This window comes from Lentzea waywayandensis (genome assembly GCF_900115955.1).
Lineage (GTDB): Bacteria > Actinomycetota > Actinomycetes > Mycobacteriales > Pseudonocardiaceae > Lentzea > Lentzea waywayandensis.
In genome coordinates, this window is record NZ_FOYL01000018.1 from 57,509 (window position 1) to 115,179 (window position 57,671).

The 57,671-nt window shown below is 68.0% G+C and carries 54 protein-coding genes and 2 tRNA genes (1 of these 56 cut by a window edge); 26 read left to right on the plus strand and 30 right to left on the minus strand.

Annotation, left to right across the window (positions count from 1 at the left end; all coding sequences use genetic code 11):
- Positions 1-55: 55 nt before the first annotated feature.
- From BM417_RS48275 to BM417_RS41925, 8 genes are read right to left on the minus strand one after another with little or no spacing between them, the layout of a single operon-like run.
- On the minus strand, positions 56-1,297 hold the full coding sequence (locus BM417_RS48275) for a hypothetical protein (protein ID WP_177320914.1): 1,242 nt from the start codon (positions 1,295-1,297) through the stop codon (positions 56-58).
- A gap of 21 nt (positions 1,298-1,318) precedes the next feature.
- Entirely contained in the window at positions 1,319-2,827 is a 1,509-nt protein-coding gene (locus BM417_RS41900) for an alkaline phosphatase D family protein (RefSeq protein ID WP_093605683.1), read from the minus strand.
- A 51-nt stretch (positions 2,828-2,878) separates the two neighbouring features.
- Positions 2,879-3,175 (minus strand): hypothetical protein, encoded by a 297-nt coding sequence (locus tag BM417_RS41905; RefSeq protein ID WP_093605684.1) that lies wholly within the window; start codon positions 3,173-3,175, stop codon positions 2,879-2,881.
- A complete protein-coding gene (locus BM417_RS50015) occupies positions 3,172-3,306 on the minus strand; it encodes a hypothetical protein (RefSeq protein ID WP_281251407.1) in 135 nt (44 codons plus the stop codon). Before BM417_RS50015 ends, BM417_RS41905 begins: the two co-directional genes overlap by 4 nt.
- A gap of 44 nt (positions 3,307-3,350) precedes the next feature.
- Positions 3,351-4,049 (minus strand): ESX secretion-associated protein EspG, encoded by a 699-nt coding sequence (locus BM417_RS41910; protein ID WP_177320915.1) that lies wholly within the window; start codon positions 4,047-4,049, stop codon positions 3,351-3,353.
- Position 4,050: 1 nt separating this feature from the next.
- Positions 4,051-5,358, minus strand: a complete 1,308-nt coding sequence (locus BM417_RS41915) for a PPE domain-containing protein (RefSeq protein ID WP_093605686.1) — start codon at positions 5,356-5,358, stop codon at positions 4,051-4,053.
- Positions 5,355-5,960 (minus strand): DUF3558 domain-containing protein, encoded by a 606-nt coding sequence (locus BM417_RS41920; RefSeq protein ID WP_177320916.1) that lies wholly within the window; start codon positions 5,958-5,960, stop codon positions 5,355-5,357. The genes BM417_RS41915 and BM417_RS41920 overlap by 4 nt, the downstream gene beginning before the upstream one ends.
- 13 nt (positions 5,961-5,973) lie before the next feature.
- Positions 5,974-6,270, minus strand: coding sequence for a PE domain-containing protein (locus BM417_RS41925; protein WP_093605688.1), 297 nt, complete (start codon positions 6,268-6,270; stop codon positions 5,974-5,976).
- Positions 6,271-6,446: 176 nt separating this feature from the next.
- Here BM417_RS41925 and BM417_RS41930 point away from each other — a divergent pair, with 176 nt between their 5' ends.
- From BM417_RS41930 to BM417_RS41945, 4 genes are read left to right on the plus strand one after another with little or no spacing between them, the layout of a single operon-like run.
- A complete protein-coding gene (locus tag BM417_RS41930; RefSeq protein ID WP_143139051.1) occupies positions 6,447-7,427 on the plus strand; it encodes a DUF6346 domain-containing protein in 981 nt (326 codons plus the stop codon).
- 36 nt (positions 7,428-7,463) lie between these two features.
- Positions 7,464-7,922 (plus strand): YbaB/EbfC family nucleoid-associated protein, encoded by a 459-nt coding sequence (locus BM417_RS41935; RefSeq protein WP_245822714.1) that lies wholly within the window; start codon positions 7,464-7,466, stop codon positions 7,920-7,922.
- 24 nt (positions 7,923-7,946) lie between these two features.
- Positions 7,947-8,240 carry a type VII secretion target gene (locus BM417_RS41940; RefSeq protein ID WP_093605691.1) on the plus strand — a complete coding sequence of 98 codons (294 nt, stop codon included), beginning with the start codon at positions 7,947-7,949 and terminating at the stop codon, positions 8,238-8,240.
- Positions 8,240-9,283, plus strand: coding sequence for a WXG100-like domain-containing protein (locus BM417_RS41945; protein ID WP_093605692.1), 1,044 nt, complete (start codon positions 8,240-8,242; stop codon positions 9,281-9,283). Before BM417_RS41940 ends, BM417_RS41945 begins: the two co-directional genes overlap by 1 nt.
- Here BM417_RS41945 and BM417_RS41950 read toward each other — a convergent pair.
- Genes BM417_RS41950 through BM417_RS41960 form a run of 3 tightly spaced genes read right to left on the minus strand, consistent with a single transcriptional unit; the run spans position 9,267 to position 13,644 of the window.
- On the minus strand, positions 9,267-9,677 hold the full coding sequence (locus BM417_RS41950) for a DUF4233 domain-containing protein (RefSeq protein ID WP_093605693.1): 411 nt from the start codon (positions 9,675-9,677) through the stop codon (positions 9,267-9,269). The genes BM417_RS41945 and BM417_RS41950 overlap by 17 nt on opposite strands.
- Positions 9,674-11,011 carry a bifunctional tetrahydrofolate synthase/dihydrofolate synthase gene (folC, locus tag BM417_RS41955; protein WP_093605694.1) on the minus strand — a complete coding sequence of 446 codons (1,338 nt, stop codon included), beginning with the start codon at positions 11,009-11,011 and terminating at the stop codon, positions 9,674-9,676. Before folC ends, BM417_RS41950 begins: the two co-directional genes overlap by 4 nt.
- A gap of 5 nt (positions 11,012-11,016) precedes the next feature.
- Positions 11,017-13,644, minus strand: coding sequence for a valine--tRNA ligase (locus BM417_RS41960; protein ID WP_093605695.1), 2,628 nt, complete (start codon positions 13,642-13,644; stop codon positions 11,017-11,019).
- A gap of 133 nt (positions 13,645-13,777) precedes the next feature.
- Here BM417_RS41960 and BM417_RS41965 point away from each other — a divergent pair, with 133 nt between their 5' ends.
- Positions 13,778-14,635: a hypothetical protein gene (locus BM417_RS41965; RefSeq protein ID WP_093605696.1), complete on the plus strand. Its 858-nt coding sequence runs from the start codon at positions 13,778-13,780 to the stop codon at positions 14,633-14,635.
- 148 nt (positions 14,636-14,783) lie between these two features.
- The gene (locus BM417_RS41970) at positions 14,784-17,069 is read left to right on the plus strand and encodes an FdhF/YdeP family oxidoreductase (RefSeq protein WP_093605697.1); all 2,286 of its coding nucleotides are present in this window, start codon (positions 14,784-14,786) and stop codon (positions 17,067-17,069) included.
- Between the two features lie 65 nt (positions 17,070-17,134).
- Here BM417_RS41970 and BM417_RS41975 read toward each other — a convergent pair whose 3' ends face one another.
- Both BM417_RS41975 and BM417_RS41985 read right to left on the minus strand, forming a co-directional pair.
- Positions 17,135-19,324 carry a glycosyl hydrolase family 28 protein gene (locus BM417_RS41975; protein WP_245822716.1) on the minus strand — a complete coding sequence of 730 codons (2,190 nt, stop codon included), beginning with the start codon at positions 19,322-19,324 and terminating at the stop codon, positions 17,135-17,137.
- Between the two features lie 272 nt (positions 19,325-19,596).
- Positions 19,597-20,154 (minus strand): winged helix-turn-helix domain-containing protein, encoded by a 558-nt coding sequence (locus BM417_RS41985; RefSeq protein WP_093605699.1) that lies wholly within the window; start codon positions 20,152-20,154, stop codon positions 19,597-19,599.
- 94 nt (positions 20,155-20,248) lie between these two features.
- On the opposite strand from BM417_RS41985, the gene BM417_RS41990 reads away from it, so the two are divergent.
- Positions 20,249-20,887, plus strand: coding sequence for a DUF2238 domain-containing protein (locus tag BM417_RS41990; protein ID WP_093605700.1), 639 nt, complete (start codon positions 20,249-20,251; stop codon positions 20,885-20,887).
- Here the strand turns inward: BM417_RS41990 and BM417_RS47315 are convergent.
- Positions 20,778-21,269 (minus strand): hypothetical protein, encoded by a 492-nt coding sequence (locus BM417_RS47315; RefSeq protein WP_143139052.1) that lies wholly within the window; start codon positions 21,267-21,269, stop codon positions 20,778-20,780. The two genes, BM417_RS41990 and BM417_RS47315, sit on opposite strands and share 110 nt — an antisense overlap.
- Before the next feature lie 47 nt (positions 21,270-21,316).
- Positions 21,317-22,831, minus strand: a complete 1,515-nt coding sequence (locus BM417_RS42000) for a phytoene desaturase family protein (RefSeq protein WP_093605702.1) — start codon at positions 22,829-22,831, stop codon at positions 21,317-21,319.
- Between the two features lie 65 nt (positions 22,832-22,896).
- Here BM417_RS42000 and fdhD point away from each other — a divergent pair, with 65 nt between their 5' ends.
- Genes fdhD through BM417_RS42015 form a run of 3 tightly spaced genes read left to right on the plus strand, consistent with a single transcriptional unit; the run spans position 22,897 to position 25,759 of the window.
- Positions 22,897-23,724: a formate dehydrogenase accessory sulfurtransferase FdhD gene (gene fdhD, locus BM417_RS42005; RefSeq protein WP_093605703.1), complete on the plus strand. Its 828-nt coding sequence runs from the start codon at positions 22,897-22,899 to the stop codon at positions 23,722-23,724.
- Entirely contained in the window at positions 23,711-24,841 is a 1,131-nt protein-coding gene (locus BM417_RS42010; protein WP_093605784.1) for a CaiB/BaiF CoA transferase family protein, read from the plus strand. Before fdhD ends, BM417_RS42010 begins: the two co-directional genes overlap by 14 nt.
- A 39-nt stretch (positions 24,842-24,880) precedes the next feature.
- Positions 24,881-25,759 (plus strand): alpha/beta hydrolase, encoded by an 879-nt coding sequence (locus BM417_RS42015; protein WP_093605704.1) that lies wholly within the window; start codon positions 24,881-24,883, stop codon positions 25,757-25,759.
- Here BM417_RS42015 and BM417_RS42020 read toward each other — a convergent pair.
- The 7 genes from BM417_RS42020 to tig all read right to left on the minus strand — a co-directional run bounded on the left by BM417_RS42020 (position 25,756) and on the right by tig (position 33,537).
- Positions 25,756-27,054: a serine hydrolase domain-containing protein gene (locus BM417_RS42020; RefSeq protein ID WP_093605705.1), complete on the minus strand. Its 1,299-nt coding sequence runs from the start codon at positions 27,052-27,054 to the stop codon at positions 25,756-25,758. The genes BM417_RS42015 and BM417_RS42020 overlap by 4 nt on opposite strands.
- A gap of 21 nt (positions 27,055-27,075) precedes the next feature.
- Positions 27,076-28,278: a serine hydrolase domain-containing protein gene (locus BM417_RS42025; protein ID WP_177320917.1), complete on the minus strand. Its 1,203-nt coding sequence runs from the start codon at positions 28,276-28,278 to the stop codon at positions 27,076-27,078.
- 22 nt (positions 28,279-28,300) lie between these two features.
- The gene (locus tag BM417_RS42030) at positions 28,301-28,879 is read right to left on the minus strand and encodes an RBBP9/YdeN family alpha/beta hydrolase (protein WP_093605707.1); all 579 of its coding nucleotides are present in this window, start codon (positions 28,877-28,879) and stop codon (positions 28,301-28,303) included.
- Positions 28,880-29,038: 159 nt separating this feature from the next.
- On the minus strand, positions 29,039-30,319 hold the full coding sequence (clpX, locus tag BM417_RS42035) for an ATP-dependent Clp protease ATP-binding subunit ClpX (RefSeq protein ID WP_093605708.1): 1,281 nt from the start codon (positions 30,317-30,319) through the stop codon (positions 29,039-29,041).
- Between the two features lie 412 nt (positions 30,320-30,731).
- Positions 30,732-31,361 (minus strand): ATP-dependent Clp protease proteolytic subunit, encoded by a 630-nt coding sequence (locus BM417_RS42040; protein ID WP_177320918.1) that lies wholly within the window; start codon positions 31,359-31,361, stop codon positions 30,732-30,734.
- Positions 31,362-31,381: 20 nt separating this feature from the next.
- Entirely contained in the window at positions 31,382-31,969 is a 588-nt protein-coding gene (locus BM417_RS42045; RefSeq protein WP_093605710.1) for an ATP-dependent Clp protease proteolytic subunit, read from the minus strand.
- A 224-nt stretch (positions 31,970-32,193) separates the two neighbouring features.
- Positions 32,194-33,537: a trigger factor gene (gene tig / locus BM417_RS42050; RefSeq protein ID WP_093605711.1), complete on the minus strand. Its 1,344-nt coding sequence runs from the start codon at positions 33,535-33,537 to the stop codon at positions 32,194-32,196.
- 451 nt (positions 33,538-33,988) lie between these two features.
- Between tig and BM417_RS42055 the strand changes: the two genes are divergently transcribed.
- On the plus strand, positions 33,989-34,888 hold the full coding sequence (locus BM417_RS42055; RefSeq protein ID WP_093605712.1) for a LysR family transcriptional regulator: 900 nt from the start codon (positions 33,989-33,991) through the stop codon (positions 34,886-34,888).
- 32 nt (positions 34,889-34,920) lie between these two features.
- Here the strand turns inward: BM417_RS42055 and BM417_RS42060 are convergent, their stop codons facing one another.
- Positions 34,921-35,910, minus strand: a complete 990-nt coding sequence (locus BM417_RS42060) for a LacI family DNA-binding transcriptional regulator (RefSeq protein ID WP_093605713.1) — start codon at positions 35,908-35,910, stop codon at positions 34,921-34,923.
- Positions 35,911-36,012: 102 nt separating this feature from the next.
- On the opposite strand from BM417_RS42060, the gene BM417_RS42065 reads away from it, so the two are divergent.
- From BM417_RS42065 to BM417_RS48280, 9 genes are all read left to right on the plus strand, one after another.
- Positions 36,013-37,266 carry an ABC transporter substrate-binding protein gene (locus tag BM417_RS42065; protein ID WP_093605714.1) on the plus strand — a complete coding sequence of 418 codons (1,254 nt, stop codon included), beginning with the start codon at positions 36,013-36,015 and terminating at the stop codon, positions 37,264-37,266.
- Positions 37,267-37,276: 10 nt separating this feature from the next.
- Positions 37,277-38,146, plus strand: coding sequence for a carbohydrate ABC transporter permease (locus BM417_RS42070; RefSeq protein ID WP_093605715.1), 870 nt, complete (start codon positions 37,277-37,279; stop codon positions 38,144-38,146).
- A complete protein-coding gene (locus BM417_RS42075) occupies positions 38,143-38,964 on the plus strand; it encodes a carbohydrate ABC transporter permease (protein WP_093605716.1) in 822 nt (273 codons plus the stop codon). The genes BM417_RS42070 and BM417_RS42075 overlap by 4 nt, the downstream gene beginning before the upstream one ends.
- 19 nt (positions 38,965-38,983) lie before the next feature.
- Entirely contained in the window at positions 38,984-40,102 is a 1,119-nt protein-coding gene (locus tag BM417_RS42080) for a glycoside hydrolase 5 family protein (protein ID WP_143139053.1), read from the plus strand.
- A gap of 4 nt (positions 40,103-40,106) precedes the next feature.
- Positions 40,107-43,016: an alpha-mannosidase gene (locus BM417_RS42085; RefSeq protein WP_093605718.1), complete on the plus strand. Its 2,910-nt coding sequence runs from the start codon at positions 40,107-40,109 to the stop codon at positions 43,014-43,016.
- A gap of 3 nt (positions 43,017-43,019) precedes the next feature.
- Positions 43,020-43,919: a glycoside hydrolase family 18 protein gene (locus tag BM417_RS42090; RefSeq protein WP_093605719.1), complete on the plus strand. Its 900-nt coding sequence runs from the start codon at positions 43,020-43,022 to the stop codon at positions 43,917-43,919.
- A 109-nt stretch (positions 43,920-44,028) separates the two neighbouring features.
- Positions 44,029-45,510, plus strand: coding sequence for a PKD domain-containing protein (locus BM417_RS42095; protein WP_177320919.1), 1,482 nt, complete (start codon positions 44,029-44,031; stop codon positions 45,508-45,510).
- Between the two features lie 14 nt (positions 45,511-45,524).
- Entirely contained in the window at positions 45,525-46,961 is a 1,437-nt protein-coding gene (locus tag BM417_RS42100; RefSeq protein WP_093605721.1) for a PKD domain-containing protein, read from the plus strand.
- 171 nt (positions 46,962-47,132) lie between these two features.
- Complete coding sequence (locus tag BM417_RS48280) at positions 47,133-47,309, plus strand: hypothetical protein (RefSeq protein ID WP_177320920.1); 177 nt, start codon at positions 47,133-47,135, stop codon at positions 47,307-47,309.
- 73 nt (positions 47,310-47,382) lie between these two features.
- Here the strand turns inward: BM417_RS48280 and BM417_RS42105 are convergent, their stop codons facing one another.
- Genes BM417_RS42105 through BM417_RS42115 form a run of 3 tightly spaced genes read right to left on the minus strand, consistent with a single transcriptional unit; the run spans position 47,383 to position 51,290 of the window.
- Complete coding sequence (locus BM417_RS42105; RefSeq protein ID WP_093605722.1) at positions 47,383-48,336, minus strand: ABC transporter substrate-binding protein; 954 nt, start codon at positions 48,334-48,336, stop codon at positions 47,383-47,385.
- A 12-nt stretch (positions 48,337-48,348) separates the two neighbouring features.
- Positions 48,349-50,274, minus strand: coding sequence for an ABC transporter permease (locus BM417_RS42110; protein WP_093605723.1), 1,926 nt, complete (start codon positions 50,272-50,274; stop codon positions 48,349-48,351).
- 2 nt (positions 50,275-50,276) lie between these two features.
- A complete protein-coding gene (locus BM417_RS42115; RefSeq protein ID WP_218164737.1) occupies positions 50,277-51,290 on the minus strand; it encodes a quaternary amine ABC transporter ATP-binding protein in 1,014 nt (337 codons plus the stop codon).
- 246 nt (positions 51,291-51,536) lie between these two features.
- On the opposite strand from BM417_RS42115, the gene BM417_RS42120 reads away from it, so the two are divergent.
- Positions 51,537-52,475 (plus strand): ABC transporter substrate-binding protein, encoded by a 939-nt coding sequence (locus BM417_RS42120; RefSeq protein WP_093605725.1) that lies wholly within the window; start codon positions 51,537-51,539, stop codon positions 52,473-52,475.
- Positions 52,476-52,484: 9 nt separating this feature from the next.
- Here the strand turns inward: BM417_RS42120 and BM417_RS42125 are convergent, their stop codons facing one another.
- Positions 52,485-54,239: a hypothetical protein gene (locus BM417_RS42125; RefSeq protein ID WP_143139054.1), complete on the minus strand. Its 1,755-nt coding sequence runs from the start codon at positions 54,237-54,239 to the stop codon at positions 52,485-52,487.
- 19 nt (positions 54,240-54,258) lie between these two features.
- Between BM417_RS42125 and BM417_RS42130 the strand changes: the two genes are divergently transcribed.
- Positions 54,259-55,020, plus strand: a complete 762-nt coding sequence (locus BM417_RS42130; RefSeq protein ID WP_093605727.1) for an alpha/beta hydrolase family protein — start codon at positions 54,259-54,261, stop codon at positions 55,018-55,020.
- A 49-nt stretch (positions 55,021-55,069) separates the two neighbouring features.
- On the opposite strand, the gene BM417_RS42135 is transcribed toward BM417_RS42130, so the two are convergent.
- Positions 55,070-55,143: transfer RNA gene (locus BM417_RS42135), tRNA-Pro, on the minus strand.
- 63 nt (positions 55,144-55,206) lie between these two features.
- On the opposite strand from BM417_RS42135, the gene BM417_RS42140 reads away from it, so the two are divergent.
- Positions 55,207-55,277 (plus strand) — tRNA-Gly (locus BM417_RS42140).
- A 166-nt stretch (positions 55,278-55,443) separates the two neighbouring features.
- Here BM417_RS42140 and BM417_RS42145 read toward each other — a convergent pair.
- Positions 55,444-55,998, minus strand: coding sequence for an NAD(P)-dependent oxidoreductase (locus tag BM417_RS42145; RefSeq protein ID WP_093605728.1), 555 nt, complete (start codon positions 55,996-55,998; stop codon positions 55,444-55,446).
- 57 nt (positions 55,999-56,055) lie between these two features.
- Here BM417_RS42145 and BM417_RS42150 point away from each other — a divergent pair, with 57 nt between their 5' ends.
- From BM417_RS42150 to BM417_RS42160, 3 genes are all read left to right on the plus strand, one after another.
- A complete protein-coding gene (locus BM417_RS42150; RefSeq protein ID WP_218164738.1) occupies positions 56,056-56,358 on the plus strand; it encodes a winged helix-turn-helix transcriptional regulator in 303 nt (100 codons plus the stop codon).
- Positions 56,355-56,690, plus strand: coding sequence for a VOC family protein (locus BM417_RS42155; RefSeq protein WP_093605729.1), 336 nt, complete (start codon positions 56,355-56,357; stop codon positions 56,688-56,690). Before BM417_RS42150 ends, BM417_RS42155 begins: the two co-directional genes overlap by 4 nt.
- A 147-nt stretch (positions 56,691-56,837) precedes the next feature.
- A complete protein-coding gene (locus BM417_RS42160; protein ID WP_093605730.1) occupies positions 56,838-57,212 on the plus strand; it encodes a histidine triad nucleotide-binding protein in 375 nt (124 codons plus the stop codon).
- On the opposite strand, the gene BM417_RS42165 is transcribed toward BM417_RS42160, so the two are convergent.
- Positions 57,193-57,671, minus strand: the 3' portion of a protein-coding gene (locus BM417_RS42165; protein ID WP_093605731.1) for an MBL fold metallo-hydrolase. 130 nt of this gene lie beyond the right edge of the window; 479 of the gene's 609 nt are visible here — the last part of the coding sequence; its start codon lies off the right edge, out of view; its stop codon occupies positions 57,193-57,195. The two genes, BM417_RS42160 and BM417_RS42165, sit on opposite strands and share 20 nt — an antisense overlap.

Genomic DNA, 57,671 nt, shown 5'->3' on the forward strand with positions numbered 1-57,671 from the left:
CGAAACCACGACAAACAGCGGGAAACAATACGTCGAGCACTGCAAATGTTTGCGATCAGCCTGCCGGACGCTTGTAGGTGATCGCCATCCGCAGCGGATGTGAGCGCCACTCGTTGACCGCCATGCCGGCGATCAGGCCGATGCCCACGACGGACTCCCGGGTCGCGGGCGCGCTGCGGCTCGGCGAGCCGGCGAGCGGCCCTTCGGTGGGCGTCGGCGAGAACTGGGCGATGGCCATCGGCTGGCCCTCGTGCGGCTGCACGGCCAGCAGGACGTGCGGATCCGCCTGCTCGCCTTGGTTCTCGATCGGTTCGAGGGAGAGGTACTCGCCGCGTTCCGCCGCCTCACCGCACATCTGACCGGCCCACCGGAAGGCGTCCAGGACGTCCTCGTCCGAGAGTTCGGCGTCCGCCTCGTGCAACGTGACCTGGGTCAGGCGCGTGCCGTGCGCGGTCATCTCGCCGTTGGTGGTGAAGCGGTCGGGGATCATCACCTCGCCCGTCTCGGGGTCGATCATGAGCATGTCGCGGAACCTGGTCTCGGCGAGCGGCGACCGGCCCATCAGGCCACGGCCGAGCATCTCCCGCAGCTTCGGGTCGCTCATCCGCCAGAACGTGGTCTGCTCGCCGATCTGCAGGCCGACGAAGTCCTTCACCGGCAGGCTCGGCAGCGCGGTGACCAGCGTCTGGCCGGCCGCGACCGGTGGCGGCGGCTGGACCTGGTACGGCGGCAGCGAGGCGAACTGCGGATCCACCTGGGCCGTGCGGACCACGTGATGCGCCCACGCCCGCGCACGCGCCAACGGGTGGTCAGGGAACCGTGCGTCGTGGCGCGGATCGTCGCCCGCGTGGAACGGCAGCACGCCCTGCAGTTCAGGCGCGTACGGGTGCGACTTGGTCCAGTTCTGGAACCCGATCTCTGCGGCCAGGATGGCCTCGCGGGTGCCCGTCATGCCGCGTTCCATCGCCCCGAGCTGGAGCACGGCACTGCAGTTCGACTTGGGGATGGTGAAGGAGCAGACGAAGCCCTGCCCGTTCGGCTGGTCCGGCAGCGGCATCTTGACGATCCGCAGCAGCGCGGCCACCCCGGCGAGCTGGACGACGTGCGCCTCGATCAGGCAACCGGTCTCGCCGTGGATCAGGGCGAGGTGGTGCCTGAGCCTCGGCAGGTCGTCCAGCCCGGCGGGTAGATCCGGGACCACGCCGTAGTAGGTCAGTTCGGCCTGGTCACCGCTCGGGTGCTGCCAGGTGTTCTGGTCGAGCTGACGGAAGCCGGAGGTGTCGAACGAGATGGGCACCCACCGACACTACGTCTCGTGTCAGGCGGCCCTGAGCGTTTTGGACCAGAGCGAAGCGCCTGTCGCGTCGCGCAGCCACACGGTGAGCTCGTGCTGCGACGCCTTGACCTCGCCGAAGTGCTGGAACCCGTCCAGCGGCGTGGTGTTGGCGGCGGGCGGGGCGTGCACGAAAACGGCCTGCGGGCCGAACGTCGGGTCGAGCGTGTTGGGGCCGAACGCGCCGGCGTGCAGCGGGCCGGACACGAACTCCCAGAACGGGTCGAAGTCGCCCACGGCCGCGCGGTCGGGCGAGTAGTGGTGCGCGGCGGTGTAGTGGACGTCGGCGGTCAGCCAGACGGTGTTGCGGACGCGGCGGCGCTTGAGTTCCCTGAGCACCCACGCGATCTCGTGCTCACGGCCGTTGGGCGTGCCCGGCAGGCCGTTCGCGACGCCCTCGATGTCGGTGCCGTCCGGGACGGTCAGGCCGATCGGCAGGTCCGCCGCGATGATCTTCCACGTGGCGGTGCTGCGGCTGAGCCCGTCGACGAGCCACTTCGCCTGCTGGGCGCCGAGGATCACGCCCGGCTGGTCCTTGGGTGAGGTGTTGCGGTCCTTGTAGGTGCGCATGTCCAGCACGAAGATCTCGACGTTGCGGCCGTAGGAAAACTTCCGGTAGACGCGGCCGTCCACCGCGCGCTTCCGGTCGATCGGCATCCACTCGTGGAACGCCTGGAAAGCGCGCTGTGCCAACACGTCCACGCGCTTCTCGGTGTACTGCGGGAGTTGCAGGATCTCGCCGGGGTACCAGTTGTTGGTAACTTCATGATCATCCCATTGCGCGAAGACCGGCACCTGGGAGGCGAAGCGCTTCACGTTGTCGTCGAGGAAGTTGTAGGCGAACTGGCCGCGGTACTCGTCGAGCGTCTCGGCCACCTTGGACTTCTCCGGCGTGACGACGTTGCGCCAGATCCGGCCGTCCGGGAGCGTCACGCTCGCCTGCATCGGGCCGTCGGAGTAGACGCTGTCGCCGCTGTGGATGAAGAAGTCGGGCCTGCGGTCGGCCATGGCTTTGAAGATCGGCATGCCGCCGATGTCGGGGTTGATGCCCCAGCCCTGGCCCGCGACGTCACCGGACCACACGAACCGCACGTCGTCGCGGCCGAGCGGGGCGGTGGTGAAGCTGCCCGTGACGGCCTCGCTGCAGGTGCGGCCGTGCAGGTCCTCGGCCGTGACGCGGTAGTAGGCGGGGCGGCCGGGCAGCAGGCTGGTCACCCTGACCTGCCCGGTTCCGCCGGTCTCCGGGGTGAGCAACGGGCCGCGGACGCGGCGGGACAAGCGGAACCCCGGGTCGTTGGACACCTCGACGAGCATCCGCGAGGGACGGTCGGCGCGCGTCCACACGATGCCGCCGTCCCAGGTGACGTCGCCGGACTGCACGCCGTGCGTGAGGATCGGGCGGTCGGTCTTCGCGAGGCTGATGCCCGAGGGCACCAGCGCCGCGGCCGTGCCGAATGCGCCTGCCTTGAACAACGTGCGACGGTCGAAGGTCATGCGCGGTTTCTAGTCGCCGGTTCTGGCCAGTTCTGAAACCCGAGGTGAACTTCAGCAGCGCAGGTCGGTCCAGCCGCTGACGTAGCCGCCGCCTGGCACGGTCACGCTGGAGACCGCGCGGGTGCACTTGTTCAACGTGGCCGCTCCGGCGCCCCACAGCTCCTGCTTGTTCCCGCTGCGGAGGTCGCCGCCGGGGTACTCCTCGTCGCCGTCGATCACCGCGATCCAGTTCGAGACGCGGTAGGTGTGGCTCCTGGCGTAGGAGTCCCAGACCCAGGTGTAGGCGAAGTTCTTGCCGCACCCGGCGAACTGCTTGACCGACGCGATGGTCGCGCCCTGGTGCTTCACGTAGCCGGTGGTGCCGATCTGCTTGGCAGAGGCACAGCCGGGACGGTCTCGGCGTGGGCGGTGCCCGAGCTCAGCCCGACGGTCAGCAGCGTCGCGGCCAGTGCGGCGGCGATGGCGAATGGCTTTCTCACAGCCGCGACGCTGCGGCAGTCCGGTTATGCAGTGGTAAATCCCTTTACGTGAGGCGCTTGAGCCAGTCCGTGATGATCTGGCGCGACGCCGGCGTGGCGTGCACCCACGTCTGATGGTTCTGGTCGGTGTACTTGACCACGAGCCAGCGGCCGTCCTCGAAGTCGATCGTGGTGAGGAAGGTCTTGGCGCGCTGTCTGCCCTCGCCGTCGCGCTTCGCCGCGTACAGCTTCGCCGTGCCCTGGCGGGGCTGGGCGAGCAGCTGGCGCAACGAGATCGACGGCGACGCCTTGCCGGGTTGGTGCACGTTGATCTCGGTCGCGCGCACGTTGATCGACGCGCCACGACCGGCCGGCACGTCCGGCAGCTGCATCGCGAGGACCTCCGGCGCGTTGTCCGGCCGGATCGGGTGCAGCTGCACGAACCCGTTGTCGTGCAGCGCAAGGACACCGTGCTGCGAGTTCGCCGCCACGACCACGGGCCTGGTCTCGTTCGGCGTGACCGCGATCCAGGCCGAGTAGTCGTGCTCCGCCTTGGCGATCAGGTGCAGCGTCCCACGGACGTCCGGGTGGTCGAGACCGACCCTGCGCAGCTCACCGATGACGTCGCGCTCGATGAGCACGCGTTCGTCCTCGGTCTCACCGGGCGAGTCGACGGACAGCGCCGGGTGGTACTCCCCCAGCTTCTCCTGCTTCCACAACACGTCGAAGGCGAGGTCGGACAGTTGGATGGACGACCGAAGCACGTCACCCCCCGATCGTCGGCGGTGCGACCATCGGCATGTCACCGATGATCTCGTTCGTGTTCTCCTCGGTGATGAGGTAGTCGGCGGACTTGTGCTCCAAGTCGTCCTCGCCCTGGCCCTTCTGGCCGTGACCGCCCATCCCGCCCATGCCGGCCGCGCCACCCCGTCCGGCAGCGCCCGCCGCACCACGTCCGGCAGCGTTCGCGCCGGTCTCGCCCATGCCGCCGAACACACCGGCCTTGCCGCCGGGCTGCTGGGCGGACGTGCCGCCGGCCGTTCCGCTGCCGACGCCACCGAGGCCGCCGCTGCCGAACTTGCCCGCGCCGCCGGCTCCACCACCACCGAGCTTGCCTGCTCCGCCGGGGCCGCCGGCGCCTCCTGGCCCGCGACCGGTGCCGGTGCCACCAGGTCCGCCGGGGCCACCCGTGGTGGGGCGGACGGGCACGCCGATGGGCGGGAGGCCCGTGTTGTTCGGCCGGTCGATCACGCTGCCGACCGGGGGCTTGCCGGTGAGGTTGTCGCCGACGACCGGGCGGCCGGTGTTGTTGGTGTTGCTGGTGTTCGTCGTGTCGGACGAACTGGTGCTGGTGGTGGTCTGGTCGCCGTTGGTGGTGGGCACGGTCCAGCCGGTGCCGGTCGTGCTCTGCGGCGTGCTCGTGGAGTTCGGAAGGCCCGACGTGGACGAGCGCGAGGTCGTGCTGCTGCTCGTCGTGGTCTTCTCCTCACCGTTGTTGCCACCGGTGTTGGCGATCTCGACCTGCAGCGTGTCGACCGTGACGCCGGGGAACTCCTTCGGCAGCTCACCCCGGTTGGTGTTGCTGGCGCTCTGGAACTCCGCGTAGACCTCGCGGTTGTGCTTCTCTTCAGCGTTGTAGCTGTTGACCTTGTCCTCGGTGTCGGTGTCCCAAGGGGTCGCGTCGTCCCACAGGTTCGTGTCCGGCTTGGCCGCCGGCATGTCCTTGAGCTGGTTCTTGTTCAGGTTGAACTGGTAGACCTGGTTGGAGATCGAGTGATCCGCCTGCCGCAACGCGTCCTGCATCTGGACCATGGCCTGGTGGATGGGGTTGGCGGCGGCCTGGGCGGCGTCCGCACTCGCCCCGGTCCACGACTCGCCGAGCGTCTCGCCGACCCGCTTGAGCCTGGCCTCGATGCCGGCGTAGCCGCGCTCCAGCGCCTGGGCGGTGGTCGCCGCGGCCTGCGCCGAGCCGGTGCCGGGACCGCTGGTCATCTGGGCGTAGATCTGCGCTCCCGAGAACCCCTCGGCTCTGGTGTTGTCCTCGGTGAAGCAACTGGGCGCGGGCCGTGTCATTTCGCACCTGCCTTGATCGTGGTGATGACGAGATTCGCGAACTCGGTCACTGCGGCACACGGGTCGGCGTACTTCGGACTGCCTTGGTCGCTCTGGAACGAGATGTTCAACGCCTTCTCGCTGGAGACCCCCACGAGCAGAGTGCAGAAGCCGTCCTTGCGACTGTCCGCGACGAGGGCGAGGTAGGCCGGGTAGCCCTGGACCGCCGGCTGAGTCTCGAACGTCTCGTACGTCGTGGTCGCGTTCGGGAGGATGGTGGAGAGGTTCGTGCCCTCCGGCAGGATCGTCACGCCGGGAGCCATCTTCGCCGGAGTGCTCGACCCCAGCCAGACGCAGGAAGCGCCAGGTGAGGTCGTGTTCACCCGTCCGTTCACCCCGGGCAGCCCGAACGCCTGCGCCTGAGCAGGTGTGACCATGCTGCACGGGGCCGCTTCGAAGGCCTTGACGTCGAGAGGATTCTCGATCTTGGGAGCTCCGCCGCTGTCGCCGGTGCTGCTCGACTGCGTGGCGGTCGTCGGCGTACCGGTCGTGCCACCGCTCTCGCCGCAGCCGGCCAGCAATGCGAGTGCGGCAGTACCGACGACGATGCTTCGGATGCGCAACAGCTCAGTCCTTCTACTTGAGGTTGTCCCGATTGCCCTGCTCGGTCTGCTCGTACTGGCGCAGCGTGGCTTTCAGGTTCTCGATCCTGGTGTCCAGCGTTCGCTGCAACCGCAGGTTGGACTCCTGGTGGCCCTTGCCCGCCGCGCTCGCCCAGTTCGCGTAGACCTGGCTCGGCATGTCCTTGCCCGCGCCTTTGACAGCGGTCAGGTCTTCACCGGACTGGTGAGCAAGGACGAGCTCGTCCTTGATGGACTCGTACTCCTTGATGGCAGCGCGCAGCGTCTCGAGATCGACCTTGGTCCCGCTCATCCCCAGTACCCTCCCCGCAGATTCGTGCGTCAAACAGCATAGCGCCAGGTCGCGGGACCCGTCCCGGTTTCAAAGCACGATCGGGTGAACGACGAAGTCTTTTCGTCAGCCCTGACTTGTGAATGTTCATTGCCGAATTGCGCACTGCTTGCTCGTCGGCTTATTAGGGTGTGCGCGTGCGCGCTCTCGCCTTCGGACTCGCCGCTGTTCTCGCCTTCCTCGCACTGGCCACGACGATCCGGACCACCGACGTCCTGGTCGGCACCGTGGACGCCAGAGAGATCGGCACCGCCACCGTGTCGTCGTGCACCGAGCACGGGCCGGTCGGAAGATGGGGCGTCAGCACGAGCTACGGGTGCGATGCCGAGGTGCGGTGGGAGGACGGACGTACCGAGCGGGTCGCGTTCGCACCAGGCCAGCTGAAGCCTGGCGAGCAGGACGTCGCCGTCTTCCGGTCCAACCGGGAAGCCGGGCGCAACGACAGCGGGCAGTGGTTTCTCGCCGGGCCGCTCGCCTCGGTGGCGCTCGGGTTGCTGACCCTGTGGTTCCTGGGTGCCGCGGTGCTGTCGCTCGTTCCCTCGCGGAAGACACGGCAGCAGAAGCCGGACGAGAAGTGGCCGGTCAGCAAGGAGGACGTCAAAACCACTCCGGTCACTCGGCGGGTGCGGCGGTTGCGGTTGTACGCGTGGCTCGGGCTTGCCGCGGCGGCCGCGGAAGGGCTCGCTTCGATGCCGTTCTTCGACGCGCCTCGGCGGGTCGGTGCGTTCGTGTCGCCGTGGCCCGCGTTGGAGGACGCGTGGCTGCTGGATCTGCCGTCCGGGGTGCTGGCCGGGTTCGCGGTGCTGGTGGCCGCGGTGATCGGGCTGATCGCGGAGAGCGTGCACAAGGACGCGGCGCGGATCGTCCGATATGGACAGTCTTATCTCGACTCGAGGAAGCAGGTTCCCGGCGGCGGGAACAGCTGGGTGCCGACCGCGTTGATCGCGGCGCTCGCGGTGGGGGCGATCGTGAAGGTGGTGCTCGCACTGGGGAACGCGCCGGTGGTGGTGTGGCTGGCCGGTGGCAGGGATGTGCTGGTCCTGCTGGCGTTGCTGGCCGTCACGGTCTGCACTCGACAGTCCGCAAAGGACATGGTCGCGCAACTGGGCCGGAAGTAGGGGAACCGGACGACGGTTTCCGCAGTCTCACGGGGCATGAGTTCTGCAGAACTGGGCGCTGGGCAGCAGCGACTTGACGACTACATGCGCCGTGTCAACGACATCCAGCGCAGAGCCGAGGAGACGCAGGCCCAGCTCAAGGCGTTGCGCGCGGACGTGAGCAGTCCCGATCGTTCGGTCACGGTGACGATGGCACCGGGCGGGCGGCTGGAGAAGCTGAGCCTGACGCCGTCGGCGATGAGGATGTCGCACGACCAGCTCGCCGCCATGATCACCGAGACCGTGAGCAAAGCACACGCGGCCGTCGCCGGGCAGATGGAGGCGACGATGCAGCCGTTGATCGGCGGCACCTCGGCCATGGACTTCCTGCGCGACCAGGTCACCGCGGCACAGCAGCCGGAGGAGACCGAGGAGCAGCCGCAGCAACGTCCGCAGCGCCCAAAGGGCACGCAGGGCCGAGACGACGACGAGCCGTTCGGCACCATCTACCGGTAAGGGGTCCCGGTGACAGGATTTTCCATGGAGCCCGCTGACGTGATCAGTCACGCGGGCAACGTGCAGTCGTTCGGCATGGAGCTCACCCGAGCCGCCGGACGGGGCGAGAGCGTCGATCTCGGCGTCGAGACGTACGGGCTCATCGGCCAGGTCTTCAGCTTGCCGGTCCGCGTCCACATCGCGGCGATCGCGAGCTCGATCAACGAGCTGGCGAACGCGCTGCCGGACGTGGCGGACGCGTTGCGCGACAGCGCGGACGCGACGCGGCAGACCGACGAAGACCACGCCAAGCTGTTCAACAAGTACAAGGGGTCCTGATGGTTCTCGACGTCAGCGCGGACAACGCCACCGACGGTGCGCGGATCATCGACACCGTCTGGAAGTGCGCGGAGGACTTCAACAACCCGAGCGACTGGGCGTTCGACGGCGTCGCGCTCGGACTCGACGTGCTCGGCTTCGTCGCGAACCCGCTCGGCACGCTCGTCGGCGCGGGCATCGGCTGGCTGATCGAGCACGTGTCGTTCCTCAAGGAGCCGCTCGACGACCTGGCCGGCGACCCTGGTGCGATCAACGTCGTCGCGGCCGCCTGGGGTGAGGTCGCCAAGGCGTGCGCGAAGGTCGGCAACGACTACGCGCAGGCGGCGACCAGCCAGACCGGCACGTGGACCGGCCAGTCCGGCGACAGCTACCGCACGGCCGCCTCGACCCTCGCCGAGCAGATCAAGGCACTCGAAGGCGCGGCGAACGCCGTGGCCACCGGCATCCGCGGCACCGGCATCCTGGTCGCGGCGGTGCGCGGCATCATCCGCGACATCGTGGCGGACGTGGTGGCGGAGTTCATCATCGCCGCGGTGACCGCGCTCGCGACGAGCTGGTGCAGCTTCGGCGCCTCGATCGCCGCGTTCACCGGCTGGGCCGTGGCACGGGCGGCGGCGACCGCGGGCAAGATCGCGGGCAAGGTCAGCAAGCTGCTGATGAAGCTCGCGCAGGCCGTCCGCAAGTTCGACAACCTCAAGGGCGTGTCCGACGCGCTCGCGAAGGCCGCCGTCAACATCGGCCGCAAGGCCAAGGGCGTCGGCCGGGCGATCGGCAAGAACCACGCCTCGGTCAAGCAGATCGAGGACGGGTTCGCCAGCGCCAACAACGCGATCCGCGACAAGCTGACGTTCGGCAACGACGCGGCGAAGAACGCGGCGAACCGGGTCGACGACATCATGGCGCCGCGTGGCCGCGACGGGTTCGCGGACACGGTCAAGCCCATCGCACTCGGCCGGACCGGCGCTTCCGAGGCCTTCAAGGAAGGCGCCAACTGGGACGAGAGCTACGAGAAGGGCCAGGAAGAGCTCAGCCAGAAGAAGTAGCGGTCCCGCCCTGCTGTTGCTGCGCGGGCAACCTGCCCTCGGCCATGCGCTTGAGCAGGTCCTTGCGCAGCCACAGCAGGTACGCCCAGACCAGCCCGAAGATCACGCCGATCACGCCCATCGCCGGCAGCAGCAGCCAGGTGGCGATCAGCAGGACGTGCAGGCCGACGACGGCGCCGATCGCCCACGGCTTGCGGACGAACGCGCACATCGCGATGAACACCGCGATGAAGCCGAACGCGACCCAGCCGACCAGGGACGTGACGCCGCCGTGCAGTTTGGCGATCACCGGCAGGGCCAGGGCGACGACGATGACCTCGAGGATCAGCGTTCCGGCCATGATGCCCCGGAACGCCTTCATCGGGTCCTTCTTCAGAGGGGCCGGGGCGGTCATGCCGGCTCCTTTCCGAACAGCGCACGGGCCTCGCCCGCGGTGACGACGGAGCCGGTGACGATGATGCCGCCGCCGGACTGTTCGTCGTCGACGAGGTGGATGGCTTCCTCGATGGCGTCGACCAGCCTGGGGCGCACCTCGAAGCGGTCCTCGCCGAAGATCGGGACGGCGAGACCGGCCAGGACGTCCGGGTCCATGGCGCGCGGGGAGGAGTTGGTGGTGATCACCAGTTCCTGCACGACCGGCTCCAGCGCGGCGAGGATGCCCTCGGCGTCCTTGTCGGACATGACCGCGACGACGGCCACGAGCTTGCGGAAGCCGAACTCCGACTCCAACGCGCGAGCCAAAGCCGCGGCGCCGTGCGGGTTGTGCGCGGCGTCGACGAAGACGTTGGGCGCGGAACGGACTCGCTCCAGGCGGCCCGGCGTCACGACCGAGGCGAAGCCCTCGCGGACCATCTCGATGTCGATCTTGCGCTCGGGGCCCGCGCCGAAGAACGCCTCCACGGCGGCGAGTGCCAGGGCGGCGTTCTTCGCCTGATGCTCGCCGTGCAGTGGAAGGAAGATGTCCTCGTAGACACCGCCGAGGCCCTGCAGCGTGATCATCTGGCCGCCGACGGCCACCGACCTCGACAGGACGCCGAACTCGCTGCCGAACCGGGCCACCATCGCGTCCACCTCGGCGACGCGTTCCAGGATCACCCTCATGACCTCGGGCGTCTGCTCGGCGACGATCGCGACGGCGCCCGGCTTGATGATGCCGGACTTCTCCACCGCGATGTCCTCGGGACGGTTGCCCAGGTACTCGGTGTGGTCGACGCCGATCGGGGTCAGCACGGCGACGCGGGTGTCCACGATGGACGTCGCGTCCCACGTGCCGCCCATGCCGACCTCGACGACGGCCACGTCGGCCGGTGCTTCCGCGAAGGCCGCGTACGCCATGCCGGTGAGCACCTCGAACTTGCTCATCCGGATCTCGGACTGGCTGTCCACCATCGCGACGTACGGCTCGATGTCGCGGTAGACCTCGACGTAGCGCTCAGGGCTGATCGGCTGGTTGTCCAGGCTGATCCGCTCGGTCGCGAGCTGGAGGTGCGGGCTCGTGAACCGGCCGGTGCGCAGGCCGATGCGCGTGAAGAGCGCGTCGACCATGCGCGACGTCGACGTCTTGCCGTTCGTGCCCGTCAGCTGCACGACCGGGTACGACGTCTGCGGGTCGCCCAGCACGTGGGCGAGCGCCTTGATCCGGTCCAGCGACGGCTCGAGCTTGGTCTCGGGCCACCGCTGGTTGAGCTCGTTCTCGACGTCGAGGAACTCGTCGAGGTTGGTTTCCACGGTTCTTACGCCTCCGGCAGCGCGGCCAGGCGCTCGTTGATGCGGGCGATCTCGGACTCGGCGACGGCCTTGCGGTCCTCGATCTTGGCCTTGACGTCGGCGGGCGCCTTGGCGAGGAACGCCTCGTTGCCCAGCTTCTTCGTCGTGGTCTCGAGATCCTTCTGCGCCACGGCCAGGTCCTTGGCGAGACGCTTGCGCTCGGCCGCGACGTCGATCGTGCCGGACAGGTCCAGTTCGACCTTCACCGCGCCCTTGGGCAGGCCGACCTCGAGCGTCGCGGAGACGGTGAACTCGTCGCCGGGCTCGGTCAGCCGCGTCATCGCGCGGACCGACGGGACCTGGTCGATCAGGCCGACGCAGCACGCGCCGCGGACCTTGCCCGCGACCTTCTGGACCGGCTTGAGGCCCTGCTCGGAACGGAACCGGCGGATCTCGGTCGCGAGCTTCTTCAGGCCCTCGATCTCCGCCGCGGCCTCACCATCCCGCTCGGCTCCGGAGACCTTCGGCCACTCGGCGACGACGAGCGACTCGCCGCCGGTCAGCGACGTCCACAGCGTCTCGGTGATGAACGGGATCGACGGGTGCAGCAGGCGCAGCAGGACGTCGAGGACGTGGCCCAGGACGGACTGCGTGGCCTCGGCGCGACCGTCCGCGATCTGGACCTTCGCGATCTCCAGGTACCAGTCGCAGAACTCGTCCCACGTGAAGCTGTACAGCGCCTCGCAGGCACGCGAGAACTGGAACGCCTCGAAGTTCGTGTCCACAGTGGACACCAGGGCGTCGAGCTCGTCGAGGATCCAGCGGTCGGCGGCCGTCAGCTCGGAACGCTCCGGCAGCGGACGGGAGACCGTCGCACCGTTGGCCAGCGCGAACCTGGTGGCGTTCCACAGCTTCGTGGTGAAGTTGCGGGAACCGGCCGCCCACTCCTCGGCGACGGCCATGTCCGAACCGGGGTTCGTGCCGCGCAGCAACGTGAACCGGGTGGCGTCCGCGCCGTAGCGCTCCATCCAGTCCAGCGGGTCGATGCCGTTGCCCTTGGACTTCGACATCTTCTTGCCGTACTGGTCCCGGATCAGACCGTGCAGGAAGACGTGGTCGAACGGCTGGACCTCGTCCATCGCGTACAGGCCGAACATCATCATCCGGACGACCCAGAAGAACAGGATGTCGTAGCCGGTCGAGAGAACCGAGGTCGGGTAGAACTTCTTCAGGTCCTCGGTGGACTCCGGCCAGCCCAGGGTCGAGAACGGCCACAGGCCGGAGGAGAACCACGTGTCGAGGACGTCCTCGTCCTGACGCCAGCCCTCACCGGTGGGCACCTCGTCGTCCGGTCCGACGCAGACGACCTCGCCGTTCGGGCCGTAGAAGACCGGGATCCGGTGGCCCCACCACAGCTGACGCGAGATGCACCAGTCGTGCAGGTTGTCGGTCCAGTCGAAGTACCGCTTGTTCAGCTCCGCCGGGTGGATCTTGGTGCGACCGTCGCGGACGGCGGCGGACGCGGCCTCGGCGATGGTCTCGACCTTGACCCACCACTGCAGCGACAGGCGCGGCTCGACGACCGTGTTGCACCGCGAGCAGTGCCCGACGGAGTGGACGTACGGCCGCTTCTCCGCGACGATCCGGCCGTCGGCGCGCAGTGCCGCGACGATCGCGGGACGGGCCTCGAACCTGTCCATTCCCTCGAACGGGCCGTGCGCGGTGATGGTCGCGCGGCCGTCCATGATCGTGAGGTTCGGCAGGCCGTGGCGCTGGCCGATCTCGAAGTCGTTCGGGTCGTGGGCGGGCGTGACCTTGACCGCGCCCGTGCCGAACTTCGGGTCGACGTGCGCGTCGGCGACGATCGGGATGCGCCGGCCGGTCAGCGGGAGTTCGACCTCGGTGCCGATGAGGTGCCGGTAGCGCTCGTCGTCCGGGTGGACGGCGACCGCGGTGTCACCGAGCATCGTCTCGGCGCGCGTGGTCGCGACGACGATGGACGCGTCCCCGTCGCCGTAGCGGATCGAGACGAGCTCGCCGTCGTCCTCGCTGTGGTCGACCTCGATGTCCGAGAGCGCCGTCTGACAGCGCGGGCACCAGTTGATGATCCGCTCGGCCTGGTAGATCAGGCCGTCGTCGTACATCTTCTTGAAGATCGTCTGGACGGCGCGCGACAGCCCCTCGTCCATGGTGAAGCGCTCGCGCGACCAGTCGATGCCGTCGCCGAGGCGCTTCATCTGGTCGAGGATCTTGCCGCCGTACTCCTCTTTCCACTCCCAGACCCGCTCGACGAACTTCTCGCGCCCGAGGTCCTGCCGGGACATGCCCTGCTTGGCCAGGTCGCGCTCGACGGCGTTCTGGGTCGCGATGCCCGCGTGGTCCATGCCGGGCAGCCACAGGACCTCGTAGCCCTGCATGCGGCGGCGCCTCGACAGCGCGTCCATCACGCTGTGGTTCATCGCGTGGCCCATGTGGAGGCTGCCGGTGACGTTGGGCGGGGGCAGCACGATCGTGAACGGCGGCTTGTCGCTCTTGACGTCGGCCTCGAAGTAACGCCGGTCGACCCACCGCTGGTACAGCTCCGCCTCTACCTCCGCCGGAGTCCACGCGGCGGGGAGGTCAGGACGCTGGGTTGCGGTGTCGAGTTCAGTCACAGCCGTGAAGTCTACGGAGGCCAGGGTCTCGACTTGAAACGAGATACCTGATAACGCCCCCGCGGCAACCGCAAGCCGGTCGACAGCGTGGTTCCGGGTGACCGAAGATGTGCCCCGAACATCTGGGGGAACCATGCAGTACGACATTGATGATCATCCTGATCTGAAGGACGCGGCCTGGATCCGCGCCGCGAACAAACGCGCCAAGCGGGACATCCGCAGGCAACGCCGGAAGGCCCGGCGCCGCAGACACAGCGGCAAGGTCGTGTCCGCCATCGCCCTGGTCGTCATCGGCGCGGTGCTGTTCGGGCTCTACAAGGCGGGCAAGTTCGGCGAGGTCTCGATGCCGGATGTGAAGCTGCCGTACTCGGGGGCGAACGTCGAGGTCCCGTTCGCCGGCACGCCAGCGGAGCAGTGGCCCGACGGCGACAAGGGAATCGTCGTGCCGGACGCCAACCCGGCGTTCGAGCAGGTCCGGCAGGCGCTAATCGCCTCGCGCCTCGACCCGGTCATGCTCGGCGAGCACAAGCCGGACCGGTTCGTCGCGATGCTGGCGCCGGAGGTGCGCGAGCACGTCCTGAAGGAGATCGCGGGCTGGACGACCCGGCTCAAGCAGGGCACGAAGCTGCTCCCGAACGGCATCAAGGTGTCCGGGAAGATGACCCTCGGGGAGAAGGACGGCTACCCGGCGGTGACGGCGGACTACGTGTTCGCGTACGCGTTCGAGCCGCCGGAGCCGAGGAAGCTCCTCAGTCAGATGGAGATGGTCGCGGCGGTCCGCGAGAAGGTCACCTACTCGATCACTCCCGAGGGTCTGTGGCCGTCGGACTCCACGGGCTTCCAGTACTCGATCGCGTGCCAGGCGGCGAGGGACGGTTTCCTCGCGCCGCAGTTCACCGAGCCGCCCAAGCACGGCGAGGGCGTCCCCGGCGACGACAAGAAGTACTTCTCCGTGGACGGGCAGATCCCGACCGAGAACAGCTGCGATTGATCACTCTTTCAGAGGTGCCGGACGAGAGTGACGGCGATCACAATTGACCGCACGGACCGTTCAAACCCCTTGGGGCCCGTGACGACGGCGCCGCCGCGTTCTTCGGGGGCGCTGGCGGCGCCGACGTCTATCAGCGAAGAATGCAGCTATGAGCAGCAAGCCCCCGCAGAACGACGTCGACGAGTCCGCGCTCGAAGTCAGCACCCCCAAGACCTGGGCAGCGGGTATTCCCGGTGTGCTCGTGTCGCTCGACCGCGCGGTCGAGCAGATGGGTGTCGGGCGCACGGTCAAGACGTTGCGACTGCTCAACCAGCGTGAAGGTTTCGACTGTCCTGGCTGCGCGTGGCCCGAGCCACAGGGTCACCGCAAGATGGCGGAGTTCTGCGAGAACGGCGCGAAGGCCGTCGCGGAGGAAGCCACCAAACGACGAATCGGGCCCGAGTTCTTCACCGAGCACTCCGTCGAGAGCATGCGGACGAAGACCGACTACTGGCTCGGCCAGCAGGGCCGGCTCACCGAACCGATGGTGCTCAAGCCGGGTGCGACGCATTACACACCGATCAGCTGGGACTCGGCGTTCACTCTCATCGCCGAAGAGCTGACATCGCTGTCATCGCCGGACGAGGCGATCTTCTACACCTCCGGCCGCACCAGCAACGAGGCCGCGTTCCTCTACCAGCTGCTGGTCCGCTCGTTCGGCACCAACAACCTGCCGGACTGCTCGAACATGTGCCACGAGTCGTCCGGCTCGGCGCTGAACGAGACGATCGGCATCGGCAAGGGCTCGGTGTCGATCAAGGACTTCGACCTCGCCGACCTCATCGTCGTCATCGGCCAGAACCCCGGCACGAACCACCCGCGCATGCTCAGCGCGCTGGAGGACGCGAAGAAGAACGGCGCGAAGATCATCGCCGTGAACCCGCTGCCGGAAGCGGGCCTGATGCGGTTCAAGAACCCGCAGAACGTCGCGGGCGTCGTCGGCCGCGGCACCGCGCTGTGCGACGAGTTCGTGCAGATCAGGGTCGGCGGTGACCAGGCGCTGTTCCAGGCGATCGGTCACCTGCTGCTGCAGTGGGACAAGCTCGACAAGACGTTCATCGAGACGAAGACGCACGGCTTCGAGGCGTACGCGGAGAGCCTGCGCGAGCTCGACTGGGACGGCGTGCTGGCCGCGACCGGCCTGACCCGCGAGCAGATCACGCGCGTGGCCGGGATGTTCGTCGACTCGAAGCGCACGATCGCCTGCTGGGCAATGGGTCTGACGCAGCACAAGCACAGCGTGCCGACGATCCGCGAGGTCACGAACGTCATGTTCCTGCGCGGCATGATCGGCAAGCCGGGCGCGGGCCTGTGCCCGGTGCGCGGTCACTCGAACGTGCAGGGCGACCGCACGATGGGCATCTACGAGAAGATGCCGGAGAAGTTCCTGCTGGCGCTGGAGAACGAGTTCAGCATCTCCGTGCCGCGCAAGCACGGTTTCGACACCGTCGACGCCATCAACGCGATGCGCCACGGCCGCGGCAAGGTGTTCATCGCGATGGGCGGCAACTTCGTCAGTGCCACCCCGGACACCCCGGTGACCGAGAAGGCGCTGGAGCAGTGCTCTCTGACGGTGCACGTCTCCACGAAGCTCAACCGCTCGCACGTGATCCACGGCCGCACCGCGCTGATCCTGCCCGCACTGGGCCGCACCGAGAGCGACGTCCAGCACTCGGGCGAGCAGTTCGTGACGGTCGAGGACTCGATGTCGGTCGTGCACCGCTCGCGGGGGCGTTTGAAGCCCGCGTCGGACCAGCTGCTGTCCGAGATCTCGATCGTCTGCCGGCTCGCGCGCAAGACGCTCGGCGCCTCGCACCCCGTGGCGTGGGAGGAGTTCGAGAAGGACTACGACGTCGTTCGCGAGCACATCTCCCGTGTGGTGCCGGGCTGCACCGACTACAACACGCGCGTGCGTCAGCCCGACGGTTTCGTGCTGCCGCACCCGCCGCGCGACTCGCAGGAGTTCGCGACGGCGACCGGCAAGGCGAACTTCACGGCGAACGAGATGACGGTCATCGAGGTGCCGGAGGGCAGGCTGCTGATGCAGACCCTGCGCAGCCACGACCAGTACAACACCACGATCTACGGCCTGGACGACCGCTATCGCGGCGTGAAGGACGGCCGTCGCGTGGTGTTCGTGAACCCCGACGACGTCAAGGCGCTGGGGTTCTCCGACGGGCAGATGGTGAACATCATCTCGGAGTGGAAGGACGACCCGACGGGCGTCGTCGAACGCCGCGCCGAGTCGTTCCGGATCGTCTCCTACTCGACCGCGCGTGGGTGCGTGGCCACGTACTTCCCTGAGGCGAACCCGTTGGTGCCGCTGGACTCCAAGGCGGACATCTCGGGAACGCCGACCTCCAAGTCGGTGATCGTGCGACTGGAGGCTATTTAGCGATCACCATGAGTGGTTTTGGTCCCCCGAAGGGCGACCGAAACCACTCACGGTGGCACTTTCCTCTACTCGACAAGCACCGTGTAGTTGCTGGCACCGCCGTTGGGTCCCAGTTGGACCTCCCCCGCCCGGAAGCCCTTGGCGTACAGGCGGAAGGTCTTCGGGGACCCTTCGGTGTTGACCAGCTGCAGGCCGCTGTCGAGCCACAGCGCGTCCATCCACGGACGTTTGCCGAGCCGCGTGTCGACCGCGACGTAGACCAGCGCGTCGCGGTTGATCGTGAAGCGCGCCAACGGGTTCTGCGTCGCCGACTTCGAGTCGTTGGCCGTGCGGATCCACTTCGCTCCCGCCACCTCCTCCGGCACCGCGCTGAACGTGAAGTCGCGGTCGCCGTACTGCGCGACACCTGTGCGCAGGCCGGTCTGCAGCGACCAGTCGCCGGCGTTCCCGGTGTCCGCCACGGTCAGCCCGCTCAGTTCCAGTTCCGCGGGCTGGTCGCCGACGGTCAGGATCGCGACGGCCGACCGCGTGATCTGCCCGGCCGTGCCGATCACGTTGATGTTCGTCGAGCCGTGCGGCGTGTCCGGCAGCGTCGCCACGGTCATCGTGGACGTCTGGCCAGGGACGATCGTGGCCGGGTTGAACTGCACCACGGTCCCGGCGGGCACGTTGTCGGCGTCGAGGCTGATCGGGCCCGGCGAACCGGTCGAGGCCGCGCTGACGGTGAACGACGCCGTCTCCCCCGGCTTGACCACGCGTGACGCGGGGTCGACCGCGAGGCTGAAGTCGTTGCTCACCCCGCACTTCTCGGTCGAGCCGGTGTTCTGCACGCGTGGCGAACCCGAGTTGCGGACGCAGAAACCGTTGGTGTTGCGGAAGAGGAAGTCCGTCGGGCTGCTGGTGCCGCGTTCCCAGCCGAAGGTGTCGAACGTGAGATCGGTGGAGTTGTCGGCGATCACCGCGGGCCGGCCGTCGTTGTTCGTGAACGACACCGCGCTGTTGAGGAACTTGATGCGGTCGGCGTAACGGATGTACCAACCGTACGCGGGCCGGGTGCCGATGCTGTTCGGGTTGTAGTTGGTGCGGTCGTTGCTCGGCGGGTTCGTCGACATGGGGCCGTTGCCGCCCGGCACGTTGATCTTCACGTTGTTGAACGTCACGTCGGTGACGTGGCCGTCGACGTCACCCATGATCGTGGGGCTGAACGACGGCGAGGCGCCGTTGATCGTGATGTTGTCGTAGGTGATGTTCTTGATGGTGCCGACGCCCGGACTGTTGCCGCAGCGTTTGCGGGCGCCGACCTTGAGCATGATCGGCGACCGCACGCCGCTGACGGTGATGTCCTTGTAGTGCACGTCGGAGATGACCGAGCCGTCCATCGAGACGAGCCCGAGCCCTGACTTGTTGGAGCCCTGGATCTGGATGCGCTGGAAGTCGTAGCCGGTGAAGTCACCGCACGTCTCCGAGCCGAACATCAACGCGTTGCAGCACCCCGCGCTGAGCTTGGTGTCGTAGACCTTCACGTTGCCGTTGCTCAGCTTCTGGCCGAGCGCGTAGTCGCTCTTGAACGCCAGCGCGTCGTCGTTGCCCGCGAAGTTGCCGTTGGTGATCGTCACGTTGGTGGTGCTGATGACGTTCCAGCCGTCGCGGTCGCTCGCGGTGTCGATCGTGAGCCGGTCGGACACCACGTTCCTGCACCCGTTGATCAGCATCGCGAAGTGCCCGCCGCGGCGGAGCTTGATGCCGCTGACCGTGAGGTTCTCGCAGCGCGTCAACGAGATGATCTTGTCGGCCTGCCCGCTGTCCGGGTTGCCGGTGATCAGCGCGCCACCGCCGTCGATCGTCCCGGAGCCGACGAAGCCGATGTTGGTCAGCCGGTCGCCCCAGATCATGGCGTTGTGGAAGTGGCTGTGCCCGTAGTCCTGGTACTTGTCGTTGGGGTTGGGCTCGGGCTTGTCGTACCCGCTGCCGCTCGCGCCCATGATCGTGGCGCCGGAGTCGAGCTGGAGCGTCACGTTGCTCTTCATGTGGATCGAGTTGGGCGAGCGGTACGTGCCGGACGGGAACCGCACGGTCCCGCCACCCGCCGCGTTCGCCGCGGTGATCGCCCTGTCGATGGCCGCCGTGTCGTTCGCGCTGCCGTTGCCGGCGGCCCCGTAGTCCTTGACGTTGAAGTCCGCCGCCTGAGCGGGTTCCGCCAGCATCGTGATGCCGAGCAGTGCCGCGGTCACCGCCACGCCGAGTCTGCGTAACACGGATGTCCTCCCCGTTGTAACGTCGTGAAAACGTTTACGGCGGCGGGGAGCTCACACGCTACGCCGGTCGAACGCGGCCGAACAGCCTCCAGCGGCGACGACCCGTCGCGAGTAAGCCTCCGCCGACCCGTTTCTCGGGCTGCGCGGCCTCCTCAGGTGCGCGAACGAGCCTGCGCGCGGCCGCGTCGGCCTCGAAGTCGGCCTGGCGCTGCTTCGCAATAGCAAACGCATCGTGGTGCGAGAACATGACGATTCCCCTCAGTTCGTTGGTATTACTCGGGTGCGACCGTGGAGCTCAGGAAGAACCTGACCGCCCTGGACCCGTCCGGCCGCAACGTGGCGTCCAGCCGGCGCTCGTCGTACTTGTCCAGAAGCGCCTGCAACTCCGCCAGATACTCGACCGCTTCCTCGGCGGTGAGGAACTTGACGGTGCCCTCGGTGCCGACAGCCGGGCGCCACTCCTCCGGCAGGTGCTCACGCAGCCGCAGACGGTCCCGGATGCGCTCGAACTCCTGGTCCAGGTAGGCCATCGCGGCCGCCTCCGCCGCCATCGCCGCCTCACCTTCGAGGCCGTCCGACGAGATCGACTGACGCTTCGGAACGATCTTCCAGGGCTTCTGCCGGCCCGGTCCTTCCACCTCTTCGACGAAGCCGTACTTGGCCAGCATGTTCAGGTGATACGAGCAGCTCGCGACGCTTTCACCGAGCGTCTCCGAGCACTGGGTGGCGGTGCGCGGCCCCTCTTCGATGAGCAACTGAAGCAGCTTCCACCGGAACGGGTGCGAGAGCGCCCGCAGCGCCTTGGGGTCAGTGATCGGACTGCTCGTCATGACACCACGGTACCCACATCAATAAACCTTTAGCAAGGTTCCTTGATATATAAATCCTGATATAAAACCGGCCAAGATCCGCCAGGCTGTGCGCATGACACGGGGGAAGTGGTGGCTGCTGGGCGCGTTCGGTGCGTTGGTGGCGGTGACGTGGATCAACCCGCCGTGGCCCGCCGAGCAGGCGTTGCACAGCTCGTTGACGGCGGTGGCGATCGTGGCGCTGTGGCTGCTGAGACGCAGGCTGGACACCGCACAGTGGGCGTGGGCGCTGGTGTTCCTGGCGCTGCACACGATCGCGGCGCGGTGGATCTACTCGTTCGTCCCGTACGACGACTGGACGAACGCGCTGTTCGGCGTGCGGCTGTCGGAGGCGTTCTCCTCGGACCGCAACCACTTCGACCGGCTCGTGCACTTCGCGTACGGCGTGTGCCTGACCGCGATCCTGCGACAGAAGTGGGTGCGGTCGCTGGAGATCGTGCTCGCGACGAGCGCACTCTACGAACTGCTGGAGTGGGCGATCGCGATGACGCTCGCGCCCGACGTCGCCGAGGCCTACAACGGCCAGCAGGGCGACATGTGGGACGCCCACGCCGACATGGCACTGGCCGCGCTGGGCGCGCTCGTCACCAGTCTGGCGAGTTGCGCGCTACGGCGGTCACGAGCGGCAGCGACTCGATCACCGGCACCCGCAACAACTCCGCCGGAACGTCCGGGTCGCGCACCGGCTCGATGAGCTCGCGCAGCAGCGCGCCGACGACGTCGTCCGCGGCCTGGTCGACCTCGTGGATGAGGTCGCGCAACTGGTCCGCGGCCTCGTTGAGCACCCGCGGCCGTTGCGGTTCCTCCAGCATCAACGCCGCGAGCCGCAACACTCGGCGGCAGGTGCGCAGACGAAGGCTCCTGCTCGCGGACTCCCGCGTGCCCGCGAGGCCCAGCCGGCCACGGGTGCGTTCGATCCACGGCTCGACCGTCTCGCGCCGCCAGATCGGGCCGGACGCGAGTTCCGCGTCCGGCTCAGGAATGCCGTGCGAGCGTCTCTTGCGCCAGACAGCGACCAGCTGCCGACTGAGCCCCATGGCGTCGGCGATCTCCGCGATCCCGTAGAAGTCCCCCACGCCGCCAACTGTAACCAGAGATGACGCGGAGTGTCATCAAAAATGTCTCAAATGCGTTCGAGAACCGCTCTCGCCGCGTTGTGGCCGCCGATGCCGCTCACGCCGCCGCCGCGCCGGGAGCCCGCACCGCAGACGAAGACGTTGTCCACGTCGGTCTCCACGCCCCACTTGCCGACCTGCTCGTCGCTCTCGGCGAACGGCCAGTCGAGCTCCCCGTGGAAGATGTTGCCACCCGGCAGTCCGAGCTCCTCCTCCAGGTCCAGCGGAGTGCGGGCCTCGATGCACGGGTTGCCCTGGGCGTCGAGCGCCAGGCAGTCCTGGATCGGCTCCACGAGGTGCGCGTTGAGCTGGTCGAGGTAGCGCTTCACCAGCTCGTCGCGCAGTTCGGCGTTGCGGCCCTCGAACAGCGACGCCGGCAGGTGCAGGCCGAACAACGTCAACGTCTCGTGGCCCTGCAACGACGGCCCGAGGATCGACGGATCGGTCAGCGAGTGGCAGTACATCTCGCCCGGCAGCACCGACGGCACCTGACCGGCGATGCTCTCCAGGTAGGCGGTCTCCAGCTGGTCGTAGGACTCGTCGAGGTGGAACGTGCCCGCGAACGCCAGCCGCGCGTCGACGCCGGACTTCAGCTCGGGCAGCCTGCGCAGCAACATGTTGATCTTCAACTGACAGCCCGGCGCGTCGTGGACTTCGAGACCCCGCAACCGTCCCAGCACCGAAGGCGCCACGTTGGACAGCACGAACCGGGCTTCGACCGTCGTGTCGCCGTACGTCACCGAGGCTGTCCTGCCGTCCGACTCGACTGAGGTGACCTCGGCGCCGGTGATGATCTGTGCGCCGGCTTCGCGCGCGACCCGTTCCAGCTCGGCGGTGACCCCGCCCATGCCGCCGACCGGGACCTTCCACTCACCGGTGCCGTTGCCGATCACGTGGTAGAGGAAGCACTTGTTGGCGCGCAACGAATGCAGCGACGAGTGCGTGCCGATCAACGCGTCCGTGGCGACGACCCCGCGCACCAGGTTGTTGTCGAACAGCTCCTGCAGCGTCGCACCGATCGGCCGTTCGAAGACCTGCTCCCACAACCGGCCGCGCACCACCTTGTCGACGTGCACGCGCAGATGTTCCCGTGACACCAACGGTTCCAAAAGAGTCGGCGCCAACGCCTCCGCCATCAGCTCCAGGTCGGCGTACCAGCGCTGCCACCGCTCCCAGTCCTCCAGCGACCCGCAGACGGCCTCGAACGACGCCACCGTCGCCGCGCCGGGCGAGCGTTCGACCAGCAGCCCCGACTTGCCGTTGGGCGTGTACGAGGAGGCCGAACGAGACTTCAAAGCCAGCTTCAGCCCCAGATCCGACACGATCCGATCGGGCAGCAGCGACACGAGGTACGAGAAGCGCGAGAGCCGGGCGTCGACGCCCTCCCACGGTGAGGCGCTCACCGCCGCCCCGCCGACGTGCGGCAGCTTCTCCAGCACCCTGACCGACTTCCCCGCCCGTGCGAGGTACGCGGCAGCCACCAGCCCGTTGTGGCCGCCCCCCACGATCACGACGTCGTCCATGCCCCGGAATCCCTCCCACGTAGCCTGGTCGGTGGGGAACATAGCGGTCCGAAGGAGATGTGCACATGGGCCGAGTGACGGTGCGCCGAGCGGTCGAACGCGTGTCGCCGAGCGGTCGGCGCCGCAGAGTCGACTCGCTCGCCGCCGAGGAGCCCTTGGAGCTGCGCGTCAACGGGAAGGCGTTGGCGGTCACGATGCGCACTCCCGGCCACGACGTCGAGCTGGCGCACGGCTTCCTGCTCAGCGAGGGTGTCATCGGGGCGTCGGAGGACATCTCGATCGCGCGGTTCTGCGAGGGCACCGGGCCGGACGGGATGAACACCTACAACGTGCTGGACATCGCGCTGGCCGAGGGCGTGCCGCCGCCGGACACCGGGGTGGAGCGGAACTTCTACACCACGTCGTCGTGCGGGGTGTGCGGCAAGGGCGCGCTGGACGCGGTGAAGCTCAAGACCCGCTACTCCCCCGCCCTGGACGAGGTGAAGGTCACGCCCGAGGCGCTGACGGGCTTCCCGGACGCGTTGCGGGAACGGCAGAAGGTCTTCGAGAGCACCGGCGGGCTGCACGCGGCCGGGCTGTTCGTCGACGGTGAGCTGCTGGTGGTCCGCGAGGACGTGGGCCGGCACAACGCCGTCGACAAGGTGCTGGGCTGGGCGGTGCTGCAGAACCTCGTGCCGTTGCGCGGCGCGGTGCTGATGGTGTCCGGGCGGGCGTCGTTCGAGCTGGTGCAGAAGGCCGCGATGTCCGGGATTCCGGTGCTCGCGGCGGTGTCGGCGCCGTCGTCGCTGGCGGTCGAACTGGCCGAGGAGCAGGGCATGACGCTCGTCGGCTTCCTGCGCGGCGACTCGATGAACATCTACACCGGTGGGGAGCGCGTGGTTGAGACCGCTTGACGGCGTCGTGGTGGTGAGCCTGGAGCAGGCCGTCGCGGTGCCGTACGCGACCCGGCTGCTGGCCGATCTCGGCGCGCGGGTCATCAAGATCGAACGGCCTGGGGTGGGCGACTTCGCGCGCCACTACGACTCGTCGTGCGGCGAAGTGTCGTCGTACTTCGCGTGGACGAACGCCGGCAAGGAGTCGGTGTCCCTGGACATCAACCACCCGGACGGCCGTGAGGTGCTGGAACGGCTGGTCGCGCGCGCTGACGTGCTGCTGTGCAACCTGTCGCCGCGCGTGTGGGAGCGGCTGGCGCTGGAGCTGCCTTCGACGTTGATCGTCGGCGAGCTGTCCGGCTACGGCTGGGACGGCCCGTACGCGGACCGCAAGGCGTTCGACGCGCTGGTGCAGTCCGAGGCCGGGCTGGTGTCGCTGACCGGGGAGGGCGACGTGATGGCCCGCGCCGGGATCTCGGTCGCGGACATCGCGGCGGGCGTCCAGCTGCAGGCGGCCGTGCTGGCGGCGTTGCTGCGACGCGGCCGGACGGGGGAAGGTGCCCGGCTGCGGCTGTCACTCTTCGCGGCGATGGCCGAGTGGATGCACCAGCCGATGCTCTACGCCGCCGGAACGGGTGCCGCGGCCCCTCGGTCGGGCGCGCACCACCCGAGCATCGCGCCGTACGGCCCGGTGGCCTGCGCGGACGGCGCCGTGCACCTCGCCGTGCAGAACGACGGGCAGTGGCAACGCCTGTGCGACCTGATCGGGCTCGCGCCAGAGGAGAGGTTCGCCACAGTGACGTCCCGCGTGGAGCACCGCGCGGAGCTGCAGAAACTGCTGGAAAAGGCGTTTTCGGACCTCACCGCGGCCGAGTTGCTGACCACTCTGGACGCCGCCGACGTGCCGGCCGCACTCACCCGCCCGATCACCGACCTGGCCTCCCACCCGCAGCTCGACACGTGGGTTGACGTGCGCGTTCCCGGCGGGACGGCACGGATGCTGCCGCCGCCGGTGGCCGGTTTCGAGTGGTCACCGGGTGCGGTTCCGGCACTCGGCGAGCACAATCAGGACGTGCTGACGTGGCTGGGCTATTCGAGTGAGGAACTGTCTTCCTTACGCGTGCGTTCCGTCCTCTGAGCAGGAAACGAGGAACGGTGCCCACGCGATGAGGTGAGCATGGGGGAACCGAGGTACAGCCGCCGCACCCTCTTCGCGGCGATCGGCGTGGTCATCGCGACAGCCACCGGCGTCGCGACGTACGTGTCGTCCTCCAGCGCCGTCGAGCAGCAGATCGCGACGGCGGACCGGGTGAGGGCCACCTCCGCGGCGAAACCCGTGATCCGCTTCGAGCGCGTGTACTCGGCCGCCCGCCACCGCGACGTCACCCTCGCCTTCTACCTCCCGGCCGGCGCGAACCCCCGCGGCCTGCCGATGTCGATCCTGCTGCACGGCCTGAACGGCGACGCCAGGCACGCCGCCGTGGGCAACCTGCCCGACGTCCTGGCCGCCGCCGTCGCCAAGGGCTCGGTGCCCGCGTTCGGCTTCGTCGCGGTCGACGGCGGCAACAACTACTGGCACGAGAACATCCCCGGCGACGACCCGATGGCCATGCTGCTCGACGAGGTCCCGCGCTGGCTCAAGGAACGCGGCTACGGCGAGCCGTTCGCGGTGACGGGGGTGTCGATGGGCGGCTTCGGTTCGCTGCTCTACGCCCGTCGCAGGGCCGAACGCGGCGACCCGGTCGCGGCCGCCGCGGTCATCTCCCCCGGCCTGATCACGACGTGGCCGGAGATGGCCAAGCGGCGGGCGTTCAAGAACGAGGGCGAGTGGGCGTCGCTCGACCCGTTGCGCCACCTCAAGTCGACCGGCCCGACCGCGTTGGGCGTGTGGATCGGCGACCGCGACAGGTTCATCGAGGGCACCCGCCGGTTCATCCGCGAGGTGCGGCCCGAGGTGAGCGCGGTGAAGGACGGAGGCCACGACGACGGGCTGTACCGGAAGGTGACGCCCGACGTCGTGCAGTTCCTCGCCAAGTACGCGAAGCGCGCGGTCTAGACCCTGCGGGCCGCCCTGCCCCAGTGCAGGTACTTCACCCGGTTCTGCTCGTCGCGTCCGTGCAGGACGACCACCGAGTGGTACCCGTCCTCCTTCTCCACGGCGATCAGCGCGTCGTCGCGCAACCCCGTGAACTCGTACTCGTCGTTCTCGATGAGAGCAGCCGAGATGTCGTTGCGGGGCACGAACCGCAGCATCAGCCTGCCCCCGGCGCCCTCGGTGACGTGCGCCTCCAGGCCGGCTGAGCGGTAGACGCCGACGACCTTCTCGACGTCGATCGGCATCGGCACGACAGGCGGTGTGGGCAGTTCGGACTGGGTGATGTCCGCCAGATCACCGAGCACCTGCCGGAAGACCGCGCGCACCAACGGCACGACCTGCCCGCCGTTGGTGAGAATCACGACCGCGAGTCCCGCTTCCGGGATCACCCGCAGGAACGACAGGAAGCCCAGCGTGCCTCCGGTGTGGCTCACCCCGGTGAGGCCGTTGGCGTGGCGCTGCACCATCCAGCCGAGGCCCTGCTGGGCGGCGGTCCCGAAGTTCGGCAGGTCGACCTGGGGCTCGCGCATCGTGTCGAACTCGCTGCTGATGAGGTGCATCCGCGCGAACTCCGCCAGGTCGCGTGCGCTCATCGCGAGCGCCGAGCCCGCCGGGGCGTCCGCCTCGGTCATCAGCTTCTCGGCAGGCTTGAGCCCCTTGCCCAGGTGCCCGGTCGCACACGTCTGCGTGGCGTACTCGGCGTGGCTGGTGGCTGCGGTGCGCAGGCCGAGCGGCTCGATCAGGCGTTCCCGCAGCACGACGTTGAAAGGCTTGTCCCGCAACACTTCCACGATCCGCCCGAGCACCACGTACCCGCTGTTGCAGTACGTGTAGAACTCGCCCGGCGGGACCTCCTGCGCCGCGGTGACCATGAGTTCGACGTACTTCTTGATCCTGTCGTCGCCGCTGCCGGTGTCGTGCCAGAGATCGCCCTCGAAGCCGCCGGTGTGGGTGAGGAGATGGCGCGGCGTGATGATCCGCGCGGCCTGCTCGTCGGCGAGCTTGAACTCAGGCAGCACGTCGCGCACCGGGCGGTCGAGGTCGAGCAGGCCCTCGTTCACCAGCTCCTGCACGAGCGTCGCCGTCCAGACCTTGGTGATCGACCCGATCTGGAAGATGGAGTCCGTCGTCACCTTCTCGCCGGTGACGTTGTTCAGCACACCTGCTGCCATGTCGACGATTTCGCCGTTGTGCAGCACCGCGACCTGGGCACCTACGACGCCGTGTTCCGCGATCAGCTCGTCCAGATTGATCATGATTCTCTCCCCCAGGAGTTCTCAGATTCGGACGGCCGCCCGTCCGAAGTGCAGCAAGCCGTTCATGAGCACCAGCACGGTGTGTGGTTTCTCCACGGCGATCAACGCATCGTCGCGGAGCCGTACGAACTCGCGTTCGTCACCGTCGAGCCGGACCAGTACGCGCCCGTGACCTGCTTGCGTGACAACCACTTCGTGGCCCGCACAGCGGTAGGTGCCCGTCACGCGCTCCACGTCGACCGGTTCCGGGTCGGCGGGCGGGACCGGCAACGCGGCCCTGCGCACACCCGCGAGTTCGCTGAAGAGGTTCGCGACGACGTCGTCGAACACCGCCTGCGCCCGGCCACCGCTGGCGACCAGGGCGATCGCGACCCCGCGTTCCGGCGCGACCCGCAGGTACGCGCTCAGTCCCTTGTTGCCTCCGTTGTGGCCCACCACCAGGCCGCCGGAGTAGTCGTGCAGCTCCCAGCCGAGGCCCCATCGGGAGCGATAACCGAAGTCCGGCAACGACACCTGCGGCTCGCGCATGATCGCGAACGCCGGTGTCGCCAGGTGCATGCGCGCGAACGCGAGCAGGTCGCGGGCGCTCATCGCCAGCGCCGACCCGGCGGGCCAGTCGGACTCCGGCCCAGGATCGGTCACCGGCTGTCCGTCCACATGCCCCACGGCGGCGTGCACCGCAGCGCCCTCCGCGTACGTCGTCGCGACGGTGAGGCCGAGCGGCACGGCCAGCCGTTCCTTGAGGACGGTGTTGAAAGGCTTGCCGCGCAACACTTCCACGATCCGGCCGAGCACCGTGAACCCGCTGTTGCAGTAGGACCACAGCTCGCCCGGCGGACTGATCTGCGGGGCGTCGGCCAGCCGCGCCACGAACCTCTCGACGGCGTCGTCGCCTGAGCCGGTGTCGTGGAACAGATCGCCGTCGATGCCCGACGTGTGGGTCAGCAGCTGCCGCGGCGTGATGACCGGCCGGAAGTCCGGCAGGATGTCGCGCGCCGGCCGGTCGAGATCGAGCCGGCCCTCGTTCGCGAGCTCCTGGACGAGCGTCGCCGTCCAGACCTTGGTGATCGACGCGATCTGGAAGAGCGAGTCCGTCGTCACCGGTGCGCGCGTGCCGGCGTTCAGCTCGCCCGCGGCAACGTCGGCGATCTCGCCGTCGGTCAGGACGGCGAGCTGGGCGCCGACGACACCGTGTTCCTCGATCAGTTCGGCAAGGTCGATCACGTTCCCCCCAAGGAAGTGACGTCTAGCGCGGCGAGAGCGGCACCGTCTTCGACCGCACCCACTTGAGCACCGCGGGCCACTCCCCGTAGCCCGCGTCGATGTTGATGTGCCCGGCACCCGGCAGCACGTCGATCTCGATCCGCAACGCCTCGGCGAGCTGCTTGGCGGCCTGCATCGAACAGTGCGGGTCGCCCTCGCCCGCGACCAGGCGGGTCTCGGTGGCGGCACGGCGCAGGCCGGCCGGGTCGAGCGGGGCGGGGAAGAACGACTTGATGGCCGGTTCCGGGTGGTCCAGCTCGGGCGGGGCGACCAGCAGCACGCGGTCGACGTGGGCGATGTTCTCGCGGGCCGCGTGGTGCAGCCAGAGGTAGCAGCCGAGCGAGTGCGCGACGACGACCCGTTCGCGGTCGGCCGGCAGTGCTTCGAGGTGGGTGTCGAGCTCACTGAGCCAGGTGTCGCGGTCGGGCGCGTCGGGGCTGCTGAAGTGCGGCAGGTCGGCGAGGCCGCCGTGCTCGGACACCGTCTGGGCCAGCCAGCGCTGCCAGTGTCCGGGGCCGGAACCGGTGTAGCCGTGGAGCAGGAGCACGTGAGGCAACGACATGCCTCCACCTTAGGACTTGCGGAACGACGAAGGGCGCCCGGCCGGAGACCAGGCGCCCTTTCGACTGTGCCCGGGGTCTGGGGTGTCCCCGGAGAACACGACGACGGTCTTTCAGGCGAGCGCTCTGCGCGAGCAGAACTCCCCCCAGACCGTCGCCGTCTAAGCGGACTTCTCCCGACGCTCCCGGCGCGAGGGCTGCCGGGCCACGATGGTCGGGTTCACGTTCTCCTTCACCGTCTGCTCGGTGATGACGACCTTGGCGACGTCCGTGCGGCTCGGGATGTCGTACATCACGGGCAGCAGGACCTCTTCCATGATCGCCCGGAGGCCACGAGCACCGGTCCCGCGCAGGATCGCCTGATCAGCGATCGCTTCGAGCGCGGTCTTGGTGAACTCGAGCTCGACGCCGTCCATCTCGAAGAGCTTCTGGTACTGCTTCACCAGAGCGTTCTTCGGCTCGGTGAGGATCATCACCAGCGACGGCTTGTCGAGGTTCGTGACGGAGGCGACCATCGGCAGACGCCCGATGAACTCGGGGATCAGACCGAACTTGATCAGGTCCTCCGGCATGGAGTCGGCGAAGAAGTCCGACGCCTCCACCTCGGCCTTGGAGCGGACCTCGGCACCGAAGCCCAGGCCTCGCTTGCCGACGCGGTCCTGGATGATCTTCTCCAGGCCTGCGAACGCACCCGCCACGATGAACAGCACGTTCGTCGTGTCGATCTGGATGAACTCCTGGTGCGGGTGCTTGCGGCCGCCCTGCGGTGGCACCGACGCCGTGGTGCCTTCCAGGATCTTGAGCAACGCCTGCTGGACGCCCTCACCGGAGACATCGCGCGTGATCGACGGGTTTTCACTCTTCCGAGCGATCTTGTCGACCTCGTCGATGTAGATGATGCCCGTCTCGGCGCGCTTCACGTCGTAGTCGGCGGCCTGGATGAGCTTCAGGAGGATGTTCTCGACGTCCTCACCGACGTACCCGGCCTCCGTCAGCGCCGTCGCGTCGGCGATGGCGAACGGCACGTTGAGCATCTTCGCGAGCGTCTGCGCGAGGTAGGTCTTGCCGCACCCCGTCGGGCCGAGCATCAGGATGTTCGACTTCGCCAGCTCGACGCCGTCGTCACGACCCTCGCGCCCGCGGTCGCCCGCCTGGATGCGCTTGTAGTGGTTGTAGACGGCGACGGACAGGGTGCGCTTGGCGTCACTCTGGCCGATGACGTACTGGTCGAGGAACTCGTGGATCTCGGCGGGCTTCGGCAGCTCGTCGAGCTTCACGTCACCGGCTTCGGCCAGCTCCTCCTCGATGATCTCGTTGCAGAGATCGATGCACTCATCGCAGATGTAAACGCCGGGGCCGGCGATGAGCTTCTTCACCTGCTTTTGGCTCTTTCCGCAGAAAGAGCACTTCAGCAAGTCGCCGCCGTCACCGATACGCGCCATGACCGCTGACCTATGTCCCCTCCGGCGCACACCTGCTGTAGTGCGCCTGCTGACTTGCTGTGGCAGTCCCACTGGCTGTGGGTGCTGAGCCCGTTCTCCTGACGGTACCTGGCCGACCCCGTTTCAGGGGAGGACCAGCGTCCCCCCGACGCGCCGATCAGGCCAGATAACCGGTCACGTCGGCGTGTCGGGTGGGCGCGAAGTGCCCGGGGTGTGGGGTGTCCCCACAGGTAACACCGGGCGGAGGACGAGGCGAGCGCTCTTGGCGAGCACTCGTTCGCCCTCCGGTCGCCCGGGCTCTGGGGTTTCCCAGAGCATGGGCACCGACCCGGGGTCTGGGGTGTCCCCAGCATCACCGGGAGGCGGATGGGCGAGCGCTCTTCGCGAGCACACCTCGCCTGTCCGCCGTCGCTCAGGACTTGGCGGAAAGCTTGCGGTAGGGCAGCACCGTGTCGACGATGCCGTACTCCCTGGCCTCCTCGGCCGTCAGGATCCGGTCGCGCTCGATGCTCTCGCGGACCTCCTCTGCCGTCCGGTTCGTGTGCCGCGCGAGGGTGGACTCCATCAGGCGGCGCACGCGCTGGATCTCGTTCGACTGGATCTCCAGGTCGGACACCTGACCGTACGCGCCCTCCATCGAAGGCTGGTGGATCAGGATTCGCGCGTTGGGCAGTGCGTGGCGCTTACCAGGCGTTCCAGCGGCCAGCAGCACGGCCGCGGCGGAGGCCGCCTGGCCGAGGCAGTACGTCTGGATGTCGGGGCGGACGAACTGCATCGTGTCGTAGATGGCCATCAGCGAGGTGAACGAGCCACCCGGCGAGTTGATGTACATCAGGATGTCGCGGTCGGGGTCCTCGGACTCGAGCACCAGCAGCTGCGCCATGACGTCGTTCGCCGAAGCGTCGTCAACCTGCACGCCGAGGAAGATGATGCGCTCCTCGAAGAGCTTGTTGTACGGATTCGACTCCTTCATGCCATAGCTGGTGCGCTCGACGAACGACGGCAGCACGTACCGCGACTGCGGCAGGTGGAACTGGCTCACTTGAGGTCTCCTAGCTGACGTCAGTTGTTCGAGTCGCCGACGGGCTGGGCCCGGGTGACGACCTTGTCGACGAAGCCGTACTCGAGCGCTTCCTGCGCCGTGAACCAGCGGTCGCGGTCGGAGTCGCGGGTGATGGTCTCGAGCGTCTGGCCGGTGTGCTCGGCGATGAGCTCCGCCATCTCGCGCTTGGTGCGCGTCAGCATGTCCGCCTGGATCGCGATGTCCGCGGCCGTACCGCCGACACCGGCCGAGGGCTGGTGCATGAGGATCCGCGCGTGCGGAAGCGCGTGGCGCTTGCCCGGTGTACCGGCGGAGAGAAGGAACTGCCCCATCGACGCCGCGAGGCCCATCGCGTACGTGGCGACATCCGGCTGGATGAGCTGCATCGTGTCGAAGATGGCCATGCCCGCCGTGACGGAACCACCCGGCGAGTTGATGTAGAGCGTGATGTCCTTGTCGGGGTCTTCAGCGGCCAGCAGCAGCAGCTGAGCGGTGATCTGGTTGGCGATGCCCTCTTCGACCTGTGATCCCAGGACGATGATCCGCTCGCGGAGCAGCCGCTCGTACACCGAGTCGTTGAGGTTCATCCCGGCGGTGGCCGACCGCATCTCGGGGGTCGGGAAGGAGTGCTGCGTCACGTCTGCCTGCCTAACTCCAGGTGGAACGAATCTGGATGTCAAAACTCTCTGCGATCGACCTTAACGAAGACGGGCGGCGTCAGATGCCCGACACCGCCCGCGTTCGCTGTGGGCAGTATTTTCTGGCGCTCGCCCGCTCGCGCGTCAGGGACTTGGTCGTCCGAAATGGGCTATGCCGATTTCGGACGACCGAGTCACTCCGAGTCCTCTTCGGACTTGGTCTCGCCGAAGAGCTCGTCGAGGTCGAGCTTGTTGCCGGCCTCGTCGCTGACCGAAGCCTGGCGCACGACGCTCGCGAGCGCCTTGCCCCGGCGGACGTCGGCGAAGATCGCGCCGAGCTGACCGGACTGCTGCGCGCGCTTGACGTACTCGTCCGGCGAGATGCCGAAGCGCTGCGCCTGGTAGATGATCCGCTCGGTCAGCTCGCCGTCGGACACCGTGACCTGCTCGGCGTCGGCGATCGAGTCGAGCACGAGCTGCGTCTTGACGGCCTGCTCGGCGGCGGTGCGCAGCTCGGCGTCGAACTCCTCCTCCGACTGACCCTGCTCGGTCAGCCAGGCGGCGAACTTCGCGTCGTCGTGGTCGAAGGCGTGCACGGCGTCGTGCTTGCGAGCGTCGATCTCGCCCTGGACGATGCCCTCGGGCAGCGGGACCTCGGTGGTCTCCAGCAGCGCCTCGAGGACCTTGTCGCGGGCCTGCACGCCCTGCTGCATCTTCTTGACGCGGCCCAGGCGGGTCTGCAGGTCGCCCTTGAGCTCCTCGAGCGTGTCGAACTCGCTGGCGAGCTGCGCGAACTCGTCGTCGAGCTCAGGGAGCTGACGCTCCTTCACGCTGCTCAGCACCACGGTGACCTCGGCCTCGCGGCCCTCGTGCTCACCGGCGACGAGCGTCGTGGCGAAGGTCTTGGTCTCACCCTCGGACGCGCCGACGAGCGCGTCGTCGATGCCCTCGACGAGCTGGCCGGAGCCGACCTCGTAGGACAGGCCGCTGGTGCGCGCCTCCTCGACCTCTTCGCCGTCGACGGTGGCGGACAGGTCGACGATGACGAAGTCACCGGTCTCGACCGGGCGGGTGACGCCGGTCAGCGTGCCGAAGCGAGCGCGGAGCTCGTCGAGCTGGGTGGTCACGTCCTCGTCGGTGACCTCCTGCTCGTCGACCGTCACGGCGAGCTCGCCGAACGCGGGCACGGTGATCTCGGGACGGACGTCGACCTCGGCGGTGAACTCGAGCGTCTGACCGTCCTCGATCTTGGTGACCTCGAAGTCGGGACGGCCGAGCGTGCGCACCTCACCGGCGTTGACGGCTTCCAGGTACTTGGCCGGGATGGCCTCCTGGATGACCTCGTCCAGGACCGGGGCGCGGCCGATGCGGTTCTCCAGAACCTTCGCGGGGGCCTTGCCCGGGCGGAAGCCGGGGATGCGGACCTGCTTCGCGAGCTTCCGGTACGCCTGGTCGAAGTTCGACTTGAGCTCGTCGAACGGCACCTCGACGTTGATCCGGACCCTCGTCGGGCTCAGGTGCTCGACGGTGCTCTTCAACGTGGACTCCTCGTAACGAACAAAGAACGTGCAAGACAGCCGGTACCACCACCTGGGCGCCCGGATTTCCAGCGAGTCTAGGCGAGACCCGCACTGTGACCGCCGCCACCCCGGTCCGCGCGGAACCGCGGGGCCTCCGGAGCCCTCTCATCCCGGCACCACGAGATCGCCGGCCGCACCCTCGACCGTTCGTCTCCGGCGACATTTTTTGTTCGCCGAGCGAAACACTTAACGCAAGAGAGTCACCCAGCTACGGCCCGTCAAAGCGTCCGTCTCAATTTCACTCTTTCGGCCGCAACCCTCTTTCCCGACCGATCAAGATGACTCCATAAGCACCAATCGCCCCGGCGCGGCTGACAGGTAGCGTTACTGCTCCCGCACCATCCGTAACAGGACCACGGGAACGAACGAGAAAAAGTCGTCGCACCGTTTTACCCCGAGGATCCGCCTGATGGAGACACGCCAGCTTCTCGCGTTCACGACCGTGGTTCAGACAGGGAGCTTCACCAAGGCCGCTGCCACGCTCAACTGCTCGCAGCCGACCATCACCACCCGCATCAAGGCGCTGGAGGAGGGCCTCGGGGTCGTCCTTTTCCGACGCCTTCCCAGAGGTATCCAGATGACGTCCGCGGGCGTGGAACTACTGCCGTTCGCGCGAAACATCATCAACCTCACCGAAAAGGCCCGAAAAGCCATCACGATGAACGGTGAGCCGCACGGCAAACTCGTCATCGGTTCCGCACAGAGTTTGACCGACTACCGTCTGCTACCGCTCATCGAATACATGTGCTGGCGCTACCCGTCGGTCCAACTCTCGTTGCACTCCCGCAACGCGCTGAACAACCTGAACTCGGTGCGCGACGGCCAACTGGACTGCGCGTTCTTCATCGGCGCGATCGAACCCCGCGAGGGTCTCGAGACCACGGTCCTGTGCCCCGAGCCCCTCGTGATGATCGCGGGCCCGAACCACATGCTCACCCAGCGCCAGTCGTTGTCCGAGGACGACATCACGAGCAGCACGCTGATCCGTGCCGAGAACGGCGCCTCGTACCACGAGCTCTTCGAACAGTCCCTCGGCTACGACGACACCCGTGCCCCCGTACTGGAGCTGGACTCGGTGGACGCCGCCAAACGCGCGGTGGCGTCCGGCCTGGGCATCGCCCTCATGCCGGAGGTCACCGTGTCCGCCGAGCTCGCCGACGGCAGGTTGGTCCGCTTGCCCTGGTCCTCGACGTTCCGCGTCTACACGCAGTTCGGCTGGCGCCAGGACAACTCGACGAACCCGGCGGTGACGGCCCTGGTGTCCGCCGCGGCCCAAGTGGTGAGCGACCAGGTCGCCTCTCTCACCTGACGACGCGTGGGGGTGGGGTGATCGCACCCCACCTACACCGCGGGTGCCGCCCCGGTGCTCCCCCGGACCACCAGTTCGGGCAGCACGTCCTCGACGTCGGTCGGCGAGGCTCCGTCGATCACGGCCACGAGCGCCCGAGCCGCCCGAGCGCCGAACGCGAACGTGTCCCGCGCCAACGCGGTCAGCCGACCGTGCTGGCACAGCACCGAGTCGTCCCAGGCCACGATCGACAACTCCGACGGCACGGCGACCCCGAGCGACGCGGCCACCTCGGCACCGGCCACCGCCATCACGTCGTTGTCGTAGACGATCGCCGTAGGCGGAGCGGCCCTCCCCAGAAGCTCCCGCGTGGCCCGTGCTCCGGACTCGGCCGTGTAGTCCCCGGCCACGACCACACCGTCCACAACGGACGAAGCGAACGCCGCGTCACGCCGGACGGTGTGCAGCAACGAGGCCAACCCGGCGACCCGGGCGATCCGCTGATGCCCCAACGACTTCAGATACTCGACGACAGAGGTCATGGCCGCGTAGTCGTCCGCCCACACCGAGGCCAGCTCCCCGTGGTGTCCGGCGCCGCCCACCACCACGGCCGGCAGCCCGAGAGCGGACATCAACTCGACGCGAGGATCCGAGACCAGCAGATCGACCAGGAACACCCCGTCGACCCGGTGCTCGGCCCACCACCGCTGGTACAGCGCGATCTCGGCCTCGCGGGAGTCCACCACCTGCAACAGCAGCGCGCAGGACATCTCGGACTGCATCCCGGCGATCAGCTGGAAGAAGAACGCCTCGTCCCCCAGCGCGCGGGGTGGCCGCACCAGCACCAGCCCCACGGCGTCGGCGGACGCGGAGGACAGCGCCCGAGCGGTGACCGAGGGCCGGTATCCCAAAGTCGACGCGACCTCGAGCACCCGCGACCGCGTCAGCTCGGACACCCCGGACCGGCCGTTCAACGCCAACGACACAGCGCCTTTGGACACCCCTGCCGCCGCCGCGATGTCCTTGATCGTTGGCCTCTTCACCGCACCCGCACCCTGTCCAGAACGAGACAACAAGACGTTCGGAGGCTAGCCGGAGATAAACCGGTTTAGCTAGGGTCCGCGACCAAGGAGGTGGCTGTCACAATGAAGAGGCGCACGTTCCTCGCGGGCCTGGCGGCGGTGCCCGTGGCGGGATGCGGACTGTCCGGCACGTCCAGCACGTCCACGGGCACAACCGGCCAGGTCACGGGCGAGATCACGTTCCAGACCTGGTCCCTCAAGCCCAAGTACACCGACTACGTCAACGGTGTCATCGACGCTTTCCAGAAGCAGCACCAGGGCACCTCGGTGAAGTGGGTCGACCAGCCCGCGGACGGGTACCTGGCGAAGGTCATGGCGGACGCGAGCGCGGGGAGTCTCCCCGACGTGATCAACGTACCGCCGGACCTGAGCTTCCCGCTCGCCAAGGCAGGCCAGCTGGTCGACCTCGACGAGTCGCTCAAGGAGGCCAAGCCCGAGTACCTCGGCAACGCCTGGCAGGCGTTCGAGATCCCCGGCAAGGGCGGCTGCTACGGCTTCCCCTGGTACCTCAACACCGGCCCGATCTTCTACAACAAGGCCCTGTTCAGCCAGGCGGGCCTGGACCCGAACAAGCCACCCACGAACTTCAGGGAACTCGAAGAGCAGGCGTTGAAGCTCGCCGAGAAGAAGATCGCGATCCTCGGCCAGACCCCGAGCATCGCCGACTTCGGGCTCTACGGCGTGAAGCTGTTCGAGAACGACAAGTTCACCTTCAACGAGCCCAAGGGCGTCGAGTTCGCCGAGAGCTACAAGCGGATGTACGACGCGGGCGCGCTAATTCCCGAGGCGCTCACGCAGAACTACACCGGTGCCGGCGCGAAGTTCATGGCGCAGCAGACGGCGCTCAACCCCGGCAGCGCGTACGACCTCGGCAAGTTCAAGACCGACGCGCCGAGCCTCTACGCGAACATCGGCATCACCACGCCCATCACGAACACGGGCAGCGCCAACATGTTCCTGCACGGCGTGAGCGTGCCGAAGAGCAGCAAGAACCAGGCGACGGCGCTGGCGTTCGGCAGGTTCGTCACCAACGCCGAGAACCAGGTGAAGTTCGCCAAGCTCGCGTCGATCTTCCCGAGCACCTCGAAGGGCGGGGACGACCCGTACTTCACCACGGAGGACGGCACCGACGAGGCGCGCGTGCGGGTGGCCGCGGCCAAGCAGCTCAAGACCGCGGTGAACTACACGCCCGTGCAGTTCAGCGACCAGATGCGCGAGGCACTTCTCCAGCAGCTGGCCGACGCCATGCTCGGCAAGAAGTCGCCGAAGCAGGCACTGGACGACGCCGTTACCGAGTGCAACCGGCTTCTGAAGTAGGCAGCCGGAAATGACTCATCGCCCGTACACGCCGTGGCTGTTCCTGGCCCCAGGACTGGCCGTCTGCCTGCTGTTCGTCCTCTTCCCGTTCCTGAACATGATCGTGCTCGCGTTCACGGACGCGAGCGCGCTGGGCGGCGGCCAGTTCACCGGTGTGGACAACTTCGTGCGGATGGTCCAGGACCCGAAGTTCTGGGTGGCGGCGCGCAACAGCGGTCTCTACATGGTGGGCGTCGTCCCGCCGTTGGTGCTGTTGCCGCTGCTGATCGCGATGCTCGCGCAGAAGATCGTGCCGGGCATCGGAATCTTCCGCACGGCGTTCTTCACGCCGGTGATCGCGTCCACGGTCGTGGTCGGGCTCATCTGGACGTGGCTGCTCGACAGCCGCGGCCTGGTGAACAGCATGGTGGAGGCGTTGGGCGGCAGCAGGATTCCGTTCCTGACCGACTCGACGCTGCTGCTGATCAGCTCGATGGTGGTGACGATCTGGCGCGGCCTGGGCTACTACATGGTGATCTACCTGGCCGCGCTCGCGAACGTGCCGAAGGACCTGCACGAGGCCGCGATGGTCGACGGCGCGGGACCGGTCAGGAGGTTCTGGTCGGTCACCGTACCGAGTCTGCGCCCGACGATGGTGCTCGTCGCGGCGCTGAGCGCGGTCAACGGGTTCCGCGTGTTCTCCGAGATCTACCTGCTGTCGGGCGGGTCCGGCGGTCCGGGCGGGGCGAGCACCACGCTGGTGATGCTCATCCAGTCCGTCGGCCGCGGTCTCACCGGTGAGGTCGGGTACGCGTCGGCGCTGAGCGTGGTGCTGTTCGTGATCCTGCTGGGCCTGCTGCTGGTCACTCTGAAGCTCAACCGCAGGGAGGATCAGCTGTGAAGCGCGCCCATCTCTTCCTGGCACTGCGCTACCTCGGGCTGCTGAGCATCCTCGCGATCAGCATCGGGCCGTTCCTGTGGCAGTTCGCCACGAGCATCAAGGGCCCCGGCGAGGACGTGTTCGTCCCCGACTTCATCCCGGACGACCCGACGTTCGGCAACTACGCGGCCGTGGCCGACGTGGTGCCGGTCTGGACGTTCGCGCTCAACTCGCTCGGGGTCGCGAGCGTCAACGTGATCACGAACTGCCTCGGCGCGGCGATGGCCGGCTACGCGTTGGCACGGCTGAAGTTCCGGGGCCGCAGGTTCGCCGCGGTGATCTTCGCCAGCAGCATCCTGGTGCCGTTCGAGGCCATCATGATCTCGCTGTTCCTGGTGATGCGGGGGTTCGGGCTCACCAACACCCTCACCGCGGTCGTGCTGCCCGGCGCGATCGCCGCCCTCAACGTCCTGTTGCTGCGCAACGCGTTCCTCGCACTCCCCGCCGAAGTCGAGGAGGCCGCGGTCATCGACGGCGCCAACGCCTGGCAGCGCTTCATCCGGCTCGGGTTGCCGTCGGTGAAGGGCACGCTGGTCGTGGTGGCGCTGTTCTCGTTCATGTTCAGCTGGGACGACTTCCTCTGGCCGCTCATCGTGCTGAGCGACCAGGAGAAGTACACGCTCACCATCGGCCTGGCGTACCTCCAGGGCACGTTCGTGCAGAACCAGCGGCTGGTGGCGGCGGGCACGATCATCGCCGTCGTGCCGCTGATCCTGTTGTTCCTGTTGCTGCAAAAGCACTTCTTCCGCGGAGTGGGAGAAGGCGCGATCAAGGGATGAACCCCAAAGGAGTTCGGCGTTGCGTTTCGGCGTGAACTACACCCCTTCCCAAGGCTGGTTTCACCACTGGCTCGACTTCTCCCTCGACGACGTCAAAGCCGACTTCGAGTCCATCGCGGCTCTCGGCCTCGACCACGTGCGGGTCTTCCCGCTGTGGCCGGTGTTCCAGCCCAACCGCGGACTGGTCCGTCCCCAGGCCGTCGAGCAGCTCTCCCAAATGCTCGACGCCGCCCGCGAGACCGGTCTCGACGTCCAGGTCGACGTCCTGCAAGGACATCTGTCGAGCTTCGACTTCTACCCGTCGTGGGTGCAGACCTGGCACCGCCGCAACATCTTCACCGACCCGGACGTCATCAGCGGGCAGAAGTTCTACGTCCGCACACTCGCCGAGGCGTTGCGGGACAAGCCGAACTTCCTCGGCTTCACCCTGGGCAACGAGGTCAACCTGCTCACCGAGTCGAACCCGTGCGCGCCCGAGCAGGCCGGCGAATGGATCGACGCGCTGCTCGACGAGTGCGAGAAGGCCGCACCGGGCCGTCCGCACGTCCACTCCGAGTACGACGCCGTCTGGTACGAGAGCGAGCACGCGTTCCTGCCGGAGCACGCGGCCAACAAAGGCGCGATGACGACCGTGCACTCGTGGGTCTTCAACGGCACAGCGCAGCGCTACGGATCCCTCAGTCCGGAGAGCGTCCACCACGCCGAGTACCTGATCGAGCTGTCGAAGGCGCACGCCCAGGATCCGCAACGGCCCGTGTGGCTGCAGGAGGTCGGCGCCGCCCAGCCCGAGATCACCGCCGAGCAGGCGCCGCAGTTCGCCGAGCAAACGCTTGCGAACGCGTTGACCTGCTCGAACCTGTGGGGCGTCACGTGGTGGTGCTCGCACGACGTCGACCGTGCGTTGGTGGACTTCCCCGAACGCGAGTACGAGTTGGGGTTGTTGACGACGGAACGCAAGGTCAAGCCGCTCGGCGAGGCGATCGCCCGGATCGTGCGCGAGGCAGCGCACGTGCCGGCCGAGCGCACGCCGATCAAGCTGCACGGCGACCGGCCCTCGTGGGGTCCGGGCGGTGCTTTCTTCGACGAGTGGATGGGCCTCGCGCGCGATGGCGTGCGGGCCTCGATCGAGCTGGGGTGAACACGTGCACGACGAACGCGCGCTGCTGGAAGAACGACTCAACCGCACGCTGAAGGAACGCATCCGCCCTGCCGTCTACGGCGAGACCGCACCGCTGGAACTGGCCGTCTGGACCGTGCCGGACGAACCCGTCCCGGTCGCGGAGGCCCTGGAAGCGACCTACGCGCCGGCGAGCGTCGGCGACGCCTGGGGCGCGCCGTGGAGCACGAGCTGGTTCCGGCTCACCGGAAGCGTCCCGGAGTCGTGGCGGGGCAGGCAGGTCGAGGTCGTGCTGGACCTCGGCTTCACCCACCCCGGCCCCGGTTTCCAGTCCGAGGGCCTCGCGTACACCGCCGATGGCCTGCCCATCAAGGGCATCGAGCCGCGCAACACGTACCTGCCCGTCGACGGTCGCGAGGTCCTCTTCTACCTGGAGGCGGCGGGCAACCCGACGATCCTCGACTTCCACCCGTTCCTGCCGACCCAGCTGGGCGACAAGACCACGGCGGGCACCGAGCCGTTGTACAAGATCCTCAAGGCCGAGCTCGCGGTGTTCCAGCCACAGGTGTGGCACCTGATGCTCGACATCGAAGTGCTCCAAGGTCTGATGAGGGAACTCCCGGACCACGACCCGCGCCGGCACAAGATCCTGCACGCGCTGGACCGGGCGATGGACGCGCTGGACCTCAACGAGGTGGCCGCCACCGCCGACCTCGCGCGGGCGGAGCTGGCCGGCGTGCTGGCGTTGCCCGCCAACGCCTCCGCGCACAAGGTCTCCGCGATCGGCCACGCGCACATCGACTCCGCCTGGCTGTGGCCGTTGCGCGAGACGGTCCGCAAGTGCGCGCGCACGTTCTCGAACGTCACCAAGCTGATGGACGAGTACCCGGACTTCTACTTCGCGTGCTCGCAGGCCCAGCAGTACGAGTGGATGAAGGACCACCACCCGCACGTGTGGGACCGCGTCCGCGAGAAGGTCCGCAGTGGACAGTTCGTGCCGGTCGGCGGCATGTGGGTCGAGTCGGACACGAACATGCCCGGCGGCGAGGCGATGGCCCGCCAGCTCGTGCACGGCAAGCGCTTCTTCCTCGACAACTTCGGCGTCGAGACCGAGGAGGTCTGGCTGCCGGACTCGTTCGGCTACAGCGCCGCGCTCCCCCAGCTGATCAAGCTGTCGGGCTCGCGCTGGTTCCTCACCCAGAAGCTGTCGTGGAACCAGATCAACAAGTTCCCGCACCACACGTTCTGGTGGGAGGGCATCGACGGCACGCGGATCTTCACGCACTTCCCGCCCGTCGACACCTACAACTCCTCTTTGAGCGGCGAGGAACTGGCGCGGGCGTCACGTCAGTTCGCCGAGCACGCCAAGGCATCGCGGTCCCTGGTCCCGTTCGGCTACGGCGACGGCGGCGGTGGCCCCACCCGCGAGATGATGGAGACCGCGCACCGCGTCGCGAACCTCGAAGGCTCGCCGACCGTCCGCGTGGAGCCGCCACGCGAGTTCTTCCAGGCCGCACAGGACGAGTACCCGGACGCGCCGGTGTGGGCGGGCGAGCTGTACCTGGAGAAGCACCGCGCCACCTACACCACCCAGGCCAAGACCAAGCAGGGCAACCGCCGCAGCGAACACCTCCTGCGCGAGGCCGAGCACTGGTCCGTCGCGGCCGCCCTGGCAGGCGCCGACTACCCGTACGACGAGCTCGACCGGTTGTGGAAGACCGTGCTGCTGCACCAGTTCCATGACATCCTGCCGGGCAGCTCGATCGCCTGGGTGCACCGCGAGGCCGAGGCCACCTACGCCCGCGTGGCGTCCGAACTCAAGGCACTGACCGCCCAGGCCATCGACGCGCTGAAGGGCGACGGCGACGACGAGCTGACGTTCGACGTGCTCGGCGGCGGCGCCCCCAGGCCGTTCGTGGCACCGGCCGACGGCGTGCTGGACAACGGACGGCTGCGCGTCACGATCGACGCCGACGGCATCGTCGAGTCCATTCTGGACCTCGAAGAGAACCGCGAAGTCCTGCCACCGCACGGTTTCGCCGGCATGCCGCAGCTGCACCGCGACAACCCGAACCAGTGGGACGCCTGGGACATCGACCCGTTCTACCGCAACTGGAAGGCCGACCTGATCCCGTCCGAACGCGTCGACACCTCCGATGGCGTGGTCGTCCGGGCGAAGTTCGGCAACTCGGTGCTCACCCAGACCATCCGGCTTCGCGAGGGCGCCAAGCAGGTCGACTTCGACACCGAGGTCGACTGGCAGGAGCGGGAGAAGCTGCTCAAGATCGCGTTCCCGCTCGACCTGCGCGCAGAGGTCTCCACGGCGGAGACCCAGTTCGGCCACCTGCACCGCCCGGTGCACACCAACACCTCCTGGGAGGCGGCGAAGTTCGAGATCTGCGCCCACCGCTACCTGCACGTCGGTGAACCCGGCTACGGCGTCGCGGTGGTCAACGACTCGACCTACGGCCACGAGGTCACCCGCACCACCCGCGAAGACGGCGGAACCACCACGACCGTGCGCCTGTCCCTGCTGCGCGCACCGAGGTTCCCCGACCCCGAGACCGACCAGGGCGAGCACCGCTTCCGCTACGCCCTCGTGGTCGGCGCGGGCATCCCGGAGGCCATCGACGCCGGGTACCGCATCAACCTGCCGCCGCAGGCCGTCCGCGGTTCGAACGCACCGGAGGAGTTGGTGCGCACGAACAACCCCGCGGTCAGGGTCGAGGCCGTGAAGCTGGCCGACGACCGGTCGGGCGACGTGATCGTCCGGCTCTACGAGGCGCACGGCGGCCGTGCCCGCGCCTCGATCAGCACCTCCTTCGCCTACACGGCGATCCAGGAGACCGACCTGCTCGAACGGCCCCTGGCCGACGCGTCGGCAGAGGTGGTGCTGCGCCCGTTCCAAGTGATCACCCTGCGGCTTACGAGGTAACGCATGAAGAAGCTGTTCCTGGCCCTGCTGCTGGTGGCGCTCGCCGCGCCACCGGCCCAGGCGGCCACCCAGAAGCGCACCGTCGTCTACTACCAGACCCAGTACAGCAACGGCGCGACCGGAACGTACGTCTCGCCCAAGCCCCTGCTCGACCGCAACACCGGCGTCACGGACGTCCTCGTCGCCGCGATCCACCTCAACGACAACAGGATCGTCCACCTCAACGACCACCCGCCGTCGCACTCGCGCTACACCCAGATGTGGGCGGACCTCGCCGCGATGCAGGCCCGCGGCGTCAACGTGATCGGCATGGTGGGCGGCGCCGCGCCGGGCTCGTTCCAGCGGCTCGACACGCAGTTCGACACCTACTACCCGTTGCTGCGCGACACGATCCGCACCTACAAGCTCAACGGCGTCGACCTCGACGTGGAAGAGCGGATGTCGATCGCGGGCATCCGGCGCGTGATCGACCGGCTGAAGACCGACTTCGGCGCGAACTTCATCGTCACGCTCTCCCCCGTGGCGAGTGCGCTGTGGGGTGGCGGCAACCTCTCCGGCTTCAACTACGAGGAGCTGTACCGCAGCCACGGTTCGAAGATCGCGTGGTTCAACGGCCAGTTCTACAACGGCTGGGGCAACGCGGGCAGCACCGCGAACTACGACCAGATCATCAACCGCCGGGTGATCCCGGCGAACAAGGTCGTGCTCGGCACGCTCACCAGTTCGGCCAACGGCGGGTCGGGCTACGTGAACATGACGACGCTCGGCAACACGGTGCGCAGCCTCAAGACCAAGTACACGAACTTCGGCGGCGTGGCGGGCTGGGAGTACTTCAACTCGCTGCCGGGCGGTACCGCGGCGCCGTGGCAGTGGGCGGCGGACGTGACGGCCATGCAGAAGTAGGCCGAACGGCGCAACTTGGGCGGGGTGGGCAACCGACACCCCGCCCTCACGCGTTAGGGGGCAGGGCTCTCGCCGGGGAGGCGAGGGCGAGATGAGGGGGAACTTTCGCATGCCTTCTTGGAGACCGATCGCGGTCGTCGCGGCCGCAGTGCTGGGGATGCTCGTGCCCGGCGTGGCCCACGCGGCGCCGCCGGCGAACGACGACTTCGACGCGTCGACGGCGATCACCGCGCTGCCGTTCACCGTCGAGCAGAACACGAGTGAGGCGACCAAGGCCTCCGACGACTCGTTCTGGTGCCAGCCCTACGACTCCCAGGGCTCCGTGTGGTTCCACTACACCGCTACCGAGACCGGGCTCCTGCGCGCGACGTCCGCGGGCAGTGGCCGGGAGATGATCATCTCCGCCCAGACCGGTCTGCGCGGTGAGTTGCGCGGGGTGGAGAACGCGTGCAGCGTCGGCAGCCGGTACCCGATGACGTTCCGGGTCACGGCGGGCACCACCTACTACTTCCTGATCAGCGGCTACGGCGCTCCCGGTGGCGCGCTGAAGTTCTCGCTGGACAAGGTCGCGCCCGCGGCCAACGACGCCTTCGCAGCGGCCGAGCCCGTGAGTGCTCTGCCGTTCTCCGCGCAGCCGGACGCGTCGGTGGCGTCGTACGAGGCCGATGAGCCAGAGTCGACGTGCGTGTACGACGAGCGGAAGCCGTCGGTCTGGTACTCCTACACGCCCACGACCTCCGCGCTGTCCGTCGTGCCCAAGGCGACGGGGAACGAGGCGGCGGTCACCGTCTACACCGGTGACGACATCACGAGCCTCAGCCAGATCGCTTGCAGCCAGGGCAACTCCTGGTCACCTGCCGTGTTCCGGGCGAACCCCGGTACGACCTACTTCCTGCGCTTCACCTCGTCGCACGCCAACTACGGGTACGAGCCGGTCTCGGTGAGCCTGTCCGAGGCACCGCCGCTCCAGCCGTACATGATGATCAGCTCGGACCAGCTGAACGTCTTCAGCGAGGTCGTCTTCCAGGCCGACTCCTACGGCGACATCGACGGTGATCTGACCGTCGCGTGGGACTTCGGCGACGGCACGACGACGCCGGCCAAGAAGGGCTCCGTGCGGCACCAGTACCGCACGGACGGCACCTACCAGGTGACCATGCGGGCCTCGACCGACGACGGCCGGACCGCCACGAAGACGGCCCCGGTGACGATCGAGACCCACGACGTCGGCATCACGAAGTTCGTCGTACCGGCCTCGGCGCGGGCGGGGCAGAGCAAGCCGATCACCGTGCACGTCGCGAACACCCGGTACGCGGAGCGGGCCACGGTCACCCTGTACAAGAGCGACGGCGGCTCGTGGACCGAGGTCGGCCGGTCGGAGCTCGAGGTTCCCGCACATCCCACGCGCAAGGTGCAGTTCCCGTTCGCCTACACCTTCACCCCGCAGGACGCGGTGGTCGGCAAGGTGAGTTTCCGCGCGGTCGTGTCGCTGGACTACCCGGTCCGCGACGCCCGCGCGGTGGACAACGAGGTGATCTCGATCGCCGCCACCGTCCGGCCTGCCGCCACCACCACCGCCGTCGCGAACTGAACCGGGGGAACAGGATGAGAACGACCATCGCCGCCCTGGTGGCAGTGCTGATCACGGCACTGGCACCCGGTCTCGCGCACGCGGCCGAACCGCCGTCGAACGACGACTTCGACCACGCCACCGCGGTCACATCGCTGCCGTACCACGGCGAACTCACGACCGCTGGTTCCACGAAGGCACCCGATGACCCGACCGAGTGCTACTACTACGGCACGGACTCGGTGTGGCTGAGCTACACCGCGCCCGAGGACGCCATCGTGCGGGCGACCATCGGCGGCCAGCCCTACATGGCCGTGTACACGGGCGAACGCGGCTCGCTCTCGATGGTGCCGGGCACCTGCACGTTCATGCAGACCAAGACCGACACGTTCCACGTCAAGGCCGGCACGACCTACTACTTCGCGCTCGTCGAGCACTACGCCGGCTACGGCAAGGACTTCACGTTCGACCTGATCACCGTCCCCGCCGAGGCGAACGACGACCGTGCGTCGGCGTCGGTCACCGGGTTCCCGGCGACGTTCGAGGGTGATCTGCGCCGCGCCTCGTCCGAGCCGGACGAGCTGAGGTCGGCCTGCGAACCCGAGGCGGTGCAGTCCGTCTGGTACCGGTACACCGCCGACCGCGCGCGTTTCGTCCACCTGGCGAGGACCCAGAACTACGGCTTCACGGTGAGCGCGTTCCGTGCGGGCGATCTGTCCGAAGTGGACTGCGCGAGCGCCCGCGTCAACAACGGCGCGGTGTTCGCGGTGGCCGCGGGCGAGTCCTATCTGATCCGCGTCGCGGCGGAGGAGGCGAACGCCGGGTACTTCAAGATGGCCTTCGGGAACGCGCCCGCGATCAGGCCCTCGTTCAGCGCGCCCACGGATCCGTCGGCGTACAACGACATCTCGTTCACCCCGTACGCCGGCGACCCGCTCGGCATGGACCTCGCCACCGGCGAGATCCAGTTCGGCGACGGCACGTCCGCGCCGATCACCGGCAGGGACACGATCAAGCACCGCTACGCGAAGGACGGCGAGTACAACGTCCGCGTGACCGGGTCGACGAAGGACGGCCGCTCCGGCACGACCGAGCGGGTGCTGAAGGTGGAGACGCACGACGTGACGCTCTCCGGCTTCTCGGTGCCGTCCACCGCGCGTGCCGGCGAGACCAAGCGGCTCAAGGTGTCGGTGGGCAACAACACCCGCTTCGACGAGGAGGTCACGGTCAGGCTGGAGGCGGAGTCCGGTGACATCGGCTCTCTCACCCAGCGCGTCGCGGCGGCCGGCAAGGTCGAGTTCCCGTTCGCCTACACGTTCACCGCCGATGACGTGGCGAGGGGCACCGTGACGTTCAAGGTGGCCGGCAACCTGCGGTACCGCTACGACCTCGACGACAACCCGAAGGACAACGAGCTCACCGCGAGCACGAAGGTGCGTCCCGCAGCCGGCGGGAGCACCCGGATCGACTAGGTGAACGACCCCTTACCTGACTGCCCGAGTGCGTGCGCACCTGCATCTCGGCCGCCGGGTAAGGGGTCCTACGCCGATGCCTTAGGTGATCGTCCGATGTAAGGGGTCACCCCTCAGGAGCAATCTCATCGTTGTCAGCAAGCGAGAGAAACGCACTGAGGAGTGAGTCTGATGGAGTGGACGCCCGAGGCGATCAAGGCGGAGATGGACTACCGGCAGTCGGCCCTGCGGGAGGACGCCCGCCGCGTCCAGGAGTACTACCGCAACGGCGGGAAGCCGCGGTCGTGGTGGCACCGCATGACACACCGGCACGAGCCTGAGGTACCCAACGGTCACCAGGCCGCCTGATGCCGGGGGTAGCCGCGGGGGTGTGGTTCCTCTCGTCCAGGAACCACACCCCCGCGGCTTTCTTACGTCCTGACTAGGCCTTGGGCAGCCACGCCTTGACCTTGTCGGCGTTGGCGTCCGCCCACTTCTTGGCGGCGTCCTCGGGCTTCATCTTGTCCTCGGCGATGTACTTCGCGACCGTGTTCTGGTCCTCGTTGGTCCACTTGAAGTTCTTGACCAGCTGGTAGGCCGGGCCGTTGGCGTCGGCGAACTTCTTGGACACGAGCTTGTCCAGGTCGTAGTCCGGGTAGTCGCACGCGATCTTCTCGGCGTCCGCGTCACAGCCCGCCTTGTACTCGGGCAGCTTCACCTTCTCCAGCTTGATCTCGTTGAGCAGCCACTGCGGCGAGTAGAAGTAGCCGATGACCCACTTCTTGTCCTTCTCCGCCTGGCGGAAGGCCTGGATCAGCGCGGTCTCGCTGCCGCCGTAGACGACCTTGTAGTTGAGGTTCAGGTTCTTCACCAGAGCCTCGTCGTTGGTCACGAACGACGGGTCGCCGTCGAGCAACTGGCCCTTGTCGCCGGACTCCGACGTCTTGAACTGGTCGGCGTACTTGTTGAGGTTGTTCCAGTCGAGGATGTCGGGGTGCTCCTTGGCGAGCCACGGCGGCACGTACCAGCCGATCTGGCCCTTCACGCCCGTGGAACCCGCGCTGACGGCGGTCTTCTGCTCGTCGATGTACTTCTTGCGCAGGTCGTCGTGACCCCAGTTCTCGACCACGGCGTCGACCTCACCGGTGCCGAAGCCCTGCCAGGCCACCTCTTCCTTGAGCTCCTTCTTGGTGACCTTGCACTTGAGCTCCTTCTCGGCCACGTACGCGAGGACGGCCGCGTTCGCCTCGTAACCGACCCACGGGTTGATCGCGAGGTTGAACGTGCCGCAGTCGCCGGTCGCACCCGAGGAGGTGTCACCGACCTTGGCGCCACCGCAACCAGCAAGGGCGAGTGCTCCTACGAGCACTGCTCCCAGCACGCTGTGCCTAGCCACTTTCCAGACCTCCTAGTTGGTCCACCGCTTGGCGGCCGCCTGGGTGAGGCGGTCGAGCATCACGCCCAGCACGACGATCGCGACACCGGCCGCGAGCCCCTTGCCGTACAACTGGCCCTGCGAGAACCCGGCCACCACGTCATAGCCGAGCGCGCCGGCGCCGACGAGACCGCCGACGACGACCATCGAGAGCACGTAGATCAGGCCCTGGTTGGCGGCGAGGGTCAACGCCCCGCGCGCCATGGGCAGCTGCACCTTCACGATCGTCTGCCACGAGCTGGAGCCCAGCGCCGTGGACGCCTCGACGGTCGCGGGCGACACCGCGCGGATGCCGTCCGCGATGATCTTGATCGCCACCGGCGCCGCGAACACCACGGCCGCGATGATCGCGGTGAACCGTGACGCGGAGAACAACGCCAGGAAGGGCACCAGGTAAACAAACGCGGGCATGACCTGCGCCGCGTCGAGGATCGGCCGGATGAACCGGTCGGCCCGCCTGCTGCGTCCCATCCAGACACCGACGACGATTCCCAGCAGCATCACCAGGATCGTGGCGACCAGGGTGGACGCCAGCGTGATCATCGAGTCCTGCCACAGGCCCGTCGCGATCAGCGCCGCGATGCACACGGCGGAGACGATCGCCGGCCGTACGCCGCCGATCATGAACGACAGCGCCACGATCACCAGCGCCACCAGGAACCACGGCGACTCGGCGAGCAACGCCTGCAGCGGGTTGATCAACACGATCGTGACGAAGTCCTTGAAGCCGTCCGTGATCACCGGCAGCGAGTCCTGCGCCCACTCCGTCACGGCGGTCGCGCCCTTGCGGATCGCGCTGCCGATCTCCACGTCCGACTGGAACTCCGCAGCCCACAGGTAGGTGTAGGAGAGGTAGACGCAGACGCCCGTGACGCCGAGGCCGCCGAACAGCGCCCAGCGCGGGAGCGTGCGGCGCTCGCTCGCGGCGGCCGTCGTCACGCGGTCCAGCACGATCGCCAGCACCACGATCGCGAGGCCCGCGTTGAACGCGGTGCCGACGTCGAGGGTCTGCAACGCCTTCACGACCGTCTTGCCGAGACCCGGCGCGTCGATCAGCGCGGCGATCGTGACCATGGACAGCGCGGCCATGATCGTCTGGTTGATCCCGAGCACGATGGTCTTGCGCGCGGACGGCAGCAGCACCTTCACCAGCGTCTGCTTCTGCGTCGCGCCAAGGGACTCGCTCGCCTCGACGGTGGTGCGCGGCACCGTGCGGATGGCGTGCGCGGTGATCCGGATCGCGGGTGGCGCGGCGTAGATCAGCGTCGCGATCGTCGCACTCGCCGGACCGATCAGGAAGAACAGCGTCAACGGCGCCAGGTAGACGAAGGTCGGCATCGTCTGCATGAAGTCGAGCACCGGCGTCAGGATCCGGTGTGCCCGATCGGACAGTCCCGCCCAGATTCCCAGCGGAATGCCGATGAGCAACGAGATCACGACCGCGGCGAGCGTCAGCGAGAGCGTGTCCATGCTCTCCTGCCACAAGCCCTGCAGGCCGAGGAACACGAAGCCCGCGACGGCGAGCAACGCGACCCGCCAGCCGGCGACCGCGAGGCTGACGAAGCCGGCGATCGCGACCACGCCGAGCCAGCCGATCACCGGCACGGGCCGGCCGAACGACGGCTGCGCGATCAGGGCCTGGATGAAGGTCACGAACTCGTCGATGACGAGCCGGATCTCGTTGAAGAAGTACAGGAACACGGGGTTCGAGTTCCTGGACGCGCCGACGGCGTCGTTGACGTCGTTGACCCACCGGTGCAGCGGGGTGAGATCGGCGGCGCCGAGCGCCAGCGTCCCGACGTTGCGGAACACCAGCCACAGCACCAGCCAGGCCAGCACTATCCCGGCGAAGATGAGAGGTTTGCGCGGTAGTTGCCTAGGGGCGGCGACGGCAACCATGTTCACGCCTCCCCGGCCACGACCCCGAGGATCTCCTCGTCCGCGACCACACCGAGCAGTTCGCCGTCCCGCACGACCTTCACCGGCTTGTCTGCGCCGAGCACGCTGCGCACGGCTTCCCGCACAACGGTTTCGGGCGACAGCTCAGGGCCGTCGAGGTCGTCGTCGGGACGCGGCGGGCGCATGATCCACTTCAGCGTCAGCACGTGCGACTTGGGCACGTCCCGCACGAAGTCGCGCACGTAGTCGTCCGCGGGCGCGCCGACCAGCTCGTCACCGGTGCCGACCTGCACGACCTTGCCGTCGCGCATGATCAGGATGCGGTCGCCCAGCTTGAGCGCCTCGCTCAGGTCGTGGGTGATGAACACCATCGTCTTGCCGACCTCGCGGTGCAGCCTGATGACCTCGGACTGCATGTCGCGCCGGATCAGCGGGTCGAGGGCGGAGAACGGTTCGTCGAAGAACAGGACGTCGGGATCGCCGGCGAGTGCGCGTGCGAGACCGACGCGTTGCTGCATACCACCGGAGAGCTGATCCGGATAGGACTTCTCGTTGCCGGACAGTCCGACCAGATCGATCACTTCCTGTGACCGCTCCGCACGTTTCGCCCGAGGTACCCCGCGGATTTCCAGTCCGTAACCGACGTTGTCGGCGACTGTCCGATGAGGAAGCAGACCGAAGTGCTGGAACACCATGGAGAACTTGTTCCGGCGCAGGTCACGCAAACGCTTGGGGTCCGCTTCGAGAATGTTCTCGCCTTCGAACATGATCGTGCCCGCGGTCGGTTCCACCAGCCGCGTGAGACAGCGGACCAGTGTGGACTTTCCCGATCCAGAAAGTCCCATGACCACGAACATCTCACCGGGAGCGACGTCGAAGTCGACTCCCCGTACTGCGGCAACGGAACCCGTGCGGTCCATCAGCTCCTGCCGCGACAACGCCTTGAGCTCGTCCGAGGCCACCAGCTGTGATGCGTTGGGGCCAAACACCTTCCACAGGTCCCTGACCGAAATCACGGGATCCACGCCAAACCACTCCGACCTGTTGCGGACTGCGCACACCGTTTCTCGATGCGCGACAGCATTGACCTTCGCACGGGTACGGTCAAGGGCTGATACAAATCTGATCCTTTGTGGACAACCAATCATCCCATGACTTGACTGCATCTGATCGATCGGGAAAAGCTGAACTGAGCGGTCTCCTGCATCGCTCTTCCCCCCGACGAGGAGCTGTTCGTGCAAGCCCCCAGAATCGCTCTGGCAATGACGTTCGTGTTGACAATTGCCGGTTGTGGCGGTGGATCAACGGCGTCACCCCGCTCCAGCTCGGCAGCACCGACAGAGCCCTGCGACTCCATCACCATCGCCGTCAACCCGTGGGTCGGCTACGAGGCGAACGCGGCCGTGGTCGCGTACCTCGCCGAGAAGCGGCTCGGCTGCAAGGTGACGAAGAAGGAGGTCGACGAACAGACCGCCTGGCAGGGCCTCGACTCCGGCGAGATCGACGTGATCCTGGAGAACTGGGGTCACGAGGATCTGAAGCAGAAGTACATCGAGGAGAAGCGCACCGCCGTGCGGGTGGGCCCGTCCGGCAACAAGGGCGTGATCGGCTGGTACGTGCCGCCGTGGATGAAGAAAGAGTTCCCGGACATCACGAACTGGCAGAACCTCAACAAGTACGCGGACAAGTTCAAGACCCCCCAGTCCGAGGGCAAGGGCCAGGTGCTCGACGGCGACCCGTCGTTCGTGACGAACGACGAGGCACTGGTCAAGAACCTGAACCTCAACTACAAGGTCGTCTACGCGGGCAGCGAGCAGGCGTCGATCAAGGCGTTCCGCCAGGCCGAGGAGAAGAAGACGCCGCTGATCGGCTACTTCTTCGAGCCGCAGTGGCTGCACCTCGACATCGAGCTGGTCAAGATCGAACTGCCCGAGTACAAGGCGGGCTGTGACGCGGACGCGGCCCAGGTGGCCTGCGACTACCCGCGCTACGAGCTCGACAAGATCGCTTCCAAGAAGTTCATGGACAAGCGCGGGCCCGCGGCCCGGCTGATCCAGAACTTCCAGTGGAGCAACGACGAGCAGGACACGGTCGCGTCGTTCATCGCGAAGTACAAGATGTCGCCCGACGAGGCGGCGAAGCGGTGGGTCGAGGCGAACCCGGACCGGGTCGAGGACTGGCTGTCGAAGGCCAAGCCGTGACCAACGGCATCAACTCTTGACGCGCGACCACCACTTCTCGTCGGGGCCGGAGATGTCCTCGACGCTGAGCCTGCGCACGGACCCAGCTCGCTTGAGCCGGGCCACCAGCTGATCCTGTCGTTGCGCGAGCCGGCGGTAGATCTCCACGGCGGAGGTCTCCTGCCGGCTTCGCTGTCTTTCGACGGTCCGCCAGTTTCCGAGGAACTCGAGTGTGAGATCGGCGACTGCCTGCCCGCCGTGCGCGGTCAGCGTGTCGGCGGGCGAGGCGAACCGTCCCGCGTGGAACGCCAGGTTCCGGGTGACGTAGAGCCACTCCAGCAGCGCGGCGGCGGTGTCCTCCTGTTCACGCAGCCAGCCCGCGAGGACCTTCGAGTCCGCGAGCCTGCCGCGCCAGAGTTCTGCGAGGTCCTGCACGAGGCCGCCCTCGCTCTCGGCGAGCGCGGTGATGGCCTTCTGGGCGGCGTCGAGCTGTGCGTTCGGGCGGTTGTGGCCGATCAGCACCTCCAGCCACGCGTCCACCGACTTCAGGTGGTGCTTCACGCCGGTGGTCGGCACGTGCTCGTCGAGCGGTTTGCGCAGCTCGGTGTCGTGGTTGGTGACCACGACGTGCAGGCTGATGAGGTGCTGCCGCAGCATCTGCAAGGCGCAGGCCTTGGCCAGCCACGCGATCTTGCTCGGGTCGAGCCCCGTCGCCTCCAGCGCACTCCACGCGAGCCCCGCGCTCGCCATCGGCGCGTCGACCTGCCGCGCCAGGTTCGCCACCCGCATCGCGCTGCGCAGCTCGGCCGGCCAGTACGCGGTGAGCGGATAGGCGTTGCCGACCGTGCGCTGGTGCTCGGTGCCGCGGGTGACCCGCCCGCCCGGCGCGCTGACCTGCCACACCGGCGCGATGTTCAGTTCGGTGAGCCGCTCCCCCGCGGCGTACTGGTCGAGCACCTCGCTCAGAATCCGGCGGCCCCTTCGCGCGGCCGTGTGCACGTCCGCGGCCTCCACCGGCACCCGCACCAGCACCGACGACCCGTTGACGGCGTCCTTCAGGAAGTCGTCCTTCGGCAACCTGTTGCGATGCAACGGCTCCTGCCGCGCCTGGGGCAACAGCTCGTCCAGGTGCCTGAGCACTCGCGCACCCCTCACCACGAGCGCCACGACGTGCCGTTGCTCGCGGGGCCACAACACTTCGGCCAGGTCACCGGGCTTCTTGAGCCACCGCAGCAGGTCCGTGCGAAGTTGCCTGCCGTCCCGCCCGTGCATCGCCACGACCACCGCGACCTCACCGATCATCCTGGTGCGCAACGGAAGCCCGACGCCGTTCCACAGTGGAGCGATCCACCCCTTCACCGCTTTCTCCAGCGCTTCCGGGTCGAGCCTCGCGGCCGCGGCGGCCGTCACCTGAGGGTCGAGCCGCTGCCCGTCCGCCGCGATGGCCGAGTCGACGCTCTGCAGGACCTTGCGGGCCTCGGTGAGGTCCTTGGCGCCGCCGTGGGCGTACGCGGGCCTCGCCGCGTCCAGGCACGCCAGCGAGGTGGTGATGATGCGGCGCAACAGGTTCCACCGCGGCTGGTCCTCCGTCGCGTGACTCTCCAGGGCCGTCCGGGCCCGCGTGACGGCGAGAACGGCGCTGTTGAGGCCCGCGACGTGCTCGCCGAGGTGCGCGTCGGGGTCCAGTGCGCGCAGCACGCCCTGCAGCAACGCCCGCTGCTCGCGGTCGAGCCCGGCGTGGTCGAACGCCTGCCGCAGCCGGTCGTCGAGGTACTGGTAGCGCACGTGACGCACCATAGAGGGCATGGACAACCGGAAAGCGGTCTTCGCGGGCATCGACGGCCAGGCACTGGCGGGCCGGCTCGAACTGCCCGCCGGCGACGTCGTGGCCACCGCCGTGTTCGCGCACTGCTTCACCTGCGGCAAGGACTCGGTGGCGGCCAGCCGGATCGCGCGGCGGCTCGCCGAGCGCGGGGTGGCGGTGCTGCGGTTCGACTTCACCGGGCTCGGGCAGTCCGGCGGCGACTTCGCCAACACCACGTTCACGTCCAACGTCGACGACCTCGTGTGCGCGGCAAGCCACCTCCGCGACACCATCGGGGCACCGAGTGTCCTCATCGGACATTCGCTGGGCGGAGCGGCCGTGCTGGCCGCGGCGCGTCAGGTGCCGGAGGTCAAGGCCGTCGTCACGATCGGAGCACCCGCCGACACCACCCACGTCGAGCACCTGCTCGGCTCGTCCAAGGAGGAGATCGAGGCGCACGGCGTCGCCGAGGTGCTGCTGGCCGGACGGCCGTTCCGGATCAGCAACGGCTTCCTGCTCGACATCAACCAGCAGAACCAGACCGCGTGCATCGCGGGCCTGAACCGCGCGCTGCTGGTCATGCACTCCCCGCAGGACGACACGGTCGGTGTGGACAACGCCCGGCTGATCTTCGACTCGGCCCGCCACCCCAAGTCGTTCGTCTCGCTCGACGGCGCCGACCACCTGCTGACCGACCGCGCGGACGCCGCGTACGTGGCGGAGGTACTGGCGGCGTGGGCGAGCCGCTACCTGGTGAAATGAGCCAAAAGCCCCCGGCGAGGTTCCTTCGCCGAGGGCGTTCGACAACCGATCGGGGCGACAGGATTTGAACCTGCGACCCCCCGCTCCCAAAGCGGGTGCGCTACCAAGCTGCGCCACGCCCCGGTTGCAACCAGCTTACCGCCACCCGCTAAAGTATTGATCGCAGCCCCACACAGGGGCGGCAACGCGGGCGTAGCTCAATGGTAGAGCCCTAGTCTTCCAAACTAGCTACGCGGGTTCGATTCCCGTCGCCCGCTCGCGGCCGAGGCCGACCCATGTCTGCGGAGAACGCAGACCGGGTCGGCCTCTCGCCTTTTGTCTGGGGGCCAAGCCCCCAGGCCCCCGGCCGGGGCGGTCCCCGGACCCCCATATGAGCTCCCCGGACTCCCAATATGAGCTCCCCGGACCTCCATATGAGCTAGGTCACGCTGACGCCACACCGATCTGCGTGCGGCGGTGCGCCGGGTTGTCGATCTCGTCCACCACCGCCACGGCGAAGTCCTCGTAGGTCAGTTCGTCCGCCGGATCGACCGGGGCCAGGCGGTAGGTGCCGGTGGACGTGCCGCCGAAGTTGCCCGACGGGCTCATCACCAGCCAGTCCGCCTCGGACTCGGCCAGCACCTCGACCCCCGCCGCGTGTCCGAGGCAGAACGGCCTGTACTCGTCCGGGAAGTCCGGGCCGTCGATGACGCGCACGCCCGGCGAGGTCTCCAGCAACGTGTAGATGCCGACCACGATGATCCGGCCGGCGCCGGACGCCACGAGCGCGCCGGCGGCCTCGCGGTAGAACTCGGCCGCGTCGCGCGAGAGGTCGGCCACCGAGCTCACCGCGACGTCGTAGCCCGCCGCCACCTCGGCCGCGGCCTGCACACCGGGGTCGCGCCCGATCCTGGTCACCTCGTGGCCGCGAGCCTCCGCGACGGCCGCGATCTCCTTGCCGGCCTTGCCGGACGCTCCGAAAACAACGATCTTCGCCATGAGCGCGAAGGTAGGGTGCGGGTGTCCGGTTTCCGCAACGATATCGGGGGTGAGCAGGTGGAATGCACGCACGGGGACCTGCCGTACCGCATCGGTGACAAGTGGACCGCGCACGTGCTGCGGGCGTTGCAGGACGGGCGGCGGCGGTTCACCGAACTCCGCGCCGAGCTGCCGGGCGTGACTCCCAAGGTGCTCACCGAGACGTTGCGGGCGATGGAGCGCGACGGCACGGTGGCGCGCGAGGCGTTCGACGAGAACCCGCCGCGGGTCGAGTACGAGCTGACGGCACAGGGCCGCAAGGTGCTCGGACTGCTCGACCTGTGTTGTGACTGGGCCCGAGAGAATCTGGTGAAGACGTGAGGCTGGAACAGATCGTCGTCGACAGCAACGACCCGTCCCGGCTCGTCCGGTTCTGGGCCGAACTGCTCGGTGGCGAGCCGGTGAACCGCGAGCACGGGTGGGCGCACGTCGAGCCGCCCGATGGCGTGCGGATGTCGTTCCAACCGGTGCCGGAGCGCAAGGACGAGAAGAACCGGCTGCACCTCGACTTCGAGGTCGACGACATCGAGGCGGCGGTCGTGAAGGCGGTGAGCCTGGGCGGCACCCGCGAAGGTGTGGTTGTCACGGACGAGAAGGGCAGCTTCCAGGTCATGCGCGACCCGGAGGGCAACGAGTTCTGCTTCGTCCACTGATGAACTACTGCACGGCCCGCCAGAGCGCCTCACCGAAGCGGATCGCGAGGATCAGGAGCAGCACACCGATCGCGAAACTGATGAGGCACCGCACGACGATCAGCAGCTTGGTGCCCTTCACCCCGCCATGATTCAACGTCAGTGGGCATGAACGACAGAGCCCATCGGTACCAATACGATGCGGGCGTGACCGACTGCCTGTTCTGCCGGATCGTCGCGGGCGAGATCCCGGCGACCCCGGTGACGGAGACCGACACGACGCTCGCGTTCCGCGACATCGACCCCAAGGCACCCACGCACGTCCTGGTGATCCCCAAGGAGCACCACACGGCGATCGGCGACGTCGACCCGGTGCTCGCGGGGCAGATCCTCGCCACCGCGCACCAGGTCGCGAAGGCCGAGGGGATCGACGAGTCCGGTTACCGGCTCGTGTTCAACACCGGCAAGGACGGCGGCCAGACCGTCTTCCACGTGCACTGCCACGTCCTCGGCGGACGCGGACTCACGTGGCCGCCGGGATAGCCATCTCCCGGACGAACCGAGCGTCGACCGGCTCGCCATGACCGGGCACGACGATCCGCGGGTCGAGTTCGAGCATCAGGTCCAGGACGTGGCGCCAGTTCGCCGGCGTCGCGTCCGGGCCGGCCTGAGCGGGAGCGCCCTGTTCCACCAGGTCGCCCGCGAACACGACACCGGCGTCCGGCACGTGCACGACCACGTCGTGCGAGGTGTGCGCGGGGCCGAAGTGGTGCAGGTCGACCCGGCGGCCACCGACGTCGAGCGTGACGGTGTCGCGGAACGTGTGCGTGGGCGCGACGAGCGAGCCCTCGAACGGTTCGTCGTAGTACTTGGCGCGGTCGTCGAGGAGGCTGTCGTCGACGACGCAGTCCTCGTGCGCCCACACCTCACACGGCAGGAACGCCTCGGTGGCCAGCACGTGGTCGAAGTGGTTGTGCGTCAACACGATCCGCGACGGCCGGA

Coding starts and splice junctions, on each gene's coding strand:
- BM417_RS41900 (WP_093605683.1), bottom strand. CDS start 2,827: ATGACCTTCGACCGTCGCACGTTGTTCAAGGCAGGCGCATTCGGCACG.
- BM417_RS41915 (WP_093605686.1), bottom strand. CDS start 5,358: ATGACACGGCCCGCGCCCAGTTGCTTCACCGAGGACAACACCAGAGCC.
- BM417_RS41925 (WP_093605688.1), bottom strand. CDS start 6,270: ATGAGCGGGACCAAGGTCGATCTCGAGACGCTGCGCGCTGCCATCAAG.
- BM417_RS41935 (WP_245822714.1), top strand. CDS start 7,464: ATGAGTTCTGCAGAACTGGGCGCTGGGCAGCAGCGACTTGACGACTAC.
- BM417_RS41940 (WP_093605691.1), top strand. CDS start 7,947: ATGGAGCCCGCTGACGTGATCAGTCACGCGGGCAACGTGCAGTCGTTC.
- BM417_RS41945 (WP_093605692.1), top strand. CDS start 8,240: ATGGTTCTCGACGTCAGCGCGGACAACGCCACCGACGGTGCGCGGATC.
- BM417_RS41950 (WP_093605693.1), bottom strand. CDS start 9,677: ATGACCGCCCCGGCCCCTCTGAAGAAGGACCCGATGAAGGCGTTCCGG.
- BM417_RS41965 (WP_093605696.1), top strand. CDS start 13,778: ATGCAGTACGACATTGATGATCATCCTGATCTGAAGGACGCGGCCTGG.
- BM417_RS41970 (WP_093605697.1), top strand. CDS start 14,784: ATGAGCAGCAAGCCCCCGCAGAACGACGTCGACGAGTCCGCGCTCGAA.
- BM417_RS41985 (WP_093605699.1), bottom strand. CDS start 20,154: ATGACGAGCAGTCCGATCACTGACCCCAAGGCGCTGCGGGCGCTCTCG.
- BM417_RS41990 (WP_093605700.1), top strand. CDS start 20,249: ATGACACGGGGGAAGTGGTGGCTGCTGGGCGCGTTCGGTGCGTTGGTG.
- BM417_RS42000 (WP_093605702.1), bottom strand. CDS start 22,831: ATGGACGACGTCGTGATCGTGGGGGGCGGCCACAACGGGCTGGTGGCT.
- fdhD (WP_093605703.1), top strand. CDS start 22,897: ATGGGCCGAGTGACGGTGCGCCGAGCGGTCGAACGCGTGTCGCCGAGC.
- BM417_RS42015 (WP_093605704.1), top strand. CDS start 24,881: ATGGGGGAACCGAGGTACAGCCGCCGCACCCTCTTCGCGGCGATCGGC.
- BM417_RS42020 (WP_093605705.1), bottom strand. CDS start 27,054: ATGATCAATCTGGACGAGCTGATCGCGGAACACGGCGTCGTAGGTGCC.
- BM417_RS42030 (WP_093605707.1), bottom strand. CDS start 28,879: ATGTCGTTGCCTCACGTGCTCCTGCTCCACGGCTACACCGGTTCCGGC.
- clpX (WP_093605708.1), bottom strand. CDS start 30,319: ATGGCGCGTATCGGTGACGGCGGCGACTTGCTGAAGTGCTCTTTCTGC.
- BM417_RS42045 (WP_093605710.1), bottom strand. CDS start 31,969: ATGCGGTCGGCCACCGCCGGGATGAACCTCAACGACTCGGTGTACGAG.
- BM417_RS42055 (WP_093605712.1), top strand. CDS start 33,989: ATGGAGACACGCCAGCTTCTCGCGTTCACGACCGTGGTTCAGACAGGG.
- BM417_RS42065 (WP_093605714.1), top strand. CDS start 36,013: ATGAAGAGGCGCACGTTCCTCGCGGGCCTGGCGGCGGTGCCCGTGGCG.
- BM417_RS42070 (WP_093605715.1), top strand. CDS start 37,277: ATGACTCATCGCCCGTACACGCCGTGGCTGTTCCTGGCCCCAGGACTG.
- BM417_RS42090 (WP_093605719.1), top strand. CDS start 43,020: ATGAAGAAGCTGTTCCTGGCCCTGCTGCTGGTGGCGCTCGCCGCGCCA.
- BM417_RS42095 (WP_177320919.1), top strand. CDS start 44,029: ATGCCTTCTTGGAGACCGATCGCGGTCGTCGCGGCCGCAGTGCTGGGG.
- BM417_RS42100 (WP_093605721.1), top strand. CDS start 45,525: ATGAGAACGACCATCGCCGCCCTGGTGGCAGTGCTGATCACGGCACTG.
- BM417_RS48280 (WP_177320920.1), top strand. CDS start 47,133: ATGGAGTGGACGCCCGAGGCGATCAAGGCGGAGATGGACTACCGGCAG.
- BM417_RS42110 (WP_093605723.1), bottom strand. CDS start 50,274: ATGGTTGCCGTCGCCGCCCCTAGGCAACTACCGCGCAAACCTCTCATC.
- BM417_RS42120 (WP_093605725.1), top strand. CDS start 51,537: ATGACGTTCGTGTTGACAATTGCCGGTTGTGGCGGTGGATCAACGGCG.
- BM417_RS42130 (WP_093605727.1), top strand. CDS start 54,259: ATGGACAACCGGAAAGCGGTCTTCGCGGGCATCGACGGCCAGGCACTG.
- BM417_RS42145 (WP_093605728.1), bottom strand. CDS start 55,998: ATGGCGAAGATCGTTGTTTTCGGAGCGTCCGGCAAGGCCGGCAAGGAG.
- BM417_RS42160 (WP_093605730.1), top strand. CDS start 56,838: ATGAACGACAGAGCCCATCGGTACCAATACGATGCGGGCGTGACCGAC.